General features: G+C 53.0%; 51 protein-coding genes, 1 pseudogene and 1 riboswitch (1 of these 53 running past the window's edge). Of the genes and pseudogenes, 29 read left to right on the top strand and 23 right to left on the bottom strand.

Going from position 1 to position 57,671, the window contains the following annotated elements; genetic code table 11:
* The 3 genes from rpoD to rpsU all read right to left on the bottom strand — a co-directional run.
* On the bottom strand, positions 1-1,363 hold the 5' portion of the coding sequence (gene rpoD, locus F0Q32_RS16210; protein ID WP_149463896.1) for an RNA polymerase sigma factor RpoD. It extends 479 nt beyond the left edge of the window; only the first 1,363 of its 1,842 coding nucleotides appear in the window; it begins with the start codon at positions 1,361-1,363; the stop codon falls past the left edge of the window.
* Between the two features lie 155 nt (positions 1,364-1,518).
* Complete coding sequence (gene dnaG, locus F0Q32_RS16205) at positions 1,519-3,264, bottom strand: DNA primase (RefSeq protein WP_149463895.1); 1,746 nt, start codon at positions 3,262-3,264, stop codon at positions 1,519-1,521.
* A 115-nt stretch (positions 3,265-3,379) separates the two neighbouring features.
* Positions 3,380-3,595: a 30S ribosomal protein S21 gene (gene rpsU / locus F0Q32_RS16200; protein ID WP_001144069.1), complete on the bottom strand. Its 216-nt coding sequence runs from the start codon at positions 3,593-3,595 to the stop codon at positions 3,380-3,382.
* 235 nt (positions 3,596-3,830) lie between these two features.
* Here rpsU and tsaD point away from each other — a divergent pair, with 235 nt between their 5' ends.
* The gene (tsaD, locus tag F0Q32_RS16195; protein WP_149463894.1) at positions 3,831-4,844 is read left to right on the top strand and encodes a tRNA (adenosine(37)-N6)-threonylcarbamoyltransferase complex transferase subunit TsaD; all 1,014 of its coding nucleotides are present in this window, start codon (positions 3,831-3,833) and stop codon (positions 4,842-4,844) included.
* 150 nt (positions 4,845-4,994) lie between these two features.
* On the opposite strand, the gene plsY is transcribed toward tsaD, so the two are convergent.
* The gene (plsY, locus tag F0Q32_RS16190; RefSeq protein WP_149463893.1) at positions 4,995-5,612 is read right to left on the bottom strand and encodes a glycerol-3-phosphate 1-O-acyltransferase PlsY; all 618 of its coding nucleotides are present in this window, start codon (positions 5,610-5,612) and stop codon (positions 4,995-4,997) included.
* A 107-nt stretch (positions 5,613-5,719) separates the two neighbouring features.
* On the opposite strand from plsY, the gene folB reads away from it, so the two are divergent.
* On the top strand, positions 5,720-6,088 hold the full coding sequence (gene folB / locus F0Q32_RS16185; protein WP_149463892.1) for a bifunctional dihydroneopterin aldolase/7,8-dihydroneopterin epimerase: 369 nt from the start codon (positions 5,720-5,722) through the stop codon (positions 6,086-6,088).
* 84 nt (positions 6,089-6,172) lie between these two features.
* Positions 6,173-6,991: an undecaprenyl-diphosphate phosphatase gene (gene bacA / locus F0Q32_RS16180; protein WP_149463891.1), complete on the top strand. Its 819-nt coding sequence runs from the start codon at positions 6,173-6,175 to the stop codon at positions 6,989-6,991.
* A 10-nt stretch (positions 6,992-7,001) separates the two neighbouring features.
* On the opposite strand, the gene F0Q32_RS16175 is transcribed toward bacA, so the two are convergent.
* Entirely contained in the window at positions 7,002-8,243 is a 1,242-nt protein-coding gene (locus F0Q32_RS16175; RefSeq protein ID WP_149463890.1) for a multifunctional CCA addition/repair protein, read from the bottom strand.
* 58 nt (positions 8,244-8,301) lie between these two features.
* Positions 8,302-8,922, bottom strand: a complete 621-nt coding sequence (locus tag F0Q32_RS16170) for a TIGR04211 family SH3 domain-containing protein (protein WP_149463889.1) — start codon at positions 8,920-8,922, stop codon at positions 8,302-8,304.
* A 251-nt stretch (positions 8,923-9,173) separates the two neighbouring features.
* On the opposite strand from F0Q32_RS16170, the gene F0Q32_RS16165 reads away from it, so the two are divergent.
* The 4 genes from F0Q32_RS16165 to glgS all read left to right on the top strand — a co-directional run bounded on the left by F0Q32_RS16165 (position 9,174) and on the right by glgS (position 15,220).
* Positions 9,174-10,475 (top strand): inorganic triphosphatase, encoded by a 1,302-nt coding sequence (locus F0Q32_RS16165; RefSeq protein WP_149463888.1) that lies wholly within the window; start codon positions 9,174-9,176, stop codon positions 10,473-10,475.
* Positions 10,476-10,496: 21 nt separating this feature from the next.
* Positions 10,497-13,337, top strand: coding sequence for a bifunctional [glutamate--ammonia ligase]-adenylyl-L-tyrosine phosphorylase/[glutamate--ammonia-ligase] adenylyltransferase (gene glnE / locus F0Q32_RS16160; protein WP_149463887.1), 2,841 nt, complete (start codon positions 10,497-10,499; stop codon positions 13,335-13,337).
* Between the two features lie 48 nt (positions 13,338-13,385).
* Positions 13,386-14,819 (top strand): bifunctional D-glycero-beta-D-manno-heptose-7-phosphate kinase/D-glycero-beta-D-manno-heptose 1-phosphate adenylyltransferase HldE, encoded by a 1,434-nt coding sequence (hldE, locus tag F0Q32_RS16155; RefSeq protein ID WP_149463886.1) that lies wholly within the window; start codon positions 13,386-13,388, stop codon positions 14,817-14,819.
* Positions 14,820-15,010: 191 nt separating this feature from the next.
* A complete protein-coding gene (gene glgS, locus F0Q32_RS16150) occupies positions 15,011-15,220 on the top strand; it encodes a cell surface composition regulator GlgS (RefSeq protein ID WP_188016876.1) in 210 nt (69 codons plus the stop codon).
* A gap of 85 nt (positions 15,221-15,305) precedes the next feature.
* On the opposite strand, the gene F0Q32_RS16145 is transcribed toward glgS, so the two are convergent.
* Positions 15,306-15,572, bottom strand: coding sequence for an accessory factor UbiK family protein (locus tag F0Q32_RS16145; protein WP_149463884.1), 267 nt, complete (start codon positions 15,570-15,572; stop codon positions 15,306-15,308).
* Between the two features lie 121 nt (positions 15,573-15,693).
* Positions 15,694-15,843: riboswitch (FMN riboswitch) on the top strand.
* A gap of 105 nt (positions 15,844-15,948) precedes the next feature.
* Between F0Q32_RS16145 and ribB the strand changes: the two genes are divergently transcribed.
* Complete coding sequence (gene ribB / locus F0Q32_RS16140) at positions 15,949-16,602, top strand: 3,4-dihydroxy-2-butanone-4-phosphate synthase (protein ID WP_015962961.1); 654 nt, start codon at positions 15,949-15,951, stop codon at positions 16,600-16,602.
* An 89-nt stretch (positions 16,603-16,691) separates the two neighbouring features.
* Here the strand turns inward: ribB and F0Q32_RS16135 are convergent, their stop codons facing one another.
* From F0Q32_RS16135 to zupT, 5 genes are all read right to left on the bottom strand, one after another.
* A complete protein-coding gene (locus F0Q32_RS16135; protein WP_149463883.1) occupies positions 16,692-17,759 on the bottom strand; it encodes a fimbrial protein in 1,068 nt (355 codons plus the stop codon).
* The gene (locus tag F0Q32_RS16130; RefSeq protein ID WP_149463882.1) at positions 17,756-18,484 is read right to left on the bottom strand and encodes a molecular chaperone; all 729 of its coding nucleotides are present in this window, start codon (positions 18,482-18,484) and stop codon (positions 17,756-17,758) included. Before F0Q32_RS16130 ends, F0Q32_RS16135 begins: the two co-directional genes overlap by 4 nt.
* A 13-nt stretch (positions 18,485-18,497) precedes the next feature.
* Positions 18,498-20,945 carry a fimbria/pilus outer membrane usher protein gene (locus F0Q32_RS16125; protein WP_149463881.1) on the bottom strand — a complete coding sequence of 816 codons (2,448 nt, stop codon included), beginning with the start codon at positions 20,943-20,945 and terminating at the stop codon, positions 18,498-18,500.
* Positions 20,946-21,005: 60 nt separating this feature from the next.
* The gene (locus F0Q32_RS16120; RefSeq protein WP_149463880.1) at positions 21,006-21,569 is read right to left on the bottom strand and encodes a fimbrial protein; all 564 of its coding nucleotides are present in this window, start codon (positions 21,567-21,569) and stop codon (positions 21,006-21,008) included.
* Positions 21,570-21,887: 318 nt separating this feature from the next.
* A complete protein-coding gene (zupT, locus tag F0Q32_RS16115) occupies positions 21,888-22,661 on the bottom strand; it encodes a zinc transporter ZupT (RefSeq protein WP_015962966.1) in 774 nt (257 codons plus the stop codon).
* Positions 22,662-22,852: 191 nt separating this feature from the next.
* On the opposite strand from zupT, the gene ygiD reads away from it, so the two are divergent.
* Positions 22,853-23,641, top strand: a complete 789-nt coding sequence (gene ygiD / locus F0Q32_RS16110; protein ID WP_149463879.1) for a 4,5-DOPA dioxygenase extradiol — start codon at positions 22,853-22,855, stop codon at positions 23,639-23,641.
* Between the two features lie 107 nt (positions 23,642-23,748).
* Here the strand turns inward: ygiD and dsbI are convergent, their stop codons facing one another.
* The 6 genes from dsbI to tolC all read right to left on the bottom strand — a co-directional run bounded on the left by dsbI (position 23,749) and on the right by tolC (position 30,878).
* A complete protein-coding gene (dsbI, locus tag F0Q32_RS16105) occupies positions 23,749-24,423 on the bottom strand; it encodes a protein-disulfide oxidoreductase DsbI (protein WP_149463878.1) in 675 nt (224 codons plus the stop codon).
* Between the two features lie 15 nt (positions 24,424-24,438).
* A complete protein-coding gene (locus tag F0Q32_RS16100) occupies positions 24,439-25,107 on the bottom strand; it encodes a thiol:disulfide interchange protein DsbA/DsbL (RefSeq protein ID WP_149463877.1) in 669 nt (222 codons plus the stop codon).
* 12 nt (positions 25,108-25,119) lie between these two features.
* On the bottom strand, positions 25,120-26,916 hold the full coding sequence (locus F0Q32_RS16095; RefSeq protein WP_149463876.1) for an aryl-sulfate sulfotransferase: 1,797 nt from the start codon (positions 26,914-26,916) through the stop codon (positions 25,120-25,122).
* Between the two features lie 535 nt (positions 26,917-27,451).
* Positions 27,452-28,612, bottom strand: a complete 1,161-nt coding sequence (locus tag F0Q32_RS16090) for a glutathionylspermidine synthase family protein (RefSeq protein ID WP_149463875.1) — start codon at positions 28,610-28,612, stop codon at positions 27,452-27,454.
* Between the two features lie 5 nt (positions 28,613-28,617).
* On the bottom strand, positions 28,618-29,289 hold the full coding sequence (locus F0Q32_RS16085) for a DUF1190 family protein (RefSeq protein WP_149463874.1): 672 nt from the start codon (positions 29,287-29,289) through the stop codon (positions 28,618-28,620).
* A gap of 170 nt (positions 29,290-29,459) precedes the next feature.
* Entirely contained in the window at positions 29,460-30,878 is a 1,419-nt protein-coding gene (tolC, locus tag F0Q32_RS16080; protein WP_149463873.1) for an outer membrane channel protein TolC, read from the bottom strand.
* 200 nt (positions 30,879-31,078) lie between these two features.
* On the opposite strand from tolC, the gene nudF reads away from it, so the two are divergent.
* The 8 genes from nudF to F0Q32_RS16040 all read left to right on the top strand — a co-directional run bounded on the left by nudF (position 31,079) and on the right by F0Q32_RS16040 (position 38,616).
* Entirely contained in the window at positions 31,079-31,711 is a 633-nt protein-coding gene (gene nudF, locus F0Q32_RS16075; RefSeq protein ID WP_149463872.1) for an ADP-ribose diphosphatase, read from the top strand.
* Entirely contained in the window at positions 31,708-32,127 is a 420-nt protein-coding gene (locus tag F0Q32_RS16070) for a DUF1249 family protein (RefSeq protein ID WP_015962972.1), read from the top strand. The genes nudF and F0Q32_RS16070 overlap by 4 nt, the downstream gene beginning before the upstream one ends.
* 25 nt (positions 32,128-32,152) lie before the next feature.
* On the top strand, positions 32,153-32,980 hold the full coding sequence (gene cpdA, locus F0Q32_RS16065) for a 3',5'-cyclic-AMP phosphodiesterase (protein WP_149463871.1): 828 nt from the start codon (positions 32,153-32,155) through the stop codon (positions 32,978-32,980).
* Positions 32,980-33,555 carry an esterase YqiA gene (gene yqiA, locus F0Q32_RS16060; RefSeq protein ID WP_015962974.1) on the top strand — a complete coding sequence of 192 codons (576 nt, stop codon included), beginning with the start codon at positions 32,980-32,982 and terminating at the stop codon, positions 33,553-33,555. The genes cpdA and yqiA overlap by 1 nt, the downstream gene beginning before the upstream one ends.
* Positions 33,556-33,582: 27 nt before the next feature.
* The gene (gene parE / locus F0Q32_RS16055; protein WP_149463870.1) at positions 33,583-35,478 is read left to right on the top strand and encodes a DNA topoisomerase IV subunit B; all 1,896 of its coding nucleotides are present in this window, start codon (positions 33,583-33,585) and stop codon (positions 35,476-35,478) included.
* 255 nt (positions 35,479-35,733) lie between these two features.
* A complete protein-coding gene (locus tag F0Q32_RS16050; RefSeq protein WP_149463869.1) occupies positions 35,734-36,711 on the top strand; it encodes a TRAP transporter substrate-binding protein in 978 nt (325 codons plus the stop codon).
* A gap of 54 nt (positions 36,712-36,765) precedes the next feature.
* Positions 36,766-37,314, top strand: a complete 549-nt coding sequence (locus F0Q32_RS16045; protein ID WP_149463868.1) for a TRAP transporter small permease — start codon at positions 36,766-36,768, stop codon at positions 37,312-37,314.
* A 12-nt stretch (positions 37,315-37,326) separates the two neighbouring features.
* On the top strand, positions 37,327-38,616 hold the full coding sequence (locus F0Q32_RS16040; protein ID WP_149463867.1) for a TRAP transporter large permease: 1,290 nt from the start codon (positions 37,327-37,329) through the stop codon (positions 38,614-38,616).
* A gap of 40 nt (positions 38,617-38,656) precedes the next feature.
* On the opposite strand, the gene F0Q32_RS16035 is transcribed toward F0Q32_RS16040, so the two are convergent.
* A complete protein-coding gene (locus tag F0Q32_RS16035; RefSeq protein WP_149463866.1) occupies positions 38,657-39,508 on the bottom strand; it encodes an AraC family transcriptional regulator in 852 nt (283 codons plus the stop codon).
* Between the two features lie 151 nt (positions 39,509-39,659).
* Between F0Q32_RS16035 and F0Q32_RS16030 the strand changes: the two genes are divergently transcribed.
* From F0Q32_RS16030 to F0Q32_RS16020, 3 genes are all read left to right on the top strand, one after another.
* Entirely contained in the window at positions 39,660-41,498 is a 1,839-nt protein-coding gene (locus F0Q32_RS16030) for a DUF2264 domain-containing protein (protein WP_149463865.1), read from the top strand.
* 61 nt (positions 41,499-41,559) lie between these two features.
* The gene (locus F0Q32_RS16025) at positions 41,560-42,828 is read left to right on the top strand and encodes an oligosaccharide MFS transporter (RefSeq protein ID WP_149463864.1); all 1,269 of its coding nucleotides are present in this window, start codon (positions 41,560-41,562) and stop codon (positions 42,826-42,828) included.
* Positions 42,829-42,859: 31 nt separating this feature from the next.
* Entirely contained in the window at positions 42,860-44,050 is a 1,191-nt protein-coding gene (locus F0Q32_RS16020; RefSeq protein ID WP_149463863.1) for a glycoside hydrolase family 88 protein, read from the top strand.
* Between the two features lie 104 nt (positions 44,051-44,154).
* Here F0Q32_RS16020 and F0Q32_RS16015 read toward each other — a convergent pair whose 3' ends face one another.
* From F0Q32_RS16015 to qseB, 4 genes are all read right to left on the bottom strand, one after another.
* Positions 44,155-44,469 (bottom strand): putative quinol monooxygenase, encoded by a 315-nt coding sequence (locus F0Q32_RS16015; protein WP_015962980.1) that lies wholly within the window; start codon positions 44,467-44,469, stop codon positions 44,155-44,157.
* 30 nt (positions 44,470-44,499) lie between these two features.
* Positions 44,500-45,081 (bottom strand): NAD(P)H-dependent oxidoreductase, encoded by a 582-nt coding sequence (locus F0Q32_RS16010; protein ID WP_149463862.1) that lies wholly within the window; start codon positions 45,079-45,081, stop codon positions 44,500-44,502.
* A 106-nt stretch (positions 45,082-45,187) separates the two neighbouring features.
* The gene (gene qseC / locus F0Q32_RS16005; protein ID WP_149463861.1) at positions 45,188-46,537 is read right to left on the bottom strand and encodes a quorum sensing histidine kinase QseC; all 1,350 of its coding nucleotides are present in this window, start codon (positions 46,535-46,537) and stop codon (positions 45,188-45,190) included.
* Positions 46,534-47,193: a quorum sensing response regulator transcription factor QseB gene (gene qseB / locus F0Q32_RS16000; RefSeq protein WP_149463860.1), complete on the bottom strand. Its 660-nt coding sequence runs from the start codon at positions 47,191-47,193 to the stop codon at positions 46,534-46,536. The genes qseC and qseB overlap by 4 nt, the downstream gene beginning before the upstream one ends.
* Positions 47,194-47,346: 153 nt before the next feature.
* On the opposite strand from qseB, the gene F0Q32_RS15995 reads away from it, so the two are divergent.
* The 9 genes and pseudogenes from F0Q32_RS15995 to F0Q32_RS15955 all read left to right on the top strand — a co-directional run.
* Complete coding sequence (locus F0Q32_RS15995) at positions 47,347-47,739, top strand: YgiW/YdeI family stress tolerance OB fold protein (RefSeq protein WP_149463859.1); 393 nt, start codon at positions 47,347-47,349, stop codon at positions 47,737-47,739.
* Between the two features lie 62 nt (positions 47,740-47,801).
* Positions 47,802-48,269: pseudogene (locus tag F0Q32_RS15990) on the top strand (GyrI-like domain-containing protein); the annotation flags it as partial.
* 115 nt (positions 48,270-48,384) lie between these two features.
* The gene (gene parC / locus F0Q32_RS15985) at positions 48,385-50,643 is read left to right on the top strand and encodes a DNA topoisomerase IV subunit A (protein WP_149463857.1); all 2,259 of its coding nucleotides are present in this window, start codon (positions 48,385-48,387) and stop codon (positions 50,641-50,643) included.
* Between the two features lie 256 nt (positions 50,644-50,899).
* The gene (plsC, locus tag F0Q32_RS15980; protein ID WP_149463856.1) at positions 50,900-51,637 is read left to right on the top strand and encodes a 1-acylglycerol-3-phosphate O-acyltransferase; all 738 of its coding nucleotides are present in this window, start codon (positions 50,900-50,902) and stop codon (positions 51,635-51,637) included.
* Between the two features lie 118 nt (positions 51,638-51,755).
* Positions 51,756-53,168 (top strand): cell division protein FtsP, encoded by a 1,413-nt coding sequence (gene ftsP, locus F0Q32_RS15975; RefSeq protein WP_149463855.1) that lies wholly within the window; start codon positions 51,756-51,758, stop codon positions 53,166-53,168.
* A 141-nt stretch (positions 53,169-53,309) separates the two neighbouring features.
* On the top strand, positions 53,310-54,404 hold the full coding sequence (locus F0Q32_RS15970; RefSeq protein ID WP_149463854.1) for a hypothetical protein: 1,095 nt from the start codon (positions 53,310-53,312) through the stop codon (positions 54,402-54,404).
* A 59-nt stretch (positions 54,405-54,463) separates the two neighbouring features.
* Positions 54,464-55,969: a hypothetical protein gene (locus F0Q32_RS26185; protein WP_188016874.1), complete on the top strand. Its 1,506-nt coding sequence runs from the start codon at positions 54,464-54,466 to the stop codon at positions 55,967-55,969.
* A 3-nt stretch (positions 55,970-55,972) separates the two neighbouring features.
* A complete protein-coding gene (locus tag F0Q32_RS15960; RefSeq protein ID WP_149463853.1) occupies positions 55,973-56,344 on the top strand; it encodes a hypothetical protein in 372 nt (123 codons plus the stop codon).
* A gap of 133 nt (positions 56,345-56,477) precedes the next feature.
* A partial coding sequence (locus F0Q32_RS15955) for a YgiQ family radical SAM protein (RefSeq protein WP_149463852.1) occupies positions 56,478-57,671 on the top strand: 1,194 nt, incomplete at its 3' end.

Below are 57,671 nucleotides of genomic sequence, written 5' to 3'. Positions count from 1 at the left end.
GCACCGGAATACGGATGGTGCGCGCCTGATCCGCGATAGAACGGGTGATCGCCTGACGAATCCACCAGGTTGCATAGGTGGAGAACTTGTAACCACGACGGTATTCGAACTTATCAACCGCTTTCATCAGGCCGATGTTACCTTCCTGAATCAGGTCAAGGAACTGCAAGCCACGGTTGGTGTATTTCTTAGCGATAGAAATTACCAGACGTAAGTTCGCTTCAACCATCTCTTTCTTCGCACGGCGCGCTTTCGCTTCACCGATGGACATACGACGGTTGATATCTTTAACCTGCTCGATGGTCAGGCCGGTTTCTTCTTCAATTTGTTGCAGCTTCATCAGGCCGCGCTGAACGTCTTCTTTCACGTCGAGCAGCTTTTCAGACCACGGTTTGTTCATCGCGACGGCCGCGTTGAACCAGGTTTCGCTGGTTTCGTTGCCGGTAAACAGAGTGATGAAGTTTTTCTTCGGCATTTTGCACTGTTCAACGCACATCTTCATGATGATACGTTCCTGGGTACGCACGCGATCCATCATGACGCGCATGCTGTTCACCAGGTAGTCGAACTGTTTCGGTACCAGACGGAACTGTTTGAAGACTTCAGACAGCTTCAGGATCTCTTCCTGTGCAGCGGCATGGCTACGGCCTTTCGCCTTGATGGTATCGCGAGTCACTTCATACTGCGTGCGCAGTTCAGCGAATTTCTCACGCGCCAGTTCAGGGTCGATGCTGTTGTCGTCATCGCTGCTGTCGTCGTCGTCCTCTTCATCTTCATCGTCGTCATCCATCTCTTCCTGAGAGAGTTCAGAACCCACGTGAGTCGCGGTCGGCGCTAAATCTTCTTCAGCGTTCGGATCGACGAACCCGGTGATGAGATCGGACAGGCGAGCTTCTTCCGCTTCAACACGATCGTACTGTTCAAGCAGGTAGGTGATGGCTTCCGGGTATTCCGCTACGGAACACTGAACCTGGTTGATCCCGTCTTCGATACGTTTGGCGATGTCAATTTCGCCTTCGCGGGTCAACAGTTCAACGGTACCCATTTCACGCATGTACATACGAACCGGGTCAGTGGTGCGCCCGATTTCAGATTCCACGCTCGAAAGCACCTGTGCGGCGGCTTCTTCCGCATCTTCATCGGTGTTGTTCGATGTTTCAGCGAGCAACAGGTCATCGGCATCCGGTGCTTCTTCCATCACCTGAATGCCCATGTCGTTGATCATTTGGATGATGTCTTCGATCTGATCGGAGTCGACGATATCTTCCGGCAGATGGTCATTGACCTCGGCATAGGTCAGATAGCCTTGCTCCTTACCACGTTGGACAAGAAGCTTCAGCTGTGACTGCGGGTTTTGCTCCATAAGACGGTATCCACACTTATTTCATGAGATTGGTGTCGGTCGGCGAAACAAGCCGCCAACAGAGTGTAACGAGGACTTATTTATATTTTGCCGCTGCCCTTCACGCGGCTTTCGGGGGCTTCCCGAGTGATATTCGGCACTTAAGCCGTTCAATTCTATTTTTTGGCCAGTTCCTGGTTTAGCGTCCAGAGTTCCCGGCGTTCCTCACTGCTGAGCCCGTGTGTGCGATCGCGAGCAATCAACTCTTCTTGTCGCAGAACCAGCAATGAGTCAAACATATGGTTGAGTGAGTCGGTGAACGTTTTTTCTGCGATATCCTTATCTGCTATATCGTCCCACATCGACAGTTTTTCAAGGGTCGCGGCTTCATTTGTGCCACGATATTGTTCCAGAAGTTGACCAGTGGTCAGTCCAGGCTGTGACAAACAAGTGTTGACCAGTTCTGCAAATAAGCCAAGTCCCGGCAGTTTTTTCGGATCCAGCCCCGTTAAGGGAGGGACCAACGGCGCGAGATCGGGGTTTTGCACCAGTAACCCTATCAGTATACGCATGGTCGTGCGTTTTAGCTGTGGCGCGGGGCGAACCACGCCGTTTTCTGCCTGTTTCGGCATTAAACGTTCAAGCTGGGCATCATCCAGAATCCCCAGTTTGTTGCCCAGCTCCTGACGCAAATAGATGCGTAAGGTTTCGCCCGGAACCTGACTGATGAGCGGCAGCGCCAGCGTACTTAACTGCGCGCGCCCGTCCGGGGTACTCAAATCGACCTGCGGCATCAGGCTGTTAAACAGAAACGTGGAGAGCGGTTGGGCCTGCTCCATCCGCGCTTCAAATGCTGCTTTACCCTCTTTACGCACCAGCGTATCCGGGTCTTCGCCGTCGGGCAGAAACATAAAGCGTAACTGACGCCCGTCGGTCATGTACGGTAGCGCTGTTTCTAGCGCACGCCATGCGGCATCACGGCCAGCACGGTCACCGTCGTAGCAGCAGATGACATTATTTGTCACCCGGAACAGCAACTGAATATGGTCGGCGGTGGTTGAGGTGCCAAGCGACGCGACGGCATAATTAATGTCGTACTGCGCCAGAGCGACCACATCCATATAACCTTCGACCACCAGTAAGCGCTGGGGTTCAGCTTCTGTCTGCTGCGCTTCATAAAGGCCATACAGCTGACGGCCTTTATGAAAAATATCGGTTTCCGGGGAGTTTAGGTATTTCGGCAGGGCATCGCCCAGCACGCGTCCACCAAAACCAATTACCCGGCCACGCTTATCACGAATAGGGAACATGACGCGCTCGCGAAAGCGGTCGTAGCTACGCCCCTGATCGTTGGTTACCAGCATACCGGCGTCAATGAGCGCCTGGCGATTTTCACTATTGCCGCCAAACCGTTTCAGGACGTTGTCCCAACCCGGCGGCGCATAACCAATCGCGAAACGAGAAATCACTTCACTACTGAGGCCACGCTTTTCCAGATACTGGCGCGCGGGGTCAGCGGCGGGATTCATCAGGGATTGCTGATAAAACGCATTCAGACCGTCCATCAGTTGATAGAGACTTTGCCGTTGATGGCGCTCTATCTGACTCGGCCCGTTGCCTGCTTCGTACGGCACTTCAAGGTTGTGCATGGCAGCCAGTTCTTCGACGGTTTCCACGAACTCGAGCTTGTCGTAGTTCATCAGAAAGTCGATGGCGTTGCCGTGCGCGCCACAGCCGAAGCAGTGGTAAAACTGTTTTTCACCGTTGACGGTGAAAGAGGGGGTTTTCTCGTTATGGAAAGGACAGCACGCGTGATAGTTCTTGCCCTGCTTTTTCAGCTTCACACGAGCATCGATCAAATCGATGATGTCGGTGCGTGCCAGCAGATCATTAATGAATACGCGCGGAATTCGTCCAGCCATAAGCCCCGTAGTTTTTAATGATGCTTAAACGAAAACAAGCCGCGCATTCCTTCCGGAAGCACGGCCTTGCAACTACTACTCGGTCTGACAATTGAGAGCATCTGCTCTCAAGAGATTAGTACAGACGAGTACGGCGTGCGTTTTCGCGAGCCAGTTTCTTCGCGTGACGTTTCACAGCAGAAGCTTTAGCGCGCTTACGTTCGGTAGTCGGTTTTTCATAGAACTCACGACGACGAACTTCCGCCAGAACACCCGCTTTTTCGCAGGAACGCTTGAAGCGACGCAGTGCTACGTCGAACGGCTCGTTTTCACGTACTTTAATTACCGGCATGTAACTCTCACCTTTAATAAATTCGGTTTGCCGCTGGCATCAACGCCAGCTTATTTCAAAATGGTGCGGAATTTTACTGCAATTGCTGCTGCTTTGTAAAGCACCGACGCGTTTTTGAAAGGGACTTTTTAAGGGTGGGGAGTATACACGAAGCACGTTCCTGGGGCGAACAATGTTTTACAAGCCGGGGCAGAAAACCTACACTGCGCGGTATTGAAACGAGGTAAATCTAGCCATGCGTGTACTGGGAATTGAAACATCCTGCGATGAAACCGGCATCGCAATTTATGACGATGTAAAAGGTCTGTTAGCCAACCAATTGTATAGTCAGGTGAAATTACATGCTGACTACGGCGGCGTCGTGCCTGAACTGGCCTCGCGCGATCACGTGCGTAAAACGGTGCCATTGATTCAGGCCGCGCTGAAAGAGGCGAATCTGACGGCAAAAGATATTGATGCCGTCGCCTATACCGCCGGGCCGGGTTTAGTTGGCGCGCTGCTGGTTGGCGCAACCGTTGGGCGTTCGCTGGCATTTGCCTGGAATGTCCCGGCGATCCCGGTACACCACATGGAAGGGCATCTGCTGGCGCCAATGCTGGAAGATAACCCGCCGGAATACCCGTTTGTGGCGCTGCTGGTCTCTGGCGGTCATACGCAACTTATCAGCGTGACCGGCATTGGCGAGTATGAACTGCTGGGCGAATCGATTGATGACGCGGCAGGCGAAGCCTTCGATAAAACGGCCAAACTGTTGGGGCTTGACTACCCAGGCGGCCCAATGTTGTCGAAGATGGCCTCTCAGGGCACGGAAGGGCGCTTTGTCTTCCCACGTCCGATGACTGACCGTCCGGGTCTGGACTTCAGCTTCTCTGGCCTGAAAACCTTCGCGGCGAACACCATTCGCAATAATGACAACGATGAACAAACGCGCGCCGATATTGCCCGTGCCTTTGAAGATGCGGTGGTCGATACGTTGATGATCAAGTGCAAACGCGTGCTGGATCAAACCGGCTTTAAGCGTCTGGTGATGGCGGGCGGCGTGAGCGCTAACCGAACCTTGCGTGCGAAACTGGCGGAGATGATGCAGAAACGTCGCGGCGAAGTGTTCTACGCGCGCCCGGAATTTTGCACCGATAATGGGGCGATGATTGCCTACGCAGGCATGGTGCGTTTCAAAGCAGGCGTGAATGCAGACCTTGGCGTAACCGTGCGTCCACGCTGGCCGCTGGCGGAGTTACCGGCAGCGTGATGGAGCATGCCGGATGGCGCTTGCGCTTATCCGGCCTACAAAATATCGCAAATTCAATATATTGCAGGAACCTTGTAGGCCTGATAAGCGTAGCGCATCAGGCAATGTTGCGTTTGTCATCAGTCTCAAAGCGTGTCATTCGACACGCTTTTATTTTTTCTCTTCTTCTTTCTTCTTCTTAAACCGCGCCCAGATTTTCGTTTCCTGACGCCGCCACAGACGCTGAATATTGTCATGATGACGCAGTAAGATCAGGCAAGACAGCATCGACACCGGAAAGGTGTACTGCGGTTTAAACCACCAGACGTAAAACGGCGCAACCAGTGCGCTAACAATCGCGCCCAGTGACGAATAACCGCTCAATAAAATAGTCAGCAGCCAGGTGCCTGCCATTACGCCGGTAAGATCGAGGCCAATCGGCGCAATCGCGCCAAATGCGGTGGCGACGCCTTTACCGCCGTGGAAACCAAAGAAGACCGGCCAAATGTGGCCCAGACAGGCAGCAATCGCCACCAGCCCAAGCCAAAACGGCGTGAGCCCGAGGGCATACGCGCCCCAGACCGGTAACATCCCTTTCAGGATGTCGAAAATCAGAACTGCTACGGCTGCTCCCTTGCCGCCAATTCGTAATACGTTGGTCGCCCCGGGATTCCCGGAACCACTCTCGCGAGGGTCGGGCAAGCCCGCGATGCGGCAGACCAGAATGGCGCTGGAAATTGAGCCGCAAAGGTAGGCGAGGAGGATCATTCCAGGCGCGATTGCACTCATAACGCTGTTCCGTTGTGAAAATGTCGAAGTATTCTCTGCATCTGTGGATAATACGCATAATTCGCCGGAAGTGGTATCCGGTTCAGCCAAAAAGCAGGCAGGTCGTGATGGATATTGTATTTATAGAGCAACTTTCGGTAATCACCACCATTGGTGTTTACGACTGGGAACAGACCATCGAACAGAAACTGGTGTTCGATATCGAAATGGGATGGGACAACCGCCGGGCGGCATCCAGCGACGACGTAAAGTATTGTCTGAGTTATGCCGATATCAGTGACGCGGTGATCGCGCATGTCGAAGGCAGTCGCTTTGCGCTGGTTGAGCGCGTGGCAGAAGAGGTAGCTGAGTTGCTCATGACGCGCTTTAATTCCCCATGGGTGCGCATCAAAGTCAGCAAACCGGGCGCGGTTGCCAGGGCGGCGAACGTGGGCGTTATCATCGAGCGTGGCCAAAATCTGAATCAAACTATTTAAATTCATAATGGATTAAACCAAACGGCAATACACCGGTCTTAGAGCCGGGTTTATTTTATTTTTTAAATTTTAAGGGTTTAAGTGATGAGCGATATGCACTCGCTGCTGGTTGCGGCTATTCTGGGTGTTGTCGAAGGATTGACGGAGTTTCTACCTGTCTCCAGCACCGGCCATATGATTATTGTCGGGCATCTGCTGGGTTTTGAAGGTGAAACGGCGAAGACGTTTGAAGTGGTTATCCAGCTCGGCTCTATCCTGGCCGTGGTGGTGATGTTCTGGCGTCGTCTGTTTGGCCTGATCGGCATCCATTTTGGCCGACCGATTCATGAAGGTGAAGGGAAAGGGCGTTTGTCGCTCATCCACATTCTGCTTGGGATGATCCCGGCGGTGGTGCTGGGGCTGGTGTTCCACGACACCATCAAGTCACTCTTCAATCCGATTAACGTGATGTATGCGTTGATTGTCGGTGGTTTCCTGCTGATTGCCGCCGAATGCCTGAAGCCAAAACAGCCGCGCGCGGTAGGTGTGGATGACATGACCTATCGTCAGGCGTTTATGATTGGCTGCTTCCAGTGTCTGGCGCTGTGGCCGGGTTTTTCTCGCTCCGGCGCGACCATTTCCGGTGGCATGCTGATGGGCGTAAGCCGCTATGCGGCGTCGGAATTCTCATTCCTGCTGGCGGTGCCGATGATGATGGGCGCCACGGCATTGGATCTCTATAAGAGCTGGCACTTCCTGACGCTGGCGGATTTCCCGATGTTTGCGGTGGGCTTTGTGATGGCCTTCCTCGTTGCGCTGGTGGCGATTAAAACCTTCCTGCAACTCATCAAACGCATCTCGTTTATCCCGTTCGCCATCTACCGCTTTATCGTCGCGGCAGCGGTGTACGTGGTCTTCTTCTGATATCCTGCCCTCAGTCTTTCGGCTGAGGGCAGCGTTTTTCCTTCCAGTCAGCCACGGCTTTAATGCGACGGCGCGTTAACTCTTCACGTATCGCGGGCCCCTGAAAACCCGCTTCTATCACCTCTTTGTTCGACACACTTTTCGCCACGATCCATGCTTCACGCAGCAAGCGCCCTTGCGGGTAATCGCAGGCTTCAAAATGCGTACGTCCACGCACGTCGGCTTCGCTGGTTAGCGCAATCTGTTCAACGCGCTGCGGTTTACGCCAGGCATCGATTGAATCGAACAGCTTGATGATGGTTTTCGGCTGCAAAATCGGGAAGGTGTGGATGAGATCGTGGAACTCGGCCACCAGTTTCGCTAAATCGCGCATCTCATTAGGCACTTTCAGGCGCAGGCAGAGTTGTTCTACCAGTTTAACGCCTGCCGGACCATGGCCGTGATGACGCGGCCAGAGATGTTTTGGTGTTAGACCCTTGCCCAGATCGTGGCACAGGGTGGCGAAACGAATGTCGATATTCGGGCTCAGCATTGCCGACATTGTGAGCGTCATCAGCGTATGCACGCCGGTATCGATTTCCGGATGCCATTTCTCCGGCGCAGGCACGCCGTACAGCGCGTCGATTTCCGGGAACAGGACTTTCAATGCGCCGCAGTCGCGTAGGGTCTGGAAAAAGACTTGCGGGTTGCGGGTGCCGAGTGCGCCTTCCGTCTCTTTCCATACGCGTTCTGGCGTCAGGTGTTCAAGTTCGCCAGCGGCGGTCATGTTGCGCATCAGCGTCAGCGTTTCATCGGCAATGCGGAAACTCAGGTGGGCGTAGCGTGCGGCAAAACGCGCCACGCGCAGCACACGGAGCGGGTCTTCGCCAAAGGCGGGGGAAACATGACGTAGCAGACGATTTTGTAAATCGGCACGACCGCCGTAGGGATCGATAACTGTGCCGTCATCGTCCTGCGCAAGGGCGTTAACTGTCAGGTCGCGGCGTAGCAGGTCCTGCTCCAGCGTGACATCCGGCGCAGCGTAGCAGGTGAACCCCGTATAACCAGACCCGGACTTCCGTTCAGTGCGCGCCAACGCATACTCTTCATGACTTTGCGGATGCAAAAACACAGGAAAATCGCGGCCTACCTGCTGGTAGCCCGCGTCGAGCATTTGCTGTGGCGTCGCGCCAACCACGACCCAATCTTTATCTTTGACCGGCAGGCCTAATAAACCGTCTCGTACAGCACCACCGACCAGATAACTCTTCACGCCACGCTTCTCCTCGTTGTTGTCCTCTGTGGATAATACGAGAGAAGCGGCGTTATGGCTAATTCATCCAGCGGTCTTTACGCTTGCGACTTGGCACCAGATGCGGCAGCACCAGGCCAAGAATCAGGCCTGCACCCAGCACGCCACCGCCATACATAAACCACTGCATGATGATGGTGCGCTGTTTATCGTCGAGCTGCAGGTTAGCGGCGCTCACTTTTTTCTGCGCCACAATCAGCTCATTTTTAAGCTTCTGGTTCTCTTCTTTCAGGCCGTTGATCACGCTGTCGCTTTGCGAGACTTTGGTCTGCATTTCAGCGGTGCGCTGATTCCAGGTTGAATCGATGTTAGTCAGCTTGTCAGTCAGGGTTTTCACCTGATTTTCCAGATCCGGCACACGCGTGCGCAGGCTCGGGGTTTCCGTCAGCTCTTTCAGCGGGATCCACGCGGTGCGGCCATTGCCGTCGCGAACTTGTCCGTACTGAGTGCCGGGATTAGTTTGCAGCAGGGTGACTTCTTCACCGGCATTAATGGAGCCTACGAGGCGATAGTTATCGCCAGGGCCGCTGCGAACCCAGGTATTCAGTTCATCAGAAACATAGCGCTTCTCATCAGCATGGGTGACGGTGGAAGCGGTGAGTGCAAGTAAAGTGACTGCGATTAGGCGTAATTTTGGCATCAGGTCATCGTTTTTGTCATAAAAGTGGAACGATAGTAGTGGCAACAGTCTGGCGACGCAAAGCCTTCTACAGCAATCAGAATCATCCAGGAGGCGCGGTTACATCGCAATAATGTTAACCACGTAAAGTTGCCGCGCAAAATGCGCATTGCATGGTAATTTTTCACAAAATACTATCTACTGACAAAAAGATTACCGGGAAGTTCGCCGAAAGGGTACTCCCCGGGCCACGAAACCATAAGAAATCAGCCATGGCACAAGAAATTGAATTAAAGTTCCTCGTTGATGAGGCAGGCGTTGATGCCCTGCGTCAGCATCTCTTCACCCTGAAGGCCGATCATACGGCGGCAGAGAAACTCCTTAATATTTACTACGAAACTGAAGATAACTGGCTGCGTCGTCATGACATGGGCCTGCGCATTCGCGGCGCGGGCGATCGCTATGAAATGACCCTGAAGGTGGCTGGTCGTACGGTTGGCGGGCTGCATCAGCGCCCGGAGTACAATATCGATCTCGACGAACCGAAACTCGCGCTGGAAAAACTGCCTGCTGAAGTTTGGCCGAACGGCGAGCTGCCGGAAGGGCTGGCAGAGCAGGTGCAGCCGCTGTTCAGCACCGATTTCTTGCGTGAAAAGTGGGTGGTAAGCCACGGCAAGAGCCAGATTGAAATCGCGCTCGACCTGGGCGAGGTCAAAGCGGGTGATTATCAGGAACCGATTTGCGAGCTGGAACTGGAACTGCTTTCCGGCGAAACAGCTGATGTTCTGGCTCTGGCGCAGCAGCTTAACCAAACCGGCCTGGTGCGTCAGGGCAGCCTGAGCAAGGCCGCGCGCGGCTATCATCTTGCGCAGGGAAACGAGGAACGTCCGATCAAGCCTGCGGAAATCATGCAAATCGCGCCGAAATCGACCATCGAACAGGGGCTGGAAGCGGCGCTGGAAAAAGCGCTGTCCCACTGGCAATACCACGAAGAGCTGTGGGTTCGCGGCAATAAAAAAGCGAAAGAGGAAGTGCTGGCGGCAATTGGCCAGATTCGCCACACGCTGATGTTGTTTGGTGGCGTGGTGCCGCGCAAAGCCAGCGCGGCGCTGCGTGATTTACTGACCCAGGCAGAAAAGGTGCTGGGTGGCGACATTTCCGCGCATGATGCCGCCTTCAACGTGGCGGTAACCCAGGCCAAACTGGCCTTCACCGAGTGGTTGGTCACGCGCGGCTGGCAGCCTTTCCTGGATGCCAAAGCGCAGGCCAAAATCAGCGACTCCTTTAAGCGTTTTGCTGATACCCATCTTTCGCGCCAGGCCGCAGAGCTGCGCACCACGTTTGCGTATCCGCTGGGCGACAGCTACGCCGACCAGCTACCACGCTTAACGCGCGATATCACCTGTGTGCAATTGCTGGCGGGTTATTACAATCGCGCGCAGGCCGACGCCTGGCTGGCAAACTGGTTGGGATTACGTCACGCCATTTTGACGCGCCAGCACATCGAAATTGAACATTTCCGCAATGAAGCACTGGCGGTTGAGCCATTCTGGTTACACAGCGGAAAACGATAACTGACCTCAGGGAAACCGAGTATGACCCCGCTTTCATCGCAGTTACAGCAGCACTGGCAGACATTGGTTGAGCGGCTGCCGGAGACCTTTCCGGTTGCGACGCTGACGCCTCAGACGCAAGCCGTCATGACGTTCAGCGATTTCGTTCAGCAAAGCCTGACGATGTATCCTGAATGGCTGGAAACGCTCACCAGCCAGCCGCCGCAAGCGGAAGAATGGCAGCACTATCGCGACTGGCTACAGGCCGCGCTGGTAGACGTAACCGATGAAGCCTGGCTCATGCGCGAACTGCGGTTGTTCCGCCGACGTATCATGGTACGCATCGCCTGGGCGCAGTCGCTGTCGCTGATTTCTGAGGTGGATACGCTGCAACAACTCAGTGTGTTGGCCGAGACGCTGATCGTCAGCGCCCGCGACTGGCTTTATGACGCCTGTTGCCGGGAATGGGGCACGCCCTGCAACGCCGATGGCGTCGCACAGCCGCTGTTGATTCTTGGGATGGGCAAGCTGGGCGGAGGCGAACTCAATTTTTCCTCGGATATCGACCTGATTTTTGCCTGGCCGGAGCACGGCGCCACGCGCGGTGGGCGTCGTGAACTCGACAACGCCCAGTTCTTTACCCGCCTCGGTCAGCGCTTGATTAAAGTGCTCGACCAGCCGACGCAGGATGGCTTTGTCTATCGCGTCGATATGCGTTTGCGCCCGTTTGGCGACAGTGGCCCGCTGGTGCTGAGCTACGCCGCGCTGGAGGATTATTACCAGGAGCAGGGCCGCGACTGGGAACGTTACGCGATGGTAAAAGCGCGGATTATGGGCGACAACGATGACGTCTGGAGCCAGGAACTGCGTGCGATGCTGCGGCCATTTGTTTTCCGTCGCTACATCGACTTCAGCGTGATCCAGTCGTTGCGCAGCATGAAAGGAATGATTGCCCGCGAAGTGCGCCGCCGGGGGCTGAAAGACAACATTAAGCTTGGCGCAGGCGGCATCCGCGAAATCGAATTTATCGTTCAGGTATTCCAGTTGATTCGTGGCGGGCGTGAACCGACGTTACAGCAGCGTTCTTTGCTGCCGACGCTGGCGGCGATTGAAAATCTGAATCTGCTTTCAGCGCAGGACGCAGACGCGCTGCGCGAAGCCTATCTTTTCCTGCGTCGCCTGGAAAACCTGCTGCAAAGCATCAACGATGAACAGACGCAGACCCTGCCGGGCGACGACCTTAACCGCGCGCGTCTGGCGTGGGGAATGGGCGTGTCTGACTGGGAGGCGCTGACTTTACAGCTTGAAGGGCTGATGGCGGGTGTGCGCCGCATTTTTGACGAATTGATTGGCGATGATGAATCCTCGCCGGAAGAAGAAACGCTGGCTGAAGACTGGCGCGAACTCTGGCAGGACACGTTGCAGGAAGAGGACAACCCGCCGGTGTTGGCGCACCTCAGCGAGGACGATCGCCGCCAGGTGGTGGCGCTGATTGCGGATTTCCGTAAAGAACTGGATAAACGTACCATTGGCCCGCGCGGGCGTCAGGTGCTGGATTCCCTGATGCCGCATCTGTTGAGCGAAGTGTGCGTGCGCGATGACGCGCCGGTGCCGCTGATGCGCATCACGCCGCTACTGATTGGCATCGTCACGCGAACCACCTATCTGGAACTGCTGAGCGAATATCCGGGGACACTGAAACACCTCATCCGTTTATGCGCGGCCTCGCCGATGGTCGCGAGCCAGCTGGCGCGATACCCGCTGCTGCTGGATGAACTGCTCGATCCGAACACGCTTTATCAACCGACGGCTACCGACGCCTATCGCGACGAGCTGCGCCAGTATTTGCTGCGCGTGCCGGAAGAAGATGAAGAACAACAACTGGAAGCATTACGCCAGTTTAAACAGGCCCAGTTGCTGCACATCGCGGCGGCGGATATCGCCGGAACCTTGCCGGTGATGAAGGTAAGCGATCATCTGACCTGGCTTGCGGAAGCGATGATCGACGCGGTGGTGCATCAGGCATGGACGCAAATGGTCGCCCGTTATGGGCAGCCTACGCATCTGCATGACCGCCACGGGCGCGGTTTTGCGGTGATTGGTTACGGCAAGTTGGGCGGCTGGGAACTGGGCTATAGCTCCGATCTCGATTTGGTGTTCCTTCACGACTGCCCGGCGGATGTGATGACCGATGGCGACCGCGAAATCGATGGTCGCCAGTTCTACCTGCGCCTGGCGCAACGCATTATGCATCTGTTCAGCACGCGGACCTCCTCCGGCATCCTGTATGAAGTTGACGCGCGCCTGCGCCCGTCCGGTGCGGCGGGAATGTTGGTCACTACGGCTGAAGCCTTTGCTGATTACCAGCAAAACGAAGCGTGGACGTGGGAACATCAGGCGCTGGTTCGCGCGCGTGTGGTCTATGGCGATCCGCAGCTTCAGCAGCAGTTTGATGCCATTCGCCGCCAGATTCTCACCAACGTCCGTGATGGCGACACCTTACGCACGGAAGTGCGGGAAATGCGCGAAAAAATGCGCGCCCATCTGGGGGGTAAGCAGCGAGATCGCTTTGATATCAAAACTGATGCTGGCGGGATCACTGACATTGAATTCATTACGCAATATCTGGTGCTGCGCTACGCGCATGAAAAACCGAAGCTGACGCGGTGGTCTGATAATGTGCGCATCCTCGAACTGCTGGCGCAGAACGACATTATGGATGAGCAGGAAGCGCAAGCGTTGACTCGCGCCTATACCACGCTGCGCGATGCGTTGCATCATCTGGCGTTGCAGGAATTACCCGGGAACGTGGGGCTTGAGCGTTTTACCACCGAGCGTGAACAGGTAGAAGCGAGTTGGCTGAAGTGGCTGGTCACGCCGTGAAATGTGCTATTATCGCGCCAATTTTTTTGAATCTCTCAGGAGACACGAATGAAAGTAACGCTGCCAGAATATGAGCGCGCAGGGGTGATGGTTGTGGGTGATGTGATGCTGGATCGCTACTGGTATGGCCCAACCAGCCGTATTTCCCCGGAAGCGCCGGTGCCGGTGGTGAAGGTTGAAACCATCGAAGAACGTCCTGGCGGCGCGGCGAACGTGGCGATGAATATTGCGTCCCTGGGAGCGAATTCTCGTCTGGTCGGCCTGACCGGTATTGACGACGCGGCGCGCGCATTGAACAAAGCGCTGGCGGATGTGAACGTCAAATGTGATTTTGTCTCGGTGGCGACGCATCCTACCATCACCAAGCTGCGCGTGCTGTCGCGCAACCAGCAGCTGATTCGTCTCGACTTCGAAGAAGGTTTTGCCGGGGTTGACCCGCAGCCGCTGCATGACCGCATTAAAAGCGGGCTGGCAAGCGTCGGCGCTCTGGTGCTCTCCGACTACGCTAAGGGCGCGCTGGAAAGCGTTCAGCAGATGATTAAGCTGGCGCGCGAAGCGAAAGTCCCGGTGCTCATCGACCCGAAAGGCACGGATTTTGAACGTTATCGCGGTGCAACGCTGCTGACGCCAAATCTCTCTGAGTTTGAAGCGGTAGTGGGCAAATGCAAAAGCGAAGCGGAGATCGTTGAGCGCGGTATGAAGCTGATTGCTGATTACGACCTTTCCGCGCTGCTGGTGACGCGTTCCGAGCAGGGTATGACGCTGCTCCAGCCGGGTAAAGAACCGCTGCATCAACCGACCCAGGCACAGGAAGTGTATGACGTTACCGGTGCTGGTGATACGGTAATTGGCGTGCTGGCGGCAACGCTCGCGGCGGGTAATTCTCTTGAAGACGCCTGCTACTTCGCCAACGCAGCGGCAGGCGTGGTGGTGGGTAAACTCGGTACGTCAACCGTTTCGCCTATCGAACTCGAAAACGCCGTGCGTGGTCGTGCGGAAACCGGTTTTGGCGTGATGAGCGAAGAAGAGCTGAAACAGGCGGTGGCTGCTGCACGTAAACGCGGCGAGAAAGTGGTGATGACCAACGGTGTGTTCGACATTCTGCACGCGGGGCACGTCTCTTATCTGGCCAATGCACGTAAGCTGGGCGATCGCCTGATTGTTGCGGTGAACAGCGATGCATCGACCAAACGCCTGAAGGGAGAATCCCGCCCGGTAAACCCGCTGGAACAGCGCATGATCGTGCTGGGCGCACTGGAATCCGTCGACTGGGTGGTCTCTTTTGAAGAAGATACCCCGCAGCGCCTAATCGCCGGGATCTTACCGGATCGCCTGGTGAAAGGCGGTGACTATAAACCTGAACAGATCGCCGGTAGCGAAGAAGTGTGGGCCAACGGCGGTGAAGTGCTGGTGCTGAACTTCGAAGACGGTTGCTCGACCACCAATATCATCAAAAAGATTCAAAAAGACGCTAATAAGTAAGCAGTGTTTGCTTCGTTTAAAAGCCCTGTTGCCTTCGGACGACAGGGCTTTTTATTGATTAATCAGAAATATGATTTAGCACATTTTTTATCCACAATAAGCGCACGGAATGTCCAAATTCTGATTTTTGGTCGGCGAATACTGAAGTCAGATAAAGCATATACACTCAGATATACAACGACTGAAGGAGTATGCCGATGGACAACAGCAATATTTATTCCCTGAATAATTTTGATTTTTTGGCCCAGAGCTTTGCCAGAATGCACGATCAGGGCCAGGAAGTTGATTTAGAAGCGATTACCGGCAACATGGATGAAGAGCACCGCGCCTGGTTTTATAAACGTTATGAACGCTATTGCCAGGTGGTGGAGACGAGTAGCATGCCTGAGCTGGAACACTGATACGATTATGCTGGGGGTAACGTTTATCCCTGGCTGGGGACGTAGATCGTAGGCCGGGTAAGCGCAGCGTCACCCGGCATTTTACTTACTCTTTATCTTCTGACGGCGCAGCCGCACGGCTTTCTAACTCACTCAGACGCTGTTCCAGCAATGCCAGTTTCTCACGGGTACGCAGCAGCACCTGCGTCTGTACGTCGAACTCTTCACGGCTTACCAAATCCAGACGAGTTAGTTGTGACTGCAGGACCTGACGGACTTTTTTCTCTACATCATCCCCGAAATCACGGAGGCCTTTCGGCATAGATTCATGGACCTGGCGTGCGATTTGTTCAATTTTTTTCGGGTCAATCATCGTCGTTTACCTGATTTGTCTGTTCTGACATTCATTGTAGTGCCTTACTTCCTCCCGATAAACCAGAATTGTTCGAAGCTTATGCATTGCCGAAGATAGTCAATGGGGTTATAGTGAGTACGCTTATTCTCAGGGCGGGGCGAAATTCCCCACCGGCGGTAAATCAGCTACGGCTGAAAGCCCGCGAGCGCTTTGGGTGCAAACTCAAAGGTCAGCAGATCCGGTGTAATTCCGGGGCCGACGGTTAGAGTCCGGATGGGAGAGAGTAACGATCCAGTCGGGCTGAGCCCGCTCGCGTTATCCATTTGCCGCTAAACCGGCACTCCTAAGACTGCCCTGATTCTGGTAACCATAATTTTGACGAGGTTTTTTTACCATGAATCAGACGCTACTTTCCTCTTTTGGTACTGCTTTTGAACGCGTTGAAAACGCATTGATTGCCCTGCGTGAAGGCCGCGGCGCAATGGTGCTGGACGACGAAAACCGTGAAAACGAAGGCGACATGGTCTTTGCCGCCGAAAACATGACTGTTGAACAAATGGCGCTGACTATCCGTCACGGTAGCGGCATCGTTTGTCTGTGCCTGACGGAAGAACGCCGTAAACAGCTGGATCTGCCGATGATGGTAGAAAACAACACCAGCGCATACGGAACCGGCTTCACCATTACCATCGAAGCGGCACACGGCGTGACCACCGGCGTTTCTGCCGCTGACCGCCTGACTACCGTTCGCGCAGCGATTGCCGACGGCGCCAAACCGTCTGACCTGAACCGTCCTGGCCACGTCTTCCCGCTGCGCGCGCAGCAGGGCGGCGTACTGACTCGCGGCGGCCACACCGAAGCGACCATTGACCTGGTCTCTCTGGCGGGCTTCAAACCGGCAGGCGTGTTGTGTGAACTGACCAACGACGACGGCACCATGGCGCGTGCGCCAGAGTGCATCGAGTTTGCCCGCAAACATAATATGGCACTGGTGACCATCGAAGATCTGGTGGCTTATCGCCAGGCACATGAGCGTAAAGCAAGTTAATTCCCGACTCACCGCTCGCTGTTCGCAGGCCGGATAAGGCATTCATACCGTATCCGGCGATAAAGCCCGCCTCGCGGGCTTTTTTGTTTTTAGTTGTAGTTAATCTTAAACAGCACCACCGTTTCGAACGGCCCCGTTTTTACCGTTTCCCCTGCGACCTGACTCAGTTCCGCCTGGTATGTTTTTTCCCGCATCAATAAAGAGGGATCGAAATCAGCGTATTCTGTGTACTCGTTGTAGGTGTAAAACGTGTTCTTTTCCGTATCGCGAATTTTAAGTTGCAGGCCATTACCTAATCTCAGGGAAGTATCGTCATCTGCCAGTGTTTCAGTGGTGTAGAACGAGGAAGAGACTTTAAAGGTATCAGTGCATTCGTTATTCGCGATATTTTTAGTAGTTTTGACCGAGAAACTGCGGGTTAGCGTTTGATGATTAATTTCCATGTTGTTAAACGTACCGAAATCAATGGTCTGATTTTCCGGGTAGATGCTGAAATTGACGCTGCAATCCAGTACGCGAATCTGGTCCAGCCCGGTGACATGATACTTAAGATTCTTCGCTTCAGGGTTTTGGTTTACGCCACCGACGCCGTCAAACTGCACCAGTATGTAATCGCTGATGCTGCTCCTGTAATCGTGAGGGGGCATAGTAATAACCTTCACATACAGCCTCATACGTGCAGTAAAGGTACGAGAATAGTGGATATTGTTCACATCACCTGAACAAAGATAGTGCTCCCATCCGGCTGCTTTAATTTGCTCAGGGGTGTAGATCTCGAATTGTTTATTGTCCAGACACTGATGTGTATCAATGCCGATACTGCCTTGAGAGGCATCGTAATCCACGCCTTCATAGGTTACGCCAAGCTGGTAATAGGGGTCATTGATGGCGATATAGGGGTTCACCCAGGCATAAATATTTTCATTGCTGAAGTTTGGCGCAGTGCCCGTATCGCAGTAAACCGGGATTTTAATATCGTTACTTTCCCAGATTTTGTCGCCGGGTTTTGCATTATTTGGCACAGCAAAGGGCTCAATATTTGTGAATCCCTCAACCGGTCCGCCTGGTGTGGCAAGATAGCAATTGACAGCCAGGGCCGCGCGCACAGGAATGAGCGTAAGCAAAAGAAGTGTCATCAGGAGCAAAATGCGCTTCATTTTCTCTTCTCCGGCGCATTGACCTCACACTCCCCGTGGCAACGCACGTTGAGCGTGCGCATTGCGCCGTAATCGTCGATGTATCCTAACGAAAATGTACTGCCCGCATAGCTTCCTGCGCTGATCGTGGTCGCAGAAAAGGGGGCAATCATTGTGCTCTTGAACCCATCAAAGGGGCTGTAGTCATCTTTGCCAAAAAAAGCCAGAGTGACGTAATAACCTGTAGGATTGTTGAGGCGAAGCGTATGGGCGACCTGCGATGCCGTGAGGCGCTCCTCAATATTCACGCCGGGTGTTTTTGTGAGGGCCTCGGGCCGCCAGAAAAGCTTTAACCTGGATTGAACGGCAAGTTGCACCACTGCTCCGCTGCTGTTTTCTGGCGCCGGTGGGACCTCTCGCACGTTAAAGTAAAACAGGGTTTCTCTGTCTGAAGGAAGTGCCCCCACGCTTGCCTGTTTCACAATACGGACCTGTGTCTGGGTACCCGGGTCCAGACGCTGAATCGGGGGGAGTGCTGAAAAATAACGATCGTCCTTTTGGCCCTGCTCATTTTCAATCCAGGAGTAGGCGAGATATGGGAGCTTTTTACTCTGGTTTTCGAGCTTCAGGCTGCTGGCCTTAGCATTACTGCTAAAGATGATACGCGTCCTGTCGGGCTGAATAGCTGCATGGCCCGCCAGCGGGAGTATCAACGCTAAAATAGACATGGCTTTAAAGAGTGTCATCTTTCATCCTTAATTAATGACAAGGTAAAATAGTATGTTGTTTTAAAACGCTTAAATCATTCGGAAGTGAGAGCGAGCAGCGCTGGTTTTTTCCCCAGATCACGCTAAATTGCTGGTTGCCTTTAATCCCACCGAGCCAGGCATGGCCCTCTTCACTGACCATTCCGACATCAACATTGCCTTCAGACTGTTGAATCACGGCCCCCAGTGGCGGATAGCCGCCATCGGCTGTACGTAATATCACACTCACATCACTCCCCGCGCGTGAGGCAACGGTTTTATAGCCGATTGCACCTTCCGTCCAGGCTTCCCGGGTAATACTTTCGTTGACGGTGACGCCATCCGGTAACTGATTCATATTCACCGCAATGGAAGTCGGCTGATAACTTCCTGCCATGGGCACCACGGCATAGCCCAAAAGGTTGGTTCGATTGAAATCGCTTTGTACAGGTACATCCGCTACACCATCGGTATCGATCATTATGCGGGGTTCATTACCGAAGCTTCTGCGATGCATTGCCAGCCCGTGGCGGGTGGCGGTGATGGAACCGTTCCAGCTGGCACTTAATGAGCTGTAATCGCTGGCGGCGTAACTTCCGGCAAGTTGCAAATCGCCAAGCGATGTGAGGTGCTGAAGGTTGCCACGGAATTGACTGCCATTATCCGGTTTATCTGTTTCCACACCCGCAGAAACGCCCCAGGTATTGCGTGGATTTGATGCGTCGCTCCAGCTCAGCATATTGCTGGTGGTTGCGCTGTTGCGCATGTCGTAATTCAGGCGTCGACTGTAGCCAAAAGGAATAGAGAGTGAAACGTAGAGTTGGTTATCTGTGCCACTCTCTTCATAACGCGTAGAGCTCCAGGAGGTGGAGAGGGTGAGTCCTTTCCATTTACCGAGATCGAAGTTATATCCCGCCGTGATGCTGGCCGTCGTAGAGCTATCGCCGTCCCACCATTTCTGGCGCAGTGCGCTGACGTAAAGATTAAGATTAAGCGGTGTAACAGGCTGATTAAACGAGAGGCTGATCGTTTGCTTCTCGTCCTGGGTGTCGGCGTCGTTATACTGATGAGCGATAAAGTTAGCGTAACTGTGGAACTCACGCTCGGAAAAACGATAGGCCGCCAGTGATATCTGGCTGTCTGTTGCATCAACACGTTTGCTGTAATTCAGGCGATAGCTGAGACCTTTTTCTGTGTGGCCATCCTCGAAAGTACTGCTGGCATGTGTGGCATCGAAGGATAACGCGCCCAACCAGAGCATATTTTGCCCAATCCCCAATGCAACTGAACGATAGTCGCTTCCTGCGGCCAGCACGCCGCCATAAACGGAGGTATTGGAGAGCATGCCCCATGAGGCCTCGCTGCTGATGAAGGTATCATCAACAACGTGGTGCGAGATGTCCGGACGTGCACGCCCAGCGGCGAACTTGTAGCGAACCTGTCCTTCCCGGGTGAGGAAGGGGGTAGAGGCAGCTGAAACCTGAAAGCTGTTGACCCGGCCATCTTCTTCAGTGACCTTGACGTCCAGTGTTCCCTGTACCGACTGGTTTAGGTCGCTGATGATAAAAGGACCTGGCGCAACCTTTGTCTGGTAGATAACGCGTCCGGCATGGCTGACCGTCACCGTAGCGTTAGTCTGGGCGATGCCGCTTATCTGTGGCGCGTAGCCACGAAGCTCCCAGGGAAGCATGCGATCGTCGCTGGCGAGCGCTGCACCATTGTAGGCAAAGGCATCAAAGATGCTGGAGCTGAAATCGGTTTCGCCCAGCGTGAGTTTGGCACCAAGTGCAGGAAGTGGACGAAAAAGATAGGTTCGCGAGAGGCCGCGTGTCGTTTGTGAGCTTTCGCCATTGTGGTTCTGGCTAATCTGGTAGTCACTACGCAGGCGCCAGGCCCCCGCATTCAGCCCTGCCGTACCGTAAGCGTTAATATTTTCAGTGTGCTCGCCGTGATAAGGGCGATAGGTGCTGGCAAACAAATTGTAATCCAGCAGCAAGCCCGCCACGCCCGCATCCCAGGAGGAGGGGGGCATCCAGTTGTCCGATTTCCAGGAGAGCAATGCCTGAGGAACAGTGATATCCAGACGCTGATTCGCACTGTCGAGTGAGAACTGAATGGTAGGGTGGTTACTGAAATCAACGCAGCCCTTATCTAACGTTAGCGCGGCACGGATGTTTTCTTTCAGACCTAATTGATCAGCAAGTTCAACAGGAATGCATACCGTGACTGCATTATCTTTTGCTTTCCAGCTAAGCTCCTGGCCGGCAGAAATAAGAATCTTATTTACTGCGACTGAAACAAAGTAGTTTCCAGGCGCAATCGCCGCCTTCTCTTTGAGCAGTGAAATATCCACGCTGTCGCGCATGGATTTATCCAAAGCATTGAGATTGAATTCTACAGAGTGGACTGAAGTGGCGAATAATAAACCACTGCTTAGAACCAGAAGCTTGCAAGTGTCCATGGCATCCTTACCGGGGCTATTGCAATGATATAGTGAGGCGGCCTTCATGGCCGCCATCAATTACTTATAGGTCAGCGTGTAATTCGCTGTTGCTGTTACGCCCCCCGGCGTGACATCGGCGGCACCAACTTTCTCCATCCAGGCTTTAAACGGCAGAATTTGGGTTTGTGACGATGCGATAAGGTCGAGGCTTTGCGCTGTACCTAAAGTGATATTGCTGCTGTTCTTATCCAGCAAACGTATTCCAACGTTGGTTGCACCGCTGGCATAAGTGTTCGTCAACAGGCTGGTATCTGAGGGTTCCACGCTACCACTGCTGAAGGTCACGTCAACTTTGGTGACATTCACTCCGCTACCGTTATCGGAATTCGGTAAGTCGCAGTTAATGAGATGCAGACTGGAGTCTACGGCTTCAGAATGGGTGTTAGCATTGATGTAGCTTGCCGGCACTTCACCTAAATTTACCTGCTTATCGACATCGTCTGCCTGAATAGCACAAGGGGCGCTGATAACCAGCCCTGTAAACGTAATTTTGCCGCCACCGCCATCAACATCAGCCAGTGCGTATCCAGAGGTGAGTGCGCTTAATAGTAATGCCAACAATGTTTTCTTTCCTGAAATCATAGAATATCCTTGTAATATAATGAGATAGGCTTGTGCTAAATATCAACATCTCAATTATATCGTAAGGGATATCAGTGAAGGTTTAGAAAAACTAAACAGGATAATCTGAAAAAATTAAAATATTATCTTTGAAAATATTATTTAAATATAATATTGGTTTGGTGATTATGTTAGTGCGGCGTGATTACGTAATAATTATGGTTATTATCATGATTTGCTCATAGTTCACAACGATAGCTAAAAAATTCAGACTAAATTTTGTGACACAATATTAGCTAACCCATTACGCCGTGCTGTAACCCCAGCACGGCGCTAATATTAACCAAGCCCAATGGACTGTAACAAGACCAGGCTTAGTCCCATTACGGACATACCGCAAAGAACGCCATAGCTGGGGTTATTGTTCGGGTCTATCTCTTTGGCCAGCGGCATCAATTCATCCACTGACAGCGCGACCATAATCCCGGCAACGGCCGCCATAATGGCCGCCATCACGACCGGGGAGACCAGGCTGCCGAGAATTAACCATGCCAGCACGCCGCCGAGGATTTCCGCCATCCCGGAAATACCTGCCCAGAATACCGCTTTGCGCTTTGAGCCTGTAGCCGCATAAATGGGCCCGGAAACCGCAAGGCCTTCAGGAATATTATGTAGCGCGACGGCGAATGCGATGCCAAAGCCGAGTTCCAGGTTATTGCTGGCCGTAACAAACGTCGCAATGCCTTCCGGAAAGTTATGCAGGCTGATGCCCAGCGTCAGTAAAACCGCCGTCCGCCGGATGTTGGGCGGCAGGGGTTTAACATCCGCAGGGGCTAAATCCTGCGGGTGTGCGTGCGGCAATAGGCGATCGAGCGCGAAATAGCCGAGCAGGCCGACAACAAACATACCGTAGCCCAGCACGGGCGACATGCCTTCGGTATGCAGTGCGGCAGGCAGCATTTCCATCAGGGAAATCAGCAGCATAATACCCGCCGCGAAGCCTAGTGAAAACGCCAGCACGCGGTTGGAAGGTTTTTGCCCGATAACGCCAAGGATCGCGCCAATAAACGTGGCCGCACCCGCTAATAAGGTCAGAATTAAGGGTACCGACATCGCTTACTCCTTATGATAATGATTATCATTTATACTAAAAGTTGTCGTCCATTTCGAGAGACTTATTGCGTCTTTACTCCAGCTTACATTCAAATTTTCTGAAGATCATCATCACGCTTATCTGAGTTTCACCCTGTCTAAAACAGGTTAATGTAGTGTTATTACATCGTACTCTTTATGAGGATAACACCATGTCTCGTACCCGAATGCCAGCGTTGTTTTTAGGTCACGGTAGCCCGATGAACGTGCTGGAAGACAACATCTATACCCGCACCTGGCAGCACCTGGGCGAGACGTTACCTCGTCCAAAAGCAATTGTGGTCATTTCTGCACACTGGTTCACACGTGGAACGGGTGTGACGGCCATGGAAGCACCGAAAACGATTCATGATTTTGGCGGCTTCCCGCAGGCGCTGTATGACATTCACTATCCGGCGCCCGGGTCTCCGGCATTAGCGCAGAAATTAGTTGAGCTGTTGTCACCGGTGCCTGTGACACTGGACAATGAAGCCTGGGGTTTTGACCACGGCTCCTGGGGCGTGTTGATTAAGATGTACCCGAACGCGGATATTCCGATGGTGCAGTTAAGCATCGATAGCACCAAACCTGCGTCCTGGCATATGGAGATGGGCCGTAAGCTCGCCAGCCTGCGCGATGAAGGCGTTATGCTGGTGGCCAGTGGCAACGTGGTGCATAACCTGCGGACCGCGAAATGGCACGGTGATGGCACGCCGTACCCATGGGCAACGTCCTTTAACGACTATGTGAAAGCTAACCTGAACTGGAAAGGCGCGCTGGAGAAGCATCCGCTGGTGAACTATCTGGAGCATGAAGGGGGATCATTGTCGAACCCTACGGCAGATCATTTCCTGCCGCTGCTGTATGTGCTGGGAGCATGGGATGGCGAAGAGCCTATCACGATTCCGGTGGACGGGCTGGAGATGGGAAGCTTAAGCATGTTGTCCGTTCAGATTGGGTGATCTTTTGCCGGGTGGCGCTGCGCTTACCCGGCCTACGAATAGCCCGCCCTGTCAATGAGTTGCGGACTGTCGGTAGGTCTGATAAGCGTTGCGCCATCAGGCTTGTTTCATCCTCTGATAAGCTTTATACCCCAGGCTGCGCTCATAATCAGCAGCAGTATCAGGCAAGTACCGAACGCGAGCATGCACGCCTGCGCCATGTTCATAAAGTGCCATGGCGGCAGGAGATACCAGCCTTCTGAGCTTTGGTACAAATCAATAAACCACTGTTGAGTGCTGCTAAGCGTGACGCCATCTGGCACGATGGGCGCATCGTAGCCGCAGTCGCCGGTCGGCATGAACCATTCAGGCGCCCACTGCGCCAGCGGCAGATTAAAGGGAAAAGTGGGATCTGTTGAACAGCCCTGCACGCCAAACAGCGCGTCGGGATCCGGGTTATGCACCGCATAGTGGATACCGTTCAGTTTTATTGAAAACTTAATCCCCATAATGCTGCCGTAGAACGCCATCACGCAGCCAATCAGTTTCAGGATAATGTTTTTGGGGTTTATCGCCGCAATCACGCCGCCAAACACCATCACAAACATAGCGTAGCGAATATAAACACACTGTTCGCACGGTGCCATGTAGAGATAGATCTGGAAGAAGGAGTGTGCCAGCACGATAAGCGCGCCCATTGCGATAGCCATAAACAGCCACAGAAAGCGCCGTTCCTGCCACCTCACCAGCGTATCGACCGGCGTTTTGCGCAGGTCTCTCAATAATCCCTTAATGAAAGCCATAAGCGTTTCCCTGTGTTATTTGCCCGCCAGTTCGCGGATCAGGTCTGCCATAGCGTCGATGGATTTAATATTCTTGGTGTAGATCAGATATTTACCATTAACCACATAGGCCGGAACGCCCTGGATTTTGGCCACATCGTAGGCTGCTTTCCATTTTTCCAGCGTTTCCTGAACCGCAGGTTCCTTCAGCGCGGTTTCAAAATCAGCCTGGCTCATACCCGCGGCATCAAGGCCGGTTTTGATAAAGGCAGCGGGATCTTTACCGTCAGACCAGCGCTCTTTTTTGTCGTGATACGCTGCGTAGTAAGCGAATTTTGCTTTTTTAAACTGTGAGTTAGCATCAAAAAGAGAAATGCCTGCGGCTTTATCTTTGGCAATTAACACAGCAAACACTTCGCTGGCCTGCTTGCCATATTCGCCTTTGGTTTCCAGATGGAATGGCGTGAAGGCCACTACATCTTTCACTTTTTCAGACACCGGGCCGGTCACCGCTTTGTCGTACTTGTAGCAGAATGGGCAGGCGTAGCTGAAGACTTTAATCAGCGTTTTATCGGCATTGGGAATTGGTTTCTCCAGCACCATGTAGTCCGTGCCTTCGGTGAAAGCCGATGCTGCAAAAGACGTCGCCAGCGCGGCGGTGAGTACCACGCCGGTGAATAATGATTTTATCCATTTCGTAGACATAGCCATTCCTTCTTATTTAAACATCTGCTGTGGATGAACCAGCATTGCACGGTAGTGGGTCTGATTCGGTTTATCCGACAGAACGTCGATTTCGACTTTCACTTCTTTGGTTTTGTAGTCAATTTCATTGAGCTTACCAATGGTCGGTTGACCCACGTCGAATAAATGAATTGAACCGCTGAAGCCAAACATGGTGTTGCGATCTTTTTCATATTCGATGACGGACGTAATCGGGCTGTAGAAGTCGTAACCGCGATCTTTGCCATATTCCCAAACCTGCTGGACGGTACCTTTTTTCTCATCGATTTTATATTCCACGAAACGGGAATATTTCATCGTTGGCAGGGCAGGTTGTTCCAGATGGCGACCATCGCCGTTATCAAAGACGGTGAGTGTGCCTTTGCTGGAGAGCCACGCGGTATGCTGGGTATAGGTGAAGTCGAAACCACTGTTCTGGCAGTTGCCGTTTTCATCACAGCTAATCGGTTTTCCTTTATCATCAACCGGTTTGAGCAGTTTGTCCGCCAGCTGTTTATTCCAGCCCTTGGACGGTGCAAGGATCCATTTCACCTGCTTATCACGGCCAATTTTGAACACGCCCTGATGGCGTGAAGAAATAATAATGGAGTCATCTTTGGCATCATAAGCAATCGAGTTAACGTGCGCCCAGTTGCGTCCTGGCCCTACGCCCAGCGCATCACCAAACGGTGTGTCTGGCTCAAGTTTCGCCTGCTGGCCCGCGTGCGCCAGGTCGACGTTTACGCAGACGGCACCGGCATCCAGCGCGCCAAGCAGAGCATCACGCATAGGGTCGAGAATTTTGTTCAGGTCCCAGACGTCAACCACACGGCCTGATTTATCGACTTCCAGAATATGGTCGCGGATAGTGTTGACGTGCACGCCGTCATCGCGGCGATAGCTGTGTTTGCCTACGCGCAACAGCACAGTGCCTTTCGACGTTTCGATAGATTCGTGGGTGGCATCGACAAAACCGCGCGGCAGTTTGTGATCTTCCAGTACCTGGCCCATCATGTCGAATTCATACCAGTGCTGGCCCTGCACCGCCGTGTAGGTTCCACGTGGCGTTTCGCGAATACCCATCAGGTAGCCGCGTTTATTGATATTACGGTCATGCCCATCGTAGAAGGTTTCCTGGTCCAGCCACCAGCGATATTCCCCTTCGGTATCGACCACAAAGGTGAAGGGCGCGATGTCAAAGGCCAGTGCGCCGGTTGCCGGGCCCGCGTCGAGAATACCGGCGTCTTTTGCTTTCTCGCCGTGCCAGTGCAGGTCAGAGCCCTGGGCGGTAAAGGTATGGGTATTCACCATATAGAGGCGATCTTCAAAGCCTTTCGCGACTTTAATGACTTTCGGTTGTTGCAGGTCAGAGATAGAGCGGTTGTCCATATAGTGGTTGACGATAGCGGAGGTCTGCACCACGTAGTCGTCTTTCATCGACTTGCCATTTTCTTTCCATTCCACGGTGACGTTGTTGGCATATTTCTGATACAACCCAAAAATAGGGATACCGTCATAGTTCTTCAGCGATTCATCACCCACGCTGTAGCTGATAGGCACGCCTTTCTCGCCTTTACCGTGTACGGTGACTTTTACATCGGAGATAGTGTGGCTATCGAGTTCAACCAGCGCGGTTAATGGGGCGTGACCGTAGGGATCAACAACAACTGCCCCCAACTGACCCGCTGGTGGGGCTGGTTGAAAACCTGCGGCCAGTACACCTGCGCTTGATACGCTAAAGGTAAGCGCCACCGCGCCCGCGAGGAACGTTTTTCGATATTGATTAAACATAACGATATTTCCTTATATATTCCCGTGGATTATTTATGAGAAAACAAACATCGTTTTAGCTGGATAAAAATGAAATCTATCTTTTCTTTTTAAATATGTTTTTGATAAATATATGGAGCGTCTTTAGTCATTGGGATAGTAGGGTTGTGATATATCAATCACAACCGCTATTGTTATGGAGTGTGATCTTGATTGCATTGTTTTAAATAGTGAAATGTATCTCTTTCATCATGGCATTCTGTTATTTATTCTTATGATAGATAACAGGATAATCTTAATGAGAAAACAAATAAAAATATGTTTATGTGAAATAAGAATATTGAATGTGAATTAAATTTAACTTTTGAGGATGAATAAATGTATATAGCGTGGCACTGGATGGCTTTGATCGCTGTACTGGCGGGACATGCTTTTTACTATATCAGGCGTGAGCGCCGCGCCTGTCGGCAGGAAAGAGAGGCGTTGCTGGAGATGATTTGCCGCTGGCGCGAAGAGAAAATACCGCCCTGCGAAGGGGCGGTATCAGAAACAAAGCTTACTCCACAAAAATATGCGGATAAAAACGAGAGAGATCCTGCGTGATCAGCGCGCGGTCTTCGCGAATACCGATCCCGGCAGGTTGATCGTTGATAAGCCAGCTGCCAATCAGCGTGTAGCTGTCGCCAAATTTTGGCAGCGGATGGAATTGCTGCACGATCATGCCTTCTTCACCGTAAGGGCCATCAACTTCTTCCAGCGTTTTTCCGTTCTCAATGATCGAAATATTAGCGCCTTCGCGGGAGAAGATAGGTTTCACCACATATTTGTCCATCTGTGGATGATCATCTTCGGCAAAATAAGCGGGTAACAGATTCGGGTGATCCGGGAACATTTCCCACAGCAGCGGCAGCAGCGCTTTGTTGGAAATAATGCTCTTCCATGCCGGTTCCAGCCAGCGCACGCCAGCGTCTTCCAGCTTGGTTGAGAACATCTCGCGCAGCATGTATTCCCACGGATAGAGCTTAAAGAGATTACCGATAACCTGATCCTGAAGATCGGTAAACTGACCTTTTTCACCCAGGCCAATATCTTCGATATACAGGAATTCGGTGGCCACTTCCGCTTCTGCCGCGCAGTCCTGCAGATATTGCACGGTTCCACGATCTTCCACGGTATCGCGACAGCAGGTCAGGTGCAGCAGTTGAAAACCATGCTGCTCACGCAGCTCGGTGAAGCGCTCAATGATCTTTTCTTGCAGGCTGTTGAACTGATCGCTCCCTTCCGGCAGGTTACCGGCATTGAGCTGATCTTCCAGCCAGATCCACTGGAAAAACGCCGCTTCGTACAGTGAGGTTGGCGTATCGGCGTTGTTCTCGAGTAGCTTCGGCTCGCCTGCACCATCCCACGCCAGATCCATGCGCGAATAGAGCGAAGGCTGATGCGTTTGCCACGACTGACGCACAAAGCCCCAGGTGTGTTTCGGAATGCGGAATTTGGTCATCAGCTCATCGCTGGCGACCACGCGCTCCACCACTTTTAAACACATCTGGTGCAGCTCGGCGGTGACCTCTTCCAGTTTTTCAACCTGGGCCAGGGTTAGTTTGTAATACGCTTCCTCGCTCCAGTACGGCTCGCCGTACATGGTGTGGAAGTTAAAGCCATATTCAGTGGCTTTTTCGCGCCAGTCCGGGCGCTCTGTAATAGTGATTCTTTCCATGTGACTTAGCCGCCCATTGAGCGAGAAGACGTGCCGGAGGCGCTGCTACGCTGCATTGTCGACTGCTTAGCAACAGACTCGCCAAAGCCGCCACGGGTGACCGTGCTGGTGGTCGCCGGTTTTGGCGCCATCGCAGTTTTCGGAACGGTCATGGAGCGGCCTGGCTGTGCGGCACCGTAGTTTTTGCCGCTGGCATCGGTGTATTTACCATATGCCGGGCTGGATGGATTTTTGGATGTGAACACTGGCTGCTGCTGGAATCCCGCGCCGCCGCTCATCATACGGCCCATCATATAACCGGCCATCAACGGCATCCAGAAGCTGCCGCTGCTTTGCGCCTGTGCCTGGTTTTCTGGTGCAACACCTGCCTGAGCTGGCGTTTGCTGGCACTGACCTTCACCGAATTCTGCGACGCAATCTTCACGCGTGGCATATTTCGGCGCAGTACGTTCCGCTTCTTTCTGTGCGTTATTAAAGGCGGTGGTACATTCCGCACCTTTCCCCGGGTTGGCTGCCGAGCAGTCGTCCGCGTTTTGATAGAGGGTGACCGTTTCGTCACTTTGCTCACAGCCCGCCAGCATAAAGACGGCAGTGACGGCGAAAGCAACCGGTGTTAAATGGCGTGCACTCCAGCTTTTGCGAAAAGCGGCGTGCTTAATATTATTTGTCCGTTTCATCGTTATCTTCCTGGACCCAGTGGTAGAGCATTAGCGCTCAGGATAGTGGATGACTGGTTGAAAATGAAGCGAGAAGGGGAATAAACAGGGGGATCTTTACGTTGCCTTACGTTCTGCGCAATGTAAAACGCCACGCGTGTTCGGCGTGGCGTTTTTATGCGGCCTTGTGCTTAACGATTCGCGGTAGTGGTCGCGCCGTTATAGCCATCGGCTGAAGCGTCCTGCTGCGGGTTTTCCGGGGCAACAGACTCAGGTGTCGTTGAAACCGGTTTACCCAGCGTGCTGTTCAGCGCCTGGAGATCCTGTTCGTTCAGGGTACCGAGGGCAGATTTGATATTCAGCTGGTTAATCAGGTAGTTATAACGCGCACTGGAGAGCTGCTGCTTAGCGTTATACAGCGTGGTGGTGGCATCCAACACGTCAACGATGGTACGAGTACCGACTGAGTAACCGGCTTCCATCGCGTCTAATGAACTCTGCGCAGAGACAACGGCTTGTTTATAAGCGTTGATGCTGCTAATAGAGGCATTGACGTTATTGAAGGAAGAACGCACAGTTTGAACTACAGTACGGTGCGCGCTTTCCAGTTGCTCGCTTGCGCCAACGAAGTTGTACTGCGCCTGTTTCACCTGAGAGGTCACCGAACCGCCGCTGTAGATTGGCAGGTTGAAGCTCAGGCCGATAGAGTTCTGGCCGATATCGCGGTCAGCATAAGTGCTGCCACCGGTTTTGCTGCCGTCATATTTGGTATTCGACACGCTGGTTGATGCGTTCAAATCCAGAGTCGGCAGGTGACCGTCCTGAGCCTGACGAATCTGCTCGCGGGCCAGGTCCTGGCTCAGACGCGCCTGCAGCAGTGCCAGGTTGCGGCTTTCCGCTTCCTTCAGCAGCGCATTGACCGCTTTCGGCTTGTCGGTAGAGAAGCTGTCAACGTTCAGCGAAGAGAGTTCCGGGTAGTAGTTACCGGTGACCTGACGCAACGCTTCAACGGCGTTGTCGAGATTGTTACGCGCGGTCACTTCATTCGCCAGCACGGTATCGTACTGTGAACGGGCGTTCTGAACGTCGGTAATAGCAACCAGACCGACGTTAAAGCGCTGAGTGGTTTGATCCAACTGACGGTAGATAGCTTGTTTCTGCGCTTCAGTATAGGAAAGCGCATCAATCGCGCTCAGCACGTTAAAGTAGGCCGTCGCGGTGTTCAGAATAAGCTGCTGTTGGTCAGTCTGATAGGTTACATCCTGAATACCGGCACTTTTTTCCTGTAACGTCAGGGCGCGCCATTTCGACATATCAAACAGCGTTTGTGTTAACTGTAAAGACGCGCTGGACACGTTTGAGTTCACACCGTTGTTGTCACGATAGCCGTTGTTATAGGTATAATCAGCACCCAGGCCAAGCTGTGGTAACAGTGGGCTACGCGCTTCGTTGATCTTTTCAAAGGCCGCGTCGCGGTCTGCTGCGGATTTACGCAGGTCAGGGTTGCTTAAACGCGCCTGCTGATACACTTGCAGCAGGTTCTCTGCCTGGCTCATTGCGCTGAAACCTGTAAGGCTCAGGCCAATAAGGATGGGGAGCAATTTCTTCATTTGCATTCCTTGTTGTGAAGCTTAGCGCTGATCTAATTCAGAAAAATATTCGCCGATTGTATCAGAGTCTGACAGTTTAAAAAGTTGGCGTAATGTGCCATGCGGCGTTAATTTGCATCAATCTAGCATACAGTCAGCTAAACGGTAGCCAAACTGACCCGAAATCCACAATTTCCGCACAAATGCAATTGGAACCAATCATGACTAAGACGAATGACTCAGTGGTTACGTTCTCGAAAAACGATGTAGAAATTATTGCACGGGAAACGCTGTACAGCGGTTTTTTTTCGCTTGATTTGTATCGTTTTCGTCATCGTTTATTCAACGGAGAAATGAGTGGCGAGGTAAAACGCGAAATTTTTGAGCGCGGTCACGCTGCAGTCTTGCTACCCTTTGACCCTGTGCGGGATGAAGTTGTGCTGATTGAGCAGATCCGCATCGCCGCCTACGACACCAGCGAAAGCCCGTGGTTGCTGGAGATGGTGGCCGGTATGATTGAAGAAGGCGAAACCATTGAAGATGTGGCGCGCCGGGAAGCAGTGGAAGAGGCGGGCTTAATCGTGGGGCGCACGAAAAAAATGCTGAGTTACCTGGCAAGCCCTGGGGGAACCAGTGAGCGCCTCTCTATATTAGCGGGCGAAGTGGACGCAACGACGGCCAAAGGTATTCATGGCCTCGCGGAAGAAAACGAAGATATTCGGGTTCATGTGGTAAGTCGGGAACGCGCTTATCAGTGGGTAGAAGAGGGAAAAATCGACAACGCGGCGACGGTCATCGCTCTGCAATGGCTACAACTGCATTATCAAGACTTACGACAAGAGTGGTTAAAATGAAGCGCTATACACCTGACTTCCCTGAAATGATGCGGCTGTGCGAAACCAATTTCGCCCAGCTACGCCGATTACTGCCGCGTACTGATACGCCCGGCGATGCAGTGAACTATCAGGTGGCGAATGCGCAATATCGGTTAACGATTGTCGAATCGACGCGTTATACCACGCTGGTTGAGATAGAGCAGACGCACCCAAAGGTCAGCTACTGGAGTCTACCGTCAATGACGGTACGACTCTATCATGATGCTATGGTGGCTGAAGTGTGTTCGAGTCAGCAGATTTTTCGCTTCAAAGCACGTTATGATTATCCTAATAAAAAGTTGCATCAACGCGACGAAAAGCATCAAATTAACCAGTTTCTGGCTGACTGGTTACGTTACTGTTTAGCATATGGAGCGATGGCGATTCCGGTTTAAGCATCGTGAAACCTAAGGACACCATTTGGAAAGCCTGTTAAACCTTCCTCTGGCTGGTGGGGCCAGTGTCAGGTTACTGCAAATTACTGATACTCACCTGTTCGCTAAAAAAAGTGAAACGCTGTTGGGCGTGAATACCTGGGACAGTTATCACGCCGTGCTCGAAGCGATTACCGCTTCGCAGCGTGAAGTCGATCTGGTTGTTGCAACCGGCGACTTAGCGCAGGATCACACTTCCGCGGCCTATCAGCATTTCGCTGAAGGCATCGCGCGATTTTCTGCGCCCTGCGTTTGGCTGCCTGGCAACCATGACTTCCAACCCGCCATGTACAGTACGCTTCAGGACGCAGGCATCTCCCCGGCCAAGCGCGTCATGGTGGGTGAACACTGGCAAATCTTGCTGCTCGACAGCCAGGTCTTTGGTGTGCCCCATGGCGAACTGAGCGAATTTCAACTGGAGTGGCTGGAAAAGCGCCTGGAGGAAGCACCGGAGCGTAACACGCTGCTGCTGTTACACCATCATCCATTGCCGGCGGGATGTAGCTGGCTCGATCAGCACAGCCTGCGCAACGCGGCATCGCTGGATAACGTGCTGGTGAATTTCCCGAAGGTGAAGAACCTGCTGTGCGGCCATATCCATCAGGAACTCGACCTCGACTGGAACGGCCGCCGGATGATGGCGACCCCGTCCACCTGCGTGCAGTTTAAGCCGCATTGCGCCAACTTTACGCTGGATACCGTTTCTCCAGGCTGGCGCTGGCTGGAGCTGCATGCTGATGGCACGCTGACCACCGAAGTTTGCCGCCTTGCCGGGTCGGAGTTTCACCCGGATACAGCGTCAGAAGGATACTGATGGCTACGCTTCTCTATCTGCACGGGTTTAACAGCTCGCCCTGGTCTGCCAAAGCGACGGCGCTGAAAACGTGGCTGGCGGAGCACTACCCGGATATCACCATGGTGATCCCACAACTGCCGTCTTATCCCGCTGAAGCCGCAGAAATGCTGGAAGCGCTGGTGTTAAAGCACGGTGGCGAACCGCTGGGTGTGGTCGGCTCCTCGCTGGGCGGTTATTACGCGACCTGGCTGTCGCAGTGCTTCATGCTGCCCGCTGTGGTAGTGAACCCGGCGATACGCCCGTATGAGCTGCTGACGAACTTCCTCGGTCCGAACGAGAATCCCTACACCGGTGAGCATTATGTGCTAGAGTCTCGCCATATTTACGATCTCAAAGTGATGCGAATTGACCCGCTGGAAGCGCCGGATCTCATCTGGTTGTTGCAGCAAACGGGCGATGAAGTGCTTGATTACCGCCAGGCCGTTGACTATTTCGCCTCCTGCCGCCAAACGGTAGAGGAGGGCGGTAATCACGCATTTGTGGGCTTTGAAGATCACTTCACACAGATTATCGACTTTCTGGGGCTGCATTAAGCCGCTCCCATTACCTACGAACAGATCATGACACAATCTTCTTATAACGCTGATGCCATTGAGGTACTCACCGGGCTTGAGCCGGTTCGCCGCCGTCCGGGAATGTACACGGATACTACACGCCCTAACCATCTTGGTCAGGAAGTGATCGATAACAGCGTCGATGAAGCGCTGGCGGGCCACGCAAAACGTGTCGAAGTCATTCTTCATGCTGACCAGTCGCTGGAAGTTATCGATGACGGGCGCGGCATGCCGGTCGACATTCACCCGGAAGAGGGTGTACCGGCAGTCGAGCTGATTTTATGTCGCCTGCATGCGGGCGGTAAGTTCTCTAACAAAAACTACCAGTTCTCCGGCGGCCTGCACGGCGTAGGGATTTCGGTGGTTAACGCCTTGTCCCGACGCGTGGAAGTGAATGTGCGTCGCGATGGTCAGGTCTACAGCATCGCCTTTGAAAATGGCGAGAAAGTGGAAGATTTGCAGGTGACCGGCACGTGCGGTAAACGCAATACCGGCACCAGCGTCCACTTCTGGCCAGACGAAAGCTTCTTCGATAGCCCGCGCTTCTCCGTTTCGCGTTTGAATCACGTGTTGAAAGCGAAAGCGGTGCTTTGCCCTGGCGTGGAAATCGTCTTTAAAGACAAAGTAAACAACACCGAACAGAGCTGGCGTTATGAAGACGGCCTGACGGATTACCTGAAAGAAGCGGTGAACGGCCTCCCGACGCTGCCTGAACAGCCGTTTGTCGGGACGTTCTCTGGTGAAACGGAAGCGGTTGACTGGGCGCTGCTGTGGTTGCCGGAAGGCGGCGAACTGCTGACTGAAAGCTACGTTAACCTGATCCCAACGATGCAGGGCGGTACGCACGTTAACGGTTTGCGTCAGGGTCTGCTCGACGCGATGCGCGAATTCTGTGAATACCGCAATATTCTGCCGCGCGGTGTGAAGCTAACGGCGGACGATATCTGGGAACGCTGCGCGTACGTGCTGTCGGTGAAAATGCAGGACCCGCAGTTTGCCGGCCAGACGAAAGAACGACTCTCTTCTCGTCAGTGCGCGGCATTTGTTTCCGGCGTGGTGAAAGATGCGTTTTCTCTGTGGCTGAATCAGAACGTTCAGGCCGCTGAAATGCTGGCCGAAATGGCGATCTCCAGCGCTCAGCGCCGCATGCGCGCAGCGAAAAAAGTGGTGCGTAAAAAGCTGACCAGCGGCCCGGCGCTGCCTGGCAAGCTGGCAGACTGCACCGCACAGGATCTCAACCGCACTGAACTCTTCCTCGTGGAAGGTGACTCCGCAGGCGGCTCCGCCAAGCAGGCGCGCGATCGTGAATATCAGGCGATCATGCCGCTGAAAGGGAAGATCCTCAACACCTGGGAAGTCTCTTCCGATGAAGTACTGGCGTCTCAGGAAGTGCACGACATTTCCGTGGCGATCGGTATCGATCCGGACAGCGACGATCTCAGCCAGTTACGCTACGGCAAGATCTGTATCCTTGCAGATGCGGACTCCGATGGTCTGCACATCGCTACACTGCTGTGCGCCCTGTTCGTCAAGCACTTCCGCTCGGTGGTTAAACAGGGGCACGTTTACGTGGCGCTGCCGCCGCTTTACCGTATCGATCTCGGTAAAGAAGTCTATTACGCCCTGACCGAAGAAGAGAAAGCGGGTGTACTGGAGCAGCTTAAGCGTAAGAAAGGTAAACCGAACGTACAGCGCTTTAAAGGTTTGGGTGAAATGAACCCGATGCAGCTACGTGAAACCACGCTGGATCCGAACACGCGCCGTCTGGTACAGCTGATTATTGATGATGAAGATGAACAGCAGACCAATGCGGTGATGGATATGCTGTTGGCCAAGAAGCGTTCGGAAGACCGTCGCAACTGGCTGCAGGAAAAAGGCGATATGGCGGATATTGAGGCCTGATGGGTTATTTATTTTTAAAAGGAGAGCGTTCGCTCTCCTTTTTTATTTGTCTTAAAGATATATTCAATTATTAATATTTACAATGCTAATAACAATACGTGCTTTTTATTTTTCTGAAAAGCTATTTTCTTTTTTTATTGCGTCCTGTCACGGATTGGCTTTTCGCCTTTTTGCATAGTACGTGCGAACGTTATTTATGAATAAATAATCTTTGTGAATATATTTATTAATTAAATACAACGCATGGAGCACACAATGGGAAATAAGAAACTCACCACCGGGTTATTAGCGTTATCCCTGCTGGTTACCTCTTCGATGGCTTTGGCAAAAACCGTCTTTATCGCCTCGGATGTTCATCCTGCGGATTACCCCACCACGGCGGCGGTGATTCATATGGGCGAAAAACTGAGTGCGCAAACGGACGGGCGTTTAGCGATAAAAATGTTCCCCAATGGGCAGATGGGGGATGAAGGCGCCACCATTGAAAAAGCGCGCGCAGGGGCGATTGATATTCTGCGTGTATCAATGGCACCCGTGGGCGGTATTTTGCCGGAAGTGAGCGTCTTTAATATGCCGTTTGTTTTCCGCGACCTCGATCATCTCCATCATGTTCTGGATGGTCAGGTAGGCGAACAACTGGGGCAGAAAGTCACCGACAGCAACCTGGGCCTGGTGTTCCTCGGCTGGATGGACGCGGGCTCACGTAGTCTGATTACCAAAAAACCGGTGAATAATCTCGACGATCTGAAAGGCGTGAAAATCCGCCTGCAAAACAACCCGATCGGCCTGGATTCCTTTAAAGCGATGGGTGCAAACCCGGTCGTCATTCCGGTAGGCGACGTTTTTGCCAGTCTGCAAACCGGTGTTATCGACGCAGCAGAAAACAATGAACCGACGTTTGATACCGAAAACTATGTGGTGGCCGGCACTAAATACTTTGATATGACTGAGCACTTTATGATTCCAGAAGTGTTCGTCTTCTCAAAGAAAAAATGGGCCAAACTCTCTGCTGAAGATCAGGCGCTGATCTTAAAACTGGCGAAAGAAGCGCAGGCAGAAGAACGCGTTCTGTGGGCGCAGTATGTAGAAAAATCAACCAGAAAATTACAAGAGCAGGGCGTGCAATTCATTAAGGTGGATAAAAAACCCTTTATCGACGCAACTGCGCCAGTCCGTGAAAAATATGGCAAACAGTTTAGTGCGTTGATGCAGCAAATCCAGGAAACAAAATAAGAATCCGATGTGCCGGGCTGGCTTATTCTGGCCCGGTCGTTACAGGAGCATAAAATGAAAAATACCTATATCCTGGCCATGGATTATGTCTACCGGGTCTGTATCTGGCTGTCCGGTTTTAGCTTGTTATTTATGACGTTTATTTATTTGATCGGTATTTACGCCCGGTTTCGCCCGGACCTTCCCGCGTGGCTGGACTTTATGCCCCGCGCGTCAACCAGTTGGCCTGAACCGCTGTCGCAAATTTGCATGATCACCTTCTCCTTCGTTGGCGCAGCAGCGGCCTATCGGGCTGGCGGACATATTGCCATCACCATGCTGGTCGATCGCATTCCTGCAGCGGCGCAAAAAGGGATCGCGCTGTTCGTGGATCTCGCCATGCTGGCAACCTGCATTTTTATTGTCAAATGGGGCATTGTTGGCTGTCAGGACGCCTGGGAAGATGTCATTCCCTCACTGCCTTTTCTGACCTCCGGAATCACCCATCTTCCCGTTCCTTTAGGGTCGTTCTTTACGCTGCTGTTTGTCGTTGAAAAATTACTTTTTGGCCCGCAAACGCGTCGGGAACTGGTGCAATTTGGCTCGCCGAAAGTGGGCTATTAAGGAATTCATAATATGGACATGACGCTGCTTGTTTTTGTGGTGACGTTTGTTGTGCTGATGGCTATAGGCATGCCGGTGGCCTATGCGGTCGGCCTGACCGCAGTGGTGGTCACGGTGATGGCGGATTTCTCTCTGGATGGCTTAATCATCACCATTTTCCACAGTACCGATAACGTCAACCTGCTAACGATCCCGTTCTTTGTGTTCGCGGGCGCAATCATGGCGGAAGGCGGTATGGCAAGACGGTTGGTGGATTTTGCCGGGTTATTTGTCGGCTGGATCCGCGGTGGACTGGCGCTGGTGAACATTCTGGCCTCCACGCTGTTTGGTGCCATTTCTGGCTCGTCGGTTGCCGATACCGCTTCAATTGGCTCGGTATTGATTCCTGAAATGGAGCGCAAAGGTTACCCGCGTACTTTTGGCGCGGTGCTCACTGCGAGCGCCTCGGTGCAGGCAATTCTGGTGCCGCCTAGCCATAACTCGGTGCTGTTTGCGATTGTTGCTAATACCGCGGCGGTCACCATTCCCGGTATGTTCCTGGCGGGGATTGTTCCCACTTTCGTTCTGTGTGGCACATTGATTGTGCTGTGTTTGATCTCCGCCCGACGCAATAATTATCCGAAAGAGGCGAAAATAGAGCTGCGGCGCAAACTGAAAATTGCGCTGGATGCCATCTGGGGTCTGATTACCATCGTGATCATCTCAGGCGGCATCCTTTCCGGCTTCTTCACGCCGACGGAATCGGGGGCCATCGCCTGTATCTGGGCGATGTTCGTCACCTTCTTTATCTATCGCGAATATAAATTCCGCGACTTTCCGAAGCTGATTCACCGCACCATTAAAACCGTCACCATGGTGATGGTGCTGATAGCCTTTGCGGCAGCCTTCGGTTCGGTGATGATGCTGGTGGATTTACCGAGCCAGATCTCCTCCGCGCTGTTGTCTCTGTCGGATAACAAATACATCATCCTGATGATTATCAACGTGATGTTGCTGCTGCTGGGCTTCCTGATGGATATGGCGCCGCTGATCCTTATCCTCACGCCGATTCTGCTGCCGGTGGTGATGCAGTTGGGGATAAACCCGATGCACTTCGGCATCATCATGATGACCAACCTGGGAATTGGCCTGATTACGCCGCCGGTGGGCTCTGTGCTGTTTGTCGCGAGCGCGGTGAGTGGGCTGAAGATAGAGCAGGTAGTGAAAGCGATGCTGCCGTTCTATTTCGCGCTGTTTGTGGTGCTGATTCTGGTGACCTATATCCCGGCGCTGTCGCTGTGGCTGCCGTCGCTGTTCCTGTAAAAGCCTGACGTCATGGAGGCCACCTGCGCCTCCATGACGGTTAACCCGCGCGATGATTTTTCCGATACTGTAACGGCGTTTCGCCAATCCCTTTCTTAAACGAGCTGATAAACCATGTGGTATCGGCAAATCCGACCTGGCTTGCCACTTCCGCCACGCTCATCGCGCTATGCAGCAATAATTCGCAGGCTCGCCGCAGTCTTATCGTATTCAAATAGTTATGGATATATTCCCCGGTCTCAATGTGAAAGCGCCGTGAAAGATAGCTGCGCGATTTACCGAGATCCTGCGCCAGCTTATCGAGGCTGAATTTTTGCCGATAGTTTTCTTCTATCCAGAACATCACCGGGCTGGCGATACCGTGGTTATCCTCTGGCATTTTTTCCTGCGCGGGTGGCAGCATGTGAAGCAACGCCATCAGCAGGCTGGCAATATGCTCCGCGCTGAGCCCGGAAGCGGCAAGACGGGCGTAAAGTGTAAACAGATAATCGATATGAGGATGTGCGTCGGCAAGGTCGGCAACAAAGGCCGGGGCTGCGCGTTGAGACAGCATTTGCAGACGGCTTCTCGCGTCGGGAAAGTCGCGAAGCAGGCGAATAATCGCATGCTGATCGAGATGAATAATCGTGCGCCGGTAGGTGTCCTGTGCTTCTTCATCCACCATCACTTTGTGCAGCGTAAACGGCGGGAAGAAAAACAGCCGCCCCGGGCGCATGGTGTACTGGCGATTATCGACAATCACCACGCCGAATCCTTCTTCAACGTACAGCACTTCCAGACACTGATGCCAGTGGTGGTAGCGCACGCTGTTAGCGTACAGGCGGCTGAATGACGCTACCTTATCCTTCAGCGTGATCAGCTCCAGACGTTCCGCATTTAATGATGTACTCATAGCAACAGAATTAAATTTTTACGTTATTAATTCCCCCACTAAACCACCGTTTTAAATTTTATCAAGCTGCGGTTTATTTAATCATATCAGTTGTGACCGGGTTAACATTTCACGCCCTGTCCGATTCTCTATGCTTGAGCCACTTTCGAGGATGGCTAAGCAGAGGGTTCTGGCGGAGATGGAAAAATCAAATTCATTGTCTTCACGTGAAGAGGTGGTGACCGCGCTCACAGGCATGTTGAGCGCGCTGGATAAACAGTTTCCCGCCGGTGCGGCGCAATTCTCGTTGGGCGATACCTGTGCGCATTACAGTGTGGATATTGCCGAAATGGAAGGGCTGTCACGCGCGTTGTGGGGCTTGTTCCCGCTGTTGGCGGGCGGAGCAGAGGTACCCTTCTGCGATAAATATTTCACCGCCATCAAGACAGGCACCGATCCACACAGCCCAGGGTATTGGGGCGAAACGGGACCCTACGATCAGCGTCTGGTCGAGATGGCGGCCTATGGCCTTGGGCTGGCGCTGTTACAGGGCCGCTTCACCGATCATTTCAGCGCCGCTGAGCTGAATAATCTGCACCGCTGGCTGGATCAAATCACTGATTCACAAATGCCGGACAGCAACTGGAACTACTTCGCCATCATGGTGCAATTGGGCTTTAAACGCGCCGGATTGCCGTACGATCGTCAAGCGATCGACCAACGTTTTGCGATGATGGAAGCTTACTATCTGGGCGATGGCTGGTATTCCGATGGTCCGGGGCGGCCTAAAGATTATTACATCTCAATGGCCTTTCATTTTTATGGCTTGATCTACGCGACCCTGAACGGCAGCGACGATTCGCAGCGCGCGGCGACCATCCGCGAACGCGCCACGCTGTTTGCTCGCGACTTTATCTATCTCACCGCCGCCGATGGCGCCTCCGTACCGTTTGGCCGCAGCCTGACCTACCGCTTTGCGATGGTTGCCTTCTGGAGCGGCGTAGCATTCGCCGGGCTGGACGTCTTCTCTCCGGGCGTGGTGAAAGGCATCATTTTGCGTCATTTGCGCTGGTGGCTGGAAAAACCGATTTTCGATCGCGACGGTATTCTGACCCTTGGTTTCGCCTATCCGAATCTGGCGATGTGTGAGGATTACAACTCGCCGGGTTCGCCATACTGGGCGCTGAAGGTCTTTTTGATTCTGGCGCTTCCGGCAGACCACCCGTTCTGGCTGGCGGAAGAACTGCCATTGCCCACGCTGGAGGAGGTTCATGTCATTGCGCCTGCGCAGCAGGTTTTGCAACACAGTGAACATTCACAGCATGTTGTGATGCTCACCTCCGGCCAGCTTGAACTGAACAACTATGTGAATACGGACGCCAAGTACACCAAATTTGCCTACTCCAGCCACTTTGGTTTCACCATCGAACGTGGGCGTTACGGCATTAAACACGCGGCCAGCGACTCCATGCTGCTGCTTGCCGAGAACGATAACCACTGGCGCGGGCGTCGGGAATGTGAAAGCGTCGAGATACAGGGGAATGCCATTGTTTCACGCTGGTCGCCCTGGCAAGACGTGCACGTCACCACCTGGCTTATCCCGGCGGGTGAGTGGCACGTGCGATTACATCATGTTGATACTGCTCGTTATTTGCAAAGTGCCGAAGGCGGTTTCGCGGTGATGAAGGCCGATGCGCAGCAGGGTGAAGGCCGGTGTCAGATTAACGCGCGCAATGGTGTCAGCGTGATTGCCGATCTCTCACCAACGCTTACACGGCAGGGTGATGCGGTCGTGACGCCGCCAAACAGCAGTGTGATGTTTGCCGAATGTGCGTCGATTCCGTTACTCACCATCGACCTGACGCCGGGTGAACACTGGCTCTGCTGCGCGGTGGCTGCCAGCGGCGACGTGACGAAAAAATATCAACAGCCGCCACGGCTGGTTATTGAAAAGAATACGCTCAGAGTTATTGGTGAATCAGACAAACAATATGCTTCTCTGAGTTTTTAATTTTCCGGGCACAAGCCCGGAATACTCTCTGTTGACCCTACATGCTTTCGTCGAGGATGGTATGGAAAAGTTATCGTCTCAAAACAGGCTTGAATATTACAAAATAAGTACCTTTATTTTTCTCTACTTTTTTACCTGGTCCGCCAGTATTGGGTTATTTGCTATCTGGTTAGGGCAAAAAGCTAATTTAAGCGGGACAGTGATTGGTACAGTTTTTGCGGTGAATGGCATCTTTGCTGTCATCCTAAAACCGATTTACGGATATATTCTCGATAAAATAGGGATGAGTAAATGCCTGCTCTATTTTGTCGTAGCCGTATCGGCTCTGATGGCGCCATTTTTTATTTATGTCTATCAACCGCTGCTGCTGTCACACACAATGCTGGGGATTATCGTCGGTGCGATTTATCTGAGCTTCGCCTGGTATGCGGGCGTGGCGGCCTGTGAATCGTATGCAGATCGTTACAGTCGCTTAAACGGTATGGAGTTCGGCCAAATCCGTATGTGGGGATCGCTCGGCTGGGCTGTAGCGTCCTCTTTCTCAGGCCTGCTGTTTAACCTTTCGCCGGCTTATAACTTCATCATGGGCAGCGTGACGTCAATTATCATGCTGGTCGTGCTTATCAGCCTGAAAGTGAACACTAACTCTGTTTATGCCGGCGAGGTATTGACCAAAGAGAAAATCGCCCTGGTTGATGTCTATGCCCTGCTGCGAAGCGGTAAATTCTGGGCCTTCTGCATGTATGTCGCCGGCGTGGCGTGGATGATGTTTATCGCCGAGCAGCAGTTCTCGCGCTATTTCGTCACTTTCTTCGAGGATGTTCATCAGGGCAATGCGCTGTTTGGCTATCTTGGTACCGTGCAGTCCGGCATTGAATTCGTGATGTATATGTTTATTCCGCTGGTGGTGAATTATATCGGTGCCAAACGCGGGCTGTTAATCGTCGGGGCCGTGGTCGGCGCGCGTTTGATTATTTCCGGGCTGTGTGATTCACATCTGCTTATTTCCGTACTGAAGCCGCTGTATGGACTGGAGATCTGTTTGCTGCTGGTATCGGTATTTAAATATATCGCCGAACATTTCGATAAACGCGTGAATGCGACCATGTACCTGCTGGGTTACCAGGCGATGTTATATGTCGGTAATGTCGTGGTCTCCTCACCTGCGGGCATTCTTTATGACCGTATTGGTTTTGAAAAAACGTACATCCTGATGGGATCAATCGCCCTGCTGTTTACTGTTATCTCGGCATTTACCTTATCCGCCTGTCGCACCCAACGTCACCGCCCTGCGGCGCTGAATGTGGCTGAAAATAATGCGGCTAAATAATCCTGAACCGAAGAGTAATAAGGACATGAAAATGCACAATTCCGTCATTGAGGAAACATTACCGGAATTCCCGGGCGCGCCGGTGAGTATGGACGCGTTTAACGATGAGATGGGTGCTGCGCGACAGCACGTTCTGACGCTGATTCGCCGCCATATGGCTGAATTTGGTGAAAAGTTTCCGGCAGAAACCTGCGAAAAAGGGTTTTATCCACTGAAGGAAAATGTCGAATGGACCACCAGTTTCTGGACCGGCCAACTGTGGCTTGCCTGGGAGATGAGCGATGATGAGACTTTCCGCGCATTAGCGGAAAAACATGTGCGCTCGTTTGGCCTGCGTATTGCCGGGCGACACGATACCAACACGCACGACCTTGGCTTTTTGTATACGCTCTCCTGCGTTGCCGCCTGGCGTTTGACGGGCAATCGCGATGCTCGTGGTTTCTCCCTGCTGGCCGCCGAAGCGCTGCTGGAGCGTTTTCATCGCAAGGCGGAGATCATTCAGGCATGGGGCGATCTCAGGGATCCCGCGCAGGCCGGTCGCATGATCATTGACTGCACCATGAATCTGCCGCTGCTTTACTGGGCCAGTGAACAAACCGGCGATCCGCGTTTTGCCGAGGCGGCAAAAGCGCATGTGCGCCAGTCGGCGAAGTATCTGGTGCGCGACGACGCATCGACCTATCACACCTACTATATGGATGTGCAGACCGGGGCGCCGCGCTTTGGCAATACGCAGCAGGGCTATGCGGATGACTCCTGCTGGTCGCGCGGGCAGGCGTGGGGCATCTATGGTTTTATGCTGAGTTACCTCTACACCGGCGACAAGCAACTGATTAGCCTGTCGAAAAAGCTGGCGAACTATTTTCTTAATCGTCTGCCGGAAGATGCAGTATGCCACTGGGATCTGGCATTACAGGGAACTGATGCGCTACGTGATTCCTCTTCGGCAGCGATTGCGGTGTGTGGACTACTTGAACTGGTGAAATCTCTGCCGGTTACCGATCCGGATCGTGCGCGCTACCAGCAATGGGCGATGGGGATGATGTCGTCGCTGACGAAGCATTATCTGACGGGGTTAGACGAGCCGGGTAATGGCCTGCTGAAACACTCGGTCTACCATTTATCCGGGAATAAGGGCGTGGATGAGTGCAGTAGCTGGGGGGATTATTTCTACGTTGAAGCGCTGGTGCGGATGACACAGAGCTGGAAATTGTACTGGTGAGGTATTGCCCGGTGGCGCTGCGTTTACCGGACCTGGATTAGCTGGCAATCCTTTGTAGGCCGGGTAAGCGTACGCGCCACCCGGCACTACATTCAGACTAAAGCTTAAACGCCCGCTTCCAGGATACGAATAGACATATCCAGCACGTCGTTTTTCACCGCTTCGCTGTAGGCCTTCATGTGCGGCGTTTGCAGATGCGCTTCAAGATGCGCGATGCTTTCCCACTGCTCAATCATCACGATAGAGTCGGGTGACGTGGTCTGGAAGCTCACGCCCGCCGCATGGTCAACCATCGGCGCGTAGCCGTGGCAGCCTTCTTCCTGCAAAACGGTCGGGATGATTTTCGCGAACTGATCCAGAACCGCCTGACGGTGGTGTTGGCCCGGACGAGTACGGATCTCTGCAATAACTGTCAACATAGTAAACTCCTTCTTAATCCAGCTTCCCAGTTAAGCAAAAATTTTACCAAGATGCTCGCGGTATTCTGCAATATAACGCGGAACGTCAGGCATTTTGATGACGTCGTTGGCAATAAAGGTTGGCAGCGCTTCCATTCCCAGGAACTGGTTGGCTTTGTGGAACGGCAGATAGACACCGTCTACGCCCACGCCGTGGAAGAACTGTTCTTTATCGGTGAACGCTTCCATCGGTGCGTTCCAGGTCAGGGAAAGCATATAGGTTTTGCCCTGAATCAGACCGCCGGAGCCATATTTTTTGCTGGCGTCGGAACGTGTACGGCCATCGCTGGCATACAGTGCGCCGTGGCCTTCGGTGAACACGTCATCAATATATTTTTTCACGGTCCACGGTGCGCCCATCCACCAGCCTGGCATCTGCCAGATTACGGAGTCGGCCCACAGGAAGTTTTGTACTTCGGCTTTCACGTCATAATCGCTGTCGGCGCGCACAACTTTAACTTCATGCCCGGCGTCGCGCAGGAAGCTTTCCGCGACCTCGGTCATGGTGTCGTTCAGTTGACCGTTAGAGTGGCCGAATTTTTTTCCGCCGTTAATAATCAAGATGTTGCTCATTTTTCGTCCTCGGTATAAAGCGTTTGGCCGTTATAATACCCCTCATGACGAAGCGTGAATATGAGCAAAATGTGCAAAGTCTTTTGCTGTATGAGCAATAATCTCGCTACCAACGCACCCGCGCTTCAAATCCGCCTTCAGGAATATTGCCGAAATTCACCGTCATACCGTGGAGAGACGCAATGCGCCGCACAATTGACAATCCCAGCCCGCTGCCTGTTTGCTCTTGCCCTGGCGGGCGATAAAAACGCTCGCCCATTCGCGCCAGCGCTTCCGGCGACACGCCCGGACCGTTGTCACGCACGGTAAAACCGTTTTGTTCCAGCGTTACATCGATAACGCTGCCCGATGGACTGTAGCGTACGGCGTTATCCAGCAGATTACGCACCAGCAGGCTGAGCAGCAGGGGCTGCGCGGTGCGGGCAATGCTGATGTCATTGAGGTGTAAGCGTACTTCGATTCCGGCACGCTGGGCGCTGTGATAAATATCCATCACCGCAGATTGCAGCAACTCCTCCAGCTGGACAGTCTGAACGTCGGCCAGATTATCCAGTGAATCGAGACGGGAGAGGGTGAGCAACTGTTCCACCAGGCGAGTGGCGCGGTCGATTCCTTCATGTAGCTGTGACAACGCTTTCTCGCGCGCGTCGGTATCATCTTGTGACAGCTGCGCCACTTCAGTCTGCACTTTCAGCGCGGTTAAGGGGCTACGCAATTCGTGAGCGGCGTCGGAGGTAAACCGTCGCTCGCGGATCATCATTTCATGGGTTTGATGGAAAAGGTGATTGAGAGCATCAACCAGCGGGCGCACCTCGTTGGGTACGCCTTTCGTATCGAGTGGCGTATCATCTTCTGGCGAGCGGCGGCGTAGGGTGAGCGTTAATTTTTTCAGCGGCCGCAGTTCGCTGCTAAGCAGCAGGATCAACAGTAAAAACATCACCGGCAGCGCAACCAGCCACGGCGTAAGCTGCGACGTGATGATGTCCAGCGCCATCTCTTCGCGGTATTCCCACTCCTGGCCGACCACGATGCGGTATTTTTTATCGGCAGTAGTCAGCCACAGAAAGCGCCAACGATCGTCATCATTGATCAGATTGCCGTCGTCAAATCCTTCCCGGCGATAGCTATATGGGATAAAGGGGCCATTTTCGCCATCGTGCATCACCATTCTGCCGTCAATCGCGTACACCGCGAAAGCCAGCACATCGTCATCAAGATGCCCGTGTTTGACCTTTTTGGGCGCGCGGATAAACTGCCGGGAGCTACGAATGTCGGTAAAATCCATCGCGCTGATGCGCTTGGCGAACAGCATTTGCTGGGTATCGAAGAGCTTATCCAGCTTATTGGTCGTTTGATGCCAGGCCACCAGGCTGGCGCAGAGCCATGCGGCGGCGGAAAGTAGCATAAACAGCAGCGTCAGGCGAACGCGCAGGCTGAGGCGGGGAAACAGTTTCACTGCGCCCCCAGCGTATAACCGATGCCGTGTACGGTGCGGATAAACTCGCTGCCCAGCTTGCGACGCAGATGATGTACATGCACTTCCACAGCGTTACTGGTGACGTCGTCATCCCAGCTGTAGAGCTTTTCTTCAATAAGTTTGCGTGGCAGCACGCGTCCGCTATTACGCATCAGCAACTCCAGTAGGGCGAATTCTTTCGGTTTAAGGGCCAGAGGTTCGCCATTGAGCGTGGCGGTAAGTTTGCCAGGATCGAGCGTCACCGCGCCGTGACGCAGTTCATTGCTCGGCTGCCCATGCGCGCGGCGAATTAAGGCTTCCAGTCGGGCGGCGACTTCGATTAGCGCGAAGGGCTTACATAAGTAGTCGTCGGCACCGAGGCGTAAGCCTTCAACACGCTGGCTGAGCGCATCGCGTGCAGTAAGAATCAATACTGGCTCATGATGCGACTTTTCTCGCCAGCTGCGCAGAATATCCAGCCCATCAATGCCCGGCAGAGTAAGGTCGAGAATGACTGCATCATAGGGCGCACTGTCGAGGGCTACTTTCCCTTCTTCGCCCCGCGTAAACCAGTCGACCGTAAAGCCCATTTTGCCAAGGCCGGTTTTTAGCCCGTCGCCAATCAGTTTGTCATCTTCTACCAGTAAAATTCGCATCACGCTCTCCTTGCCACTCTGCTTTAATAAAGCCAGTAAACCCTTATCAGACCTGCGCTGTACAGTAAAAAAAAGAATATTTTTACCTTAAGAAGTCGTTAAGCATTATCCTGTTTAATGGCTTTCGTAATGAAATTTAAGGGAGAAAATATCATGAAGAAACTTGCTGCAATGGCTGCCGTCCTGGCACTGATCGCTACCCCGGTTCTGGCTAACACTCAAGGCGGTTTTTCCGGCCCAAATTCAACGTCAACACAAAGCGGCGGCTTCGTTGGCCCGGATGGTACCGTAACCACCGTTGCCAATGCGAAAACCCTGCGCGGTGACACCTGGGTTACGCTGAAAGGGACTATCGTTGAGCGTATCTCTGACGATCTCTATACCTTCAAAGATGAAACCGGCACCATCAACGTAGATATCGACGACAAACGCTGGAACGGTCTGACCGTCACCCCGCAGGATAAAGTGGAAATTCGCGGCGAAGTGGATAAAGACTGGAACTCGGTTGAAATCGACGTCAAACAGATTCAGAAACTGAAACCGTAATCTTAAAGCGCCATCGGCTTCATAGCTGCTGGCGCATTTTTTATGTATGTTGAGGCCTCTATATGGATGTTACCCTCGTCAACTTTCCCCGTACCCAGGTTGCTTTATTGCAACATCGCTGTAGCCCGGAACTAGTGAACTACAGTGCGGCTAAGTTTATTTTATGGCGCAGAGATACTGGCCTGTCACCGATAGAACAAAGCAACACATTTGGCATTGCCTGGGATGACCCGCAAACGACGCCGCCGGAAGCATTCCGTTTTGATATCTGCGGCAGCGTAGACACCCCCGTACCTGAAAACGCGCACGGTGTAATAAACAGCGAAATTCCTGGCGGACGCTGCGCGGTAGTGCGCCATCACGGCTCGCTGGATACGGTCGGCGAAAGCGTCTGGTATCTGTTCCGCGACTGGCTGCCTGGCAGCGGTGAAACCCCGCGCGATTTCCCGGTCTTTTTCCAGTATCACAATTTTGTCAATGAAGTTGCCGGGCACGAACTGCAAACGGATATTTACCTGCCACTACAATAAACCGCCTTCCTCGCCTCAACTCACGGACTTGTGACTCAGCCCGTGAGATAGGGTATTATCTGCGGCAATATTGCCGTCCGAACGGTCAGCATGCAGATTTGAGGAACCCCCATTAATGAGCGATATGGCAGAGCGCCTTGCGCTACATGAATTCACGGAAAACGCCTACTTAAACTACTCCATGTACGTCATCATGGATCGCGCGTTGCCGTTTATTGGTGATGGTCTGAAGCCGGTGCAGCGCCGCATCGTCTATGCGATGTCTGAGCTGGGCCTGAACGCCAGCGCCAAATTCAAAAAATCGGCGCGTACCGTCGGTGACGTGTTAGGTAAATATCACCCGCACGGCGACAGCGCCTGCTATGAAGCAATGGTGCTGATGGCGCAGCCATTCTCTTATCGTTATCCGCTGGTCGACGGCCAGGGGAACTGGGGGGCGCCGGACGATCCGAAATCGTTCGCGGCAATGCGTTATACCGAATCGCGTTTGTCGAAGTACGCCGAGCTGTTGCTGAGCGAACTGGGACAAGGCACGGCGGACTGGGTGCCGAACTTTGACGGTACAATGCAGGAGCCGAAAATGCTGCCTGCGCGTCTGCCGAATATTCTGCTGAACGGTACCACCGGCATTGCGGTGGGTATGGCGACGGATATTCCGCCGCACAACCTGCGCGAAGTCGCTAACGCCGCCATCAAACTGATTGAACAGCCGAAAACCACGCTGGATGAAGTGCTGGATATCGTGCAGGGGCCGGACTATCCGACCGAAGCGGAAATCATCACACCCCGCGCGGAAATCCGCAAAATTTACCAGAACGGGCGCGGTTCTGTGCGTATGCGCGCGGTCTGGAATAAAGAAGATGGCGCGGTGGTGATCACTGCGCTGCCGCATCAGGTTTCCGGCGCGAAAGTGCTGGAGCAAATCGCCGCCCAGATGCGCAACAAAAAGCTGCCGATGGTCGATGACCTGCGCGATGAGTCGGACCACGAAAACCCGACGCGTCTGGTGATTGTGCCGCGTTCCAACCGTGTGGATATGGAGCCGGTGATGAATCACCTCTTCGCAACCACCGATCTGGAAAAAAGCTACCGCATTAACCTGAACATGATTGGCCTTGATGGTCGCCCGGCGGTGAAAAACCTGCTGGAGATCCTCACCGAATGGCTGGCGTTCCGTCGTGACACCGTGCGTCGTCGCCTGAACTATCGTCTGGAGAAAGTCCTTAAGCGCCTGCATATCCTCGAAGGTTTGCTGGTGGCGTTTCTCAATATTGACGAAGTCATTGAGATCATTCGCACCGAGGATGAGCCGAAACCGGCGCTGATGTCGCGCTTCGGCATTAGCGAAACGCAGGCGGAAGCCATCCTTGAGTTGAAATTGCGCCACCTCGCGAAGCTGGAAGAAGTGAAGATTCGTGGTGAGCAAAACGATCTGGCGAAAGAGCGCGATCAACTGCAGGCGATTCTCGCGTCCGAGCGCAAAATGAATAACCTGCTGAAGAAAGAGCTTCAGGCGGATGCTGATACCTTCGGTGACGATCGTCGTTCTCCGCTGCACGAGCGTGATGAAGCGAAGGCGATGAGCGAGCACGACATGCTGCCGTCTGAGCCGGTGACCATTGTATTGTCGCAGATGGGCTGGGTGCGTAGCGCCAAAGGTCACGACATCGACGCGCAGGGGCTGAGCTATAAAGCGGGCGACAGCTGGAAAGCCTCGGTGAAAGGTAAGAGCAACCAGCCGGTGGTGTTTGTTGATACCACTGGCCGCAGCTACGCCATCGACCCTATCACGCTGCCGTCGGCGCGCGGTCAGGGCGAACCGTTGACCGGTAAGCTGACGCTCCCGCCGGGCGCGACCGTTGAGCATATGCTGATGGAGTGCGACGATCAGAAACTGCTGATGGCCTCTGATGCGGGCTACGGCTTCCTGTGTACGTTTAACGATCTCGTTGCGCGTAACCGTGCGGGTAAGGCGATGATCTCGCTGCCGGAAAACGCGCACGTCCTGCCGCCAGTGGTTGTAGAAGATGAGTCTGACATGCTGCTGGCGATCACCAGCGCGGGTCGCATGCTGATGTTCCCGGTAAGCGACCTGCCGCAGTTGTCGAAAGGCAAGGGTAACAAGATTATCAACATCCCGTCAGCGGAAGCGGCGAAAGGTGAAGATAGTCTGGCGCACCTTTACCTGCTGCCGCCGCAGACCACGCTGACCGTGCACGTCGGAAAACGCAAAATCAAACTGCGTCCGGAAGAGCTGCAAAAAGTGACGGGCGAACGTGGCCGTCGCGGTACGCTGATGCGTGGGTTGCAGAAAATCGACCGTATCGATATCGACTCTCCGTTGCGTCAGAGCGCGGGAGAGAGCGAGGAGTAAAGCTTACCCCTCACCCTAACTCTCTCCCTTAGGGAGAGGGGGCTGAATGTGCCTGACATTAAGAACTGCGTTGGTTTTCACCCTCTCCCTGTGGGAGAGGGCCGGGGTGAGGGGGCAAGGGCGACAACGCACACATTTTCCTGTAAAAACGTTGTTAATTACGCCGTTGCGATTAAGAATAGCCCTTACGAGGGTTTGCGAGTCACAAATCCTGACCAATATATAACTCTAAGCGGTCAGGGCTTCAGAGGTAGCTATGCTATTTATTTTTCGTGTCATCATCGTGGTCATTTACTGCATCCTGGTATGCGTGTTTGGCTGTATCTATTGCCTGTTTAGTCCGCGTAATCCAAAACACGTTGCCACTTTTGGCCATATGTTTGGCCGTATGGCCCCGCTGTTTGGTCTGAAAGTTGAAACCCGCCTGCCTGCGGATGCCGCAAGCTATGGGAATGCTATCTACATTGCGAACCACCAGAACAACTACGACATGGTTACTGCGGCAAATATTGTGCAGCCGCCGACCGTCACCGTGGGCAAAAAAAGCCTGGTGTGGATCCCATTCTTTGGTCAGCTTTACTGGCTCACCGGTAACCTGCTGATTGATCGTAATAATCGTGCGAAAGCGCACAGCACCATCGCCGAAGTGGTGAAAGCCTTCAATAATCGCAAAATCTCTTTCTGGATGTTCCCGGAAGGCACGCGTAGCCGTGGTCGTGGCCTGTTGCCGTTTAAAACCGGCGCGTTTCACGCCGCCATTGCGGCGGGTGTACCGATTATTCCCGTGTGCGTTTCCAATACATCGGATAAGATTAACCTTAACCGCCTGAACAACGGGCTGGTGATTGTTGAAATGCTGCCGCCGATCGATACCAGCAAATGGGGTAAAGACCAGGTACGCGAACTTTCCAAACACTGCCGTGAAGTTATGCAGGCGAAGATTGAAGAATTAGATAAAGAAGTCGCCCAGCGCGAGTCTGACGGAAAACTATAAAACCGGGTCAGGCTCACTCGCCGCCGGGCGAATAAAGCACGGCGGCAAACATAAAACGCGGTGCTGGCTTACGGGAAACGAATTCCCTTTTTGATTGATCAGTTTTCATGGAGTTTATATGTCACTCAGTCGGCGTCAGTTTATTCAGGCATCGGGCGTTGCGTTCTGCGCAGGGGCAGTGCCGCTGAGGGCAAATGCCGCAGGGAAACAGCCTGAGCTGCCGATACCGCCGCTGGTGGAATCGCGTCGCGGACAGCCTCTCTTTCTTACCTTACAACGTTCTCACTGGTCCTTCTCTCAGGGCACGCGCGCGCCTGTCTGGGGCATCAATGGTCGCTACCTGGGGCCGACTATCCGCGTGTGGAACGGTGATGACGTCAAACTGATTTACAGCAACCGCCTGACGGAAAACGTCGCCATGACCGTGCGCGGTTTGCAGGTTCCTGGCCCGCTGATTGGCGGTGCGGCGCGCATGATGTCGCCAAACGCCGACTGGGCGCCGGTGCTGCCGATTCGTCAGTCCGCCGCAACGCTCTGGTATCAGGCCAATACGCCAAACCATATGGCTCAGCAGGTCTACAACGGCCTGGCCGGAATGTGGCTGATTGAAGATGAAGTCAGTAAGTCTTTACCTATTCCAAACCACTACGGCGTGGACGACTTCCCGGTGATCATTCAGGACAAGCGTCTGGATAATTTCGGCACGCCGGAATACAGCGAACCCGGCAGCGGTGGCTTCGTTGGCGACACGCTGCTGGTGAACGGCGCGCAAAGCCCGTATGTCGAAGTATCACGCGGATGGGTGCGTCTGCGCCTGCTGAACGCCTCTAACTCACGCCGCTATCAGTTGCAGATGAGCGATGGCCGCGCGCTGCACGTGATCTCCGGCGACCAGGGCTTCCTGCCTGCGCCTGTTTCGGTCAAGCAGCTGTCGCTCGCGCCGGGTGAACGACGTGAAATTCTGGTCGATATGACCAATGGTGATGAAGTCTCCATCACCTGTGGGGAAGCGGCAAGCATCATGGATCGCCTGCGTGGTTTCTTTGAGCCGTCGAGTATTCTGATCTCTACGCTGGTGCTCACCCTGAAACCGACCGGCCTGCTGCCGCTGGTGACGGATAACCTGCCTATGCGCCTGCTTTCCTCCGAGATCATGACCGGCACGCCGCTGCGCAGCCGCGATATTGCACTGGGCGATGATCCTGGCATCAACGGCCAGTTGTGGGACCCGCAGCGTATTGATATTACCGCGCAGCAGGGAACCTGGGAGCGCTGGACGGTACGCGCGGATGAGCCGCAGTCGTTCCATATTGAAGGCGTCATGTTCCTGATCCGCAACGTTAACGGCGCAATGCCGTTTCCGGAAGACAGAGGCTGGAAAGATACCGTGTGGGTGGATGGGCAAATTGAACTGCTGGTCTACTACAACCAGCCGTCCTGGCCGCACTTCCCGTTCCAGTATTCCAGCCAAACGCTGGAGCTGGCCGATCGCGGCTCGATTGGGCAAATTCTGGTAAACCCCGCACCGTAACGCGGGATGCAGGGAATCAGCGCCGGGCAATGCCTGGCGCTGTTGTTTTGTCGCCATAATTCAGAATTTGACCTGCTGCCCAGACAAAGAAAAAAACGCTATCGTAGAGCAAAAGCAAGGATTGCGTTCTGGGGTTAGCACATGGATTCTTTACCGGTATTGCTGTGGGTTTACGGCCTTTTTTTTCTGATATCGCTCGTTGCGGCACTCTTTAAGGCACATTACAAAACCCTTTTCTTTCAGGTGATCTTCCCGCAGCTCGCGGTCATTCTCTTACTTTTTATCCTCCTGGCGGCGACGTCTCTGATAAGCAACGGGGAGCATGAAGCCCGGGATCTCATCATGGGCGAAATTCTGCCAGGCAGTTTACTGGCCGGGGGAGCGCTAGGTTGGTTTGTAGTTGGACGTCGCAAATATGCAGGGGCGTTATGTCACCTGTTTATGCTGTTCGCGATGTTAGGGTTGATAGCGGTTTCTCATCCTGTTTTGTGGTCAGCATTGAATTGCGATGAGGGCTGGTATTGGGAATTAGGCCCTTTGCCGTGGTTATACAGCTACGTTTCAACGTTGCTGCTGATACTGGCCTTCTTTTACCAGCGCTGTCGACAGATGCTGCTGTGGGTGATGCTTCCTCAGTGGGCGGTAGTAGGTGGGTTATTGTTCGCGCTGGATTATTTTGACCAGTTGAGCGGCGCCTGGCTTGCGTTGTTTATTGCTGTGCCAATCTATCTTTGTGTCGGCGTGCTCCCGGCGCTTGTGCTGGGCTTCTGGATGAAGCGAGTGTGGTTAGTCTGGCTGCTATGCCATCTGCTGTTTCTGGGGAGCATGCAGATAGTGATGCCGGGTTTATGGCGCGGTTTCATTCCGGGGTGGCAGGAAAAAAGCAGAATTGCCCTGCTGGAGCGAACAAAGCACGGCGATTTTAGTGAACTGGAAGATATTGACGATCGCGACGCGCTGGAAAAGCTGCTGTCCCAGTCGGCCGAAGACCCCGGCACGCCGGAGGTTTTAGTGACGGCATTGCAGCAGATCCAGAAACAAAAGGCCCCATTACCGGAAGCGCAAATGGTAAATTTCATTACAGGAGAAGAGAATCCTGCATTGATCAACGCTTATCACCGTGCGGGTTTAACCTGTGACGCGCTGTTTGCCATGGTTGACCGTGTTTATCCGGAAGGCGCCGTTGCCCGCGAGGTGACGCTTAACTCGTTACATGAACAGTGCAGGAATGAATAGCAAATGGACGGCGGGCATGTGGTCAGTACTCGTAACCTGAGCTTTAAGGAAAAAGCATAATGGGGCGGGAATTCGCGTTCGCAATTTGGTTATGGCCGCTGGCTATTGCCGATATTATGGCGCTCATACTACTTGGTTTTGCGATAAAACATCCTCGTGTACGGGAGATTTTTCTGTGGCTGTTGTTGCCGCAAATTTTCCTGGTCAGTGCAGGTTCATTACTTTTTTACTGGCTTAATATTGACGAAAGTCTCATCTTCTTTGCGCTTATTAGCCAGTTTGTCTCACTGTCTTTTGCTCTTATTGGGCGTCGGCATTTCAAATATCTATGCTTTCCATGCCATCTCCTTTTTGTTGCGGTTTGGGGATATCTTGAACCTGTCAATTACCTGACGCGTGAGGTCGTGCATGGCTGGGAGAAAAAACAAATCTTACGCCTTATTGATTGTGCTGAACGGGAAGGCGTAATTGTGCTGAATAGCATTCATGATAATGCCCAGCTAAAACACATACTCACACAAGCGGTACTGACGCCTGACGTTTCAGATATGACGTTGAAGGCACTGATTACGCGGGTTGATACACCGTTTTCCTGTTGTGGCGATTCGCACCCATTTTTTATGGCCGTCACGCATCTGAATGCCCGTGCGGTTTATCAGTTTAGCCCTTTGTTAATCGGAGACTCTTTACAGGCGAGAAATCATCGTTTGATGGTCTATCAACATAATCCACTGTACTGGATGTATTTTTACCTGAATGGTAAGTTGAAATATCAGCATGAACAGGGGCTACGCTCTCTGGCGACCGCAAGGGAAATCAGTGAGAAATTGCTGGAAATCATGCCAGAGCTTTTAACGGAAGATGTTTACGAACAAATTATTAATACCAGAGATCACGAAACGTTAAGTTTCTTTTGGCAAAAACAGCAGCCCAAAATGCAGATACATCGCTTGCAGATGTTAGCACTTATTGGCGACAGCAAGGCGTTAGTGGCAGCGATAACCGATAATCCCTCGTTACTGGAAGCGCGTGATGATGATATCCCAATACTGAATATTATTATTCGTTATGACGATATGAAAAAACACAGTAACAATATTACGCTCCTGGAATTTATCGTGCGTTTTGCTGATGCTTCGACAGTTAAGGAATTGATAACGGCCAATATCATCGACTGGCAACATTTCATGTTACCTGAGGATGACTATACGCCATTACGACTGGCGGCCATTAAGCAGGAAGAGGGCGACCGCGAGACCCTCCCACTTGTACTAAAAGATATGCTGAAACAAAAAATATCTTTCTCGGATAAAAATATCGCGGACGCAATAACAAGCGGCGTGAAGCCAGAAATGCTTCTTGCCTCTGGTATGACGAAAGATCGACTGTGTACTGCGCTTGTTGGTGCTGCGAACCAGGGAATAACTTCAAGTGCATTGCGCGATATCGATTCAGGGCTGTGTTGCGAAGGCAAAGTAGAAGATGGTTATCAGGGGGATTCTGGGGATGTACGGCGTTTCTATACCGGTATCGCACAATGCATGTTCATTAAGTTAAAGGATTGATAAATGGATGGCCCACAGATATTTGCAATGATTATTATGCTAACCGTTAATAGCCAGATTTTTTATCTGGCGCAGTTGGTTATCCTGCTCATTCTCTCCATTTCATCGTCTTACTTTCGCGATCTGTTTTTGCGTGTGGCAGCCCCTCAAATCGGCATTGCTATGCTGTTTGCGTCCGTTTTATGGGGGATTGGCGAGAAAGAGACGGCTGGGATGTTTTGGACGGCATTCCCGGTGTATCAGGTTCCGCTGCTTTTTGCGGCTTTGCTTACCGGGAAGTGGCTGCGCTCGGCGCATCCAGTGTTACTGCTGGTATTCCACTGCACAGGGCTGACAGTATTCTTTGCCGGGGTATGTTGTTACTTCCATTCATGATGGGCGATTCACGGATGAGTTGACCGTTATCCGTCGTATCTCAGGCAACAATCTCCTTCATTTCCCCCATGAATACAGCGTATAATCCCCGGCCTTTGATTATTTTTTTACCACTTTTCTTTTTGGAAGCAAAATGAGCTCTATCTCCCTGATCCAACCGGATCGCGACCTGTTCTCCTGGCCGCAGTATTGGGCCGCCTGTTTTGGGCCGGCACCGTTTTTGCCAATGTCCCGTGAAGAGATGGATCAACTTGGCTGGGATAGCTGCGACATCATTTTGGTTACCGGAGACGCGTACGTAGATCATCCGAGTTTTGGGATGGCGATTTGCGGTCGTATGCTGGAAGCGCAGGGTTTTCGCGTGGGCATCATCGCGCAGCCGGACTGGAACAGCAAAGACGACTTTATGCGTCTGGGCAAGCCGAACCTCTTTTTCGGCGTGACCGCAGGCAACATGGACTCGATGATCAACCGCTACACGGCTGACCGTAAGCTGCGTCAGGACGATGCCTACACGCCGGATAACGTCGGTGGAAAACGCCCTGATCGCGCGACGCTGGTTTATACCCAGCGCTGCAAAGAAGCGTGGAAAGATGTGCCGGTAATTCTGGGCGGCATCGAAGCCAGCCTGCGTCGTACCGCGCACTACGATTACTGGTCTGACACCGTGCGCCGTTCGGTGCTGGTCGATTCCAAAGCGGATATGCTGATGTTCGGTAACGGTGAGCGTCCGCTGGTGGAAGTAGCGCATCGTCTGGCGCAGGGTGAACTGATTTCGCAGATTCGCGATGTGCGTAATACGGCGATTATCGTAAAAGAAGCGCTGCCGGGCTGGGCTGGCGTGGATTCCACGCGTTTAGATACGCCGGGGAAAATCGACCCGATTCCGCATCCGTATGGCGAAGATTTGCCGTGTGCCGATAACAAGCCGGTTGAACCGCAAAAAGCGGAAGTCAAAACCGTCACCGTTCAGCCGCCGCGTCCGAAGCCGTGGGAAAAAACCTACGTGCTGCTGCCGTCTTTTGAGAAAGTGAAAAGTGATAAAGTGCTGTATGCGCACGCCTCGCGTATTCTGCACCATGAAACAAACCCAGGCTGCGCGCGTGCGCTGATGCAAAAACATGGCGACCGCTATATCTGGGTCAACCCGCCAGCGATTCCGCTTTCCACCGAAGAGATGGACAGCGTGTTCGCGCTGCCGTACCAGCGTGTTCCTCACCCGGCGTATGGCAACGCGCGTATTCCGGCGTATGAGATGATTCGTTTTTCAATCAACATCATGCGCGGTTGCTTCGGCGGTTGTTCTTTTACTCTTGTTTTTATGTAT

It is taken from the genome of Pseudocitrobacter sp. 73 (assembly GCF_008369545.1).
GTDB lineage: Bacteria > Pseudomonadota > Gammaproteobacteria > Enterobacterales > Enterobacteriaceae > Pseudocitrobacter > Pseudocitrobacter vendiensis.
This window is presented reverse-complemented; position numbering and strand designations above follow the sequence as displayed.

Bases quoted from the DNA above. Each gene is read 5' to 3' on its own strand.
- yqiA (WP_015962974.1), top strand. From the start codon at position 32,980: ATGGCTACGCTTCTCTATCTGCACGGGTTTAACAGCTCGCCCTGGTCT.
- F0Q32_RS16020 (WP_149463863.1), top strand. From the start codon at position 42,860: ATGCACAATTCCGTCATTGAGGAAACATTACCGGAATTCCCGGGCGCG.
- F0Q32_RS16025 (WP_149463864.1), top strand. From the start codon at position 41,560: ATGGAAAAGTTATCGTCTCAAAACAGGCTTGAATATTACAAAATAAGT.
- bacA (WP_149463891.1), top strand. From the start codon at position 6,173: ATGAGCGATATGCACTCGCTGCTGGTTGCGGCTATTCTGGGTGTTGTC.
- F0Q32_RS16010 (WP_149463862.1), bottom strand. From the start codon at position 45,081: ATGAGCAACATCTTGATTATTAACGGCGGAAAAAAATTCGGCCACTCT.
- F0Q32_RS16085 (WP_149463874.1), bottom strand. From the start codon at position 29,289: ATGAAACGGACAAATAATATTAAGCACGCCGCTTTTCGCAAAAGCTGG.
- ftsP (WP_149463855.1), top strand. From the start codon at position 51,756: ATGTCACTCAGTCGGCGTCAGTTTATTCAGGCATCGGGCGTTGCGTTC.
- F0Q32_RS16120 (WP_149463880.1), bottom strand. From the start codon at position 21,569: ATGATTTCAGGAAAGAAAACATTGTTGGCATTACTATTAAGCGCACTC.
- F0Q32_RS16145 (WP_149463884.1), bottom strand. From the start codon at position 15,572: ATGATTGACCCGAAAAAAATTGAACAAATCGCACGCCAGGTCCATGAA.
- qseB (WP_149463860.1), bottom strand. From the start codon at position 47,193: ATGCGAATTTTACTGGTAGAAGATGACAAACTGATTGGCGACGGGCTA.
- tsaD (WP_149463894.1), top strand. From the start codon at position 3,831: ATGCGTGTACTGGGAATTGAAACATCCTGCGATGAAACCGGCATCGCA.
- F0Q32_RS16125 (WP_149463881.1), bottom strand. From the start codon at position 20,945: ATGGACACTTGCAAGCTTCTGGTTCTAAGCAGTGGTTTATTATTCGCC.
- plsY (WP_149463893.1), bottom strand. From the start codon at position 5,612: ATGAGTGCAATCGCGCCTGGAATGATCCTCCTCGCCTACCTTTGCGGC.
- hldE (WP_149463886.1), top strand. From the start codon at position 13,386: ATGAAAGTAACGCTGCCAGAATATGAGCGCGCAGGGGTGATGGTTGTG.
- ygiD (WP_149463879.1), top strand. From the start codon at position 22,853: ATGTCTCGTACCCGAATGCCAGCGTTGTTTTTAGGTCACGGTAGCCCG.
- nudF (WP_149463872.1), top strand. From the start codon at position 31,079: ATGACTAAGACGAATGACTCAGTGGTTACGTTCTCGAAAAACGATGTA.
- F0Q32_RS15960 (WP_149463853.1), top strand. From the start codon at position 55,973: ATGGATGGCCCACAGATATTTGCAATGATTATTATGCTAACCGTTAAT.
- F0Q32_RS15995 (WP_149463859.1), top strand. From the start codon at position 47,347: ATGAAGAAACTTGCTGCAATGGCTGCCGTCCTGGCACTGATCGCTACC.
- parE (WP_149463870.1), top strand. From the start codon at position 33,583: ATGACACAATCTTCTTATAACGCTGATGCCATTGAGGTACTCACCGGG.
- F0Q32_RS16165 (WP_149463888.1), top strand. From the start codon at position 9,174: ATGGCACAAGAAATTGAATTAAAGTTCCTCGTTGATGAGGCAGGCGTT.
- ribB (WP_015962961.1), top strand. From the start codon at position 15,949: ATGAATCAGACGCTACTTTCCTCTTTTGGTACTGCTTTTGAACGCGTT.
- plsC (WP_149463856.1), top strand. From the start codon at position 50,900: ATGCTATTTATTTTTCGTGTCATCATCGTGGTCATTTACTGCATCCTG.
- zupT (WP_015962966.1), bottom strand. From the start codon at position 22,661: ATGTCGGTACCCTTAATTCTGACCTTATTAGCGGGTGCGGCCACGTTT.
- F0Q32_RS15970 (WP_149463854.1), top strand. From the start codon at position 53,310: ATGGATTCTTTACCGGTATTGCTGTGGGTTTACGGCCTTTTTTTTCTG.
- F0Q32_RS16090 (WP_149463875.1), bottom strand. From the start codon at position 28,612: ATGGAAAGAATCACTATTACAGAGCGCCCGGACTGGCGCGAAAAAGCC.
- dsbI (WP_149463878.1), bottom strand. From the start codon at position 24,423: ATGGCTTTCATTAAGGGATTATTGAGAGACCTGCGCAAAACGCCGGTC.
- F0Q32_RS16070 (WP_015962972.1), top strand. From the start codon at position 31,708: ATGAAGCGCTATACACCTGACTTCCCTGAAATGATGCGGCTGTGCGAA.
- F0Q32_RS16100 (WP_149463877.1), bottom strand. From the start codon at position 25,107: ATGTCTACGAAATGGATAAAATCATTATTCACCGGCGTGGTACTCACC.
- F0Q32_RS16170 (WP_149463889.1), bottom strand. From the start codon at position 8,922: ATGCCAAAATTACGCCTAATCGCAGTCACTTTACTTGCACTCACCGCT.
- tolC (WP_149463873.1), bottom strand. From the start codon at position 30,878: ATGAAGAAATTGCTCCCCATCCTTATTGGCCTGAGCCTTACAGGTTTC.
- F0Q32_RS16045 (WP_149463868.1), top strand. From the start codon at position 36,766: ATGAAAAATACCTATATCCTGGCCATGGATTATGTCTACCGGGTCTGT.
- glgS (WP_188016876.1), top strand. From the start codon at position 15,011: ATGCCGATGGACAACAGCAATATTTATTCCCTGAATAATTTTGATTTT.
- parC (WP_149463857.1), top strand. From the start codon at position 48,385: ATGAGCGATATGGCAGAGCGCCTTGCGCTACATGAATTCACGGAAAAC.
- F0Q32_RS16030 (WP_149463865.1), top strand. From the start codon at position 39,660: ATGGCTAAGCAGAGGGTTCTGGCGGAGATGGAAAAATCAAATTCATTG.
- F0Q32_RS16135 (WP_149463883.1), bottom strand. From the start codon at position 17,759: ATGAAGCGCATTTTGCTCCTGATGACACTTCTTTTGCTTACGCTCATT.
- dnaG (WP_149463895.1), bottom strand. From the start codon at position 3,264: ATGGCTGGACGAATTCCGCGCGTATTCATTAATGATCTGCTGGCACGC.
- F0Q32_RS16015 (WP_015962980.1), bottom strand. From the start codon at position 44,469: ATGTTGACAGTTATTGCAGAGATCCGTACTCGTCCGGGCCAACACCAC.
- glnE (WP_149463887.1), top strand. From the start codon at position 10,497: ATGACCCCGCTTTCATCGCAGTTACAGCAGCACTGGCAGACATTGGTT.
- rpsU (WP_001144069.1), bottom strand. From the start codon at position 3,595: ATGCCGGTAATTAAAGTACGTGAAAACGAGCCGTTCGACGTAGCACTG.
- F0Q32_RS26185 (WP_188016874.1), top strand. From the start codon at position 54,464: ATGGGGCGGGAATTCGCGTTCGCAATTTGGTTATGGCCGCTGGCTATT.
- F0Q32_RS16050 (WP_149463869.1), top strand. From the start codon at position 35,734: ATGGGAAATAAGAAACTCACCACCGGGTTATTAGCGTTATCCCTGCTG.
- F0Q32_RS16035 (WP_149463866.1), bottom strand. From the start codon at position 39,508: ATGAGTACATCATTAAATGCGGAACGTCTGGAGCTGATCACGCTGAAG.
- F0Q32_RS16130 (WP_149463882.1), bottom strand. From the start codon at position 18,484: ATGACACTCTTTAAAGCCATGTCTATTTTAGCGTTGATACTCCCGCTG.
- F0Q32_RS16040 (WP_149463867.1), top strand. From the start codon at position 37,327: ATGGACATGACGCTGCTTGTTTTTGTGGTGACGTTTGTTGTGCTGATG.
- folB (WP_149463892.1), top strand. From the start codon at position 5,720: ATGGATATTGTATTTATAGAGCAACTTTCGGTAATCACCACCATTGGT.
- F0Q32_RS16095 (WP_149463876.1), bottom strand. From the start codon at position 26,916: ATGTTTAATCAATATCGAAAAACGTTCCTCGCGGGCGCGGTGGCGCTT.